Below are 54,562 nucleotides of genomic sequence, written 5' to 3' on the forward strand. Positions count from 1 at the left end.
TCGCCGGCGGGCAGCGGATGCGGATCACGGGGCGCTACGATCCCGAGGCTCCGGCGCGGCTGATCCGGGGGCTGACGGCGTGATCCCGGTGCCGGCCAACACGCGGGTGTGGCTTGCGGCCGGGGTCACGGACATGCGCAAGGGCTTTGCGGCCTTGGCCGCGCAGGCCGAGGCGGTGCTGAAGCAGGATCCGTTCGGTGGGCATCTGTTTGTCTTCCGGGGCCGGCGCGGCAATCTGGTCAAGGTGATCTGGTGGGATGGCCAGGGCGCCTGCATGTTCATGAAGCGGCTGGAGCGAGGCCGGTTTGTCTGGCCTTCCGCCACCGAGGGCAAGATCGCCCTATCGGCCGCGCAGTTGGCGATGCTGCTGGAAGGGATCGACTGGCGGGCCCCGCAGCGGACCTGGCAGCCCTTGGCGGCCGGATAAGCGACTGGTCCTAATCGTTGAGGATTCCCAGCCGGAATCCAGCCCGATAAGCTCGTCTCATGCTCGACGAGCCCGCCATCCTGCCGGAAGATCCCGAGGAGCTGCGCGCCTTCACGGCGCGGCTCCTGGCCGAGGTGAAGGCCCAGGCGATCCTGATCGAGAAGCTCCGGCACCAGCTGGCCGGGCACCGTGCGCATCGGTTCGGTGCGGCATGCCAAGTCATGGTGGGATCAAACCAGATCGTAAGCGAGCCGCGGCGCTTCAGCGCTTCATTGGAGGCTGGCCAGTTCCTGGTCTTGTAGGCGGGGGTGTGGGTCTGCTCATGCCACTCAGCTACCACGCTGGATCCACAACATGAATCCCTCACGAAATTTGTGCAACAGAGCCGTTTCCAGGGAGAAGAGCACGGTCAGCGGCGCAAGCAAGGAGTGGCGCGATCAACTCAGCCCCCGGTCATTCAAACTCCATTTCTGAAAACACCACTCCGGCATTTTTCGTGGCAAGTTCCTCGAACGTATCCATCCAGCTCCATTCGGACTGATCCACGTAATAAGCCTGCGACAGATCCCCGCCCGCATCCAGATGCTCCCCGATCTTGCCCCGCAAATCCTTGAGGTAATTAACGGTTGCGTGGCGCACGCTGGCAAGATCGGTGGGTGCCCCGTGGCCGGGAACGATGACTTCGGCCCCCAGCGGCTCCAGCCTGGTTTCGAAGGTTTCGATCCAGCACAGGGTGCAGGTGCCTTCGAAGATCGGCGGCATGCGTTCGGAAAACGCGATATCGCCCGCGATCAGCACCTTGCTGTCGGGCAGCCAGACTTGTGTGTCGCCGGGCGAATGGGCCGGGCCAAGGTGCAGCGCCTCGATCCGCGTATCGCCCATCTGGATGTCCTTGCGGTCCGTGAAGGTTTCCGTCGGCTCGACGATGGTTGTGCCTTCGGCGTTTTCCCTGGCATAGGCCTTCAGCGCCTCGAGCCCGCGCGGGCCCTCGGTGTCGACGAACTCTGCCGCCGCTTCTTCCTGTGCAAGGATGGGAACGCCCTGTGCAGCCCAATAGCTATTGCCCAGCATCGAGTGGCCCTGGCCGTTTTCGTTGATCACCAGCTTGACCGGCTGGTCGGTGATCTTGCGGATTTCGGCGTGCAGGGCCTCGGCCAGCTTCCACGACGCGCCGCCGTTGACGACCACAACCCCGTCCGATGTCACGATGAAGGACAGGTTGTTGTTATGGCCCGCGTTTTCGTAGGTGGGCGGCTGCGTCGCGCCGATCGCGCTGTAGATGCCCTCTGCCACCTTGACCGGCGCACTGTAGAGGACGGAGTCGGGATACTTATCAGGCGTATCGTCAGCCTGCGCCAGTGTCGCCTTTACCGCGACCACCATCGTGGCCGCCATTACACGTCCAAGAAGCCGCATCTTCACGCCCCCTTTCAAAGGAAAATGCCTCGCGATCGCGACGGACGCGGCCGATGCCGCCGTTGGGCAGGTGATAGCCCAGGATCATCCAGCCTTCGTCAGCCAGCCGCGCAAGCATCGCCTGACGAGTCTGCGCCGCAAGAGCGGGGTCGTGATCGGTCGCCGTTCCCAGATCGGGCCGGACGAAGCCGGCCAGCATCGTCACGAAATCGCCTGTCACGAACAGGCCCTGGTCCGAGGTGCCGATCTCGAAGGACATGTGGCCGGGCGTATGGCCGGGGGTCGCTACGGCGCGGATGCCCGGCAGCACCTCGGCCCCATCGTCAAAGCGTTCCACAAGGCCGCCGATCGCGGTCAGGCGGCGCATGGCGCCCGCGGCAAAGGACTGGCGTTCCTCGCCGATGGTGCCGATGGTCGCCGGGTCCGTCCAGTAGTCGAATTCGACCTGGCCCATCTTCAGCGCCGCATTGGGGAACAAGGGTTCGTCGAAATCATCCAGCACACCCCACAGATGATCGGGGTGTCCGTGGGTGAAGATCACGTCGGTCACATCCTCGGGCAAGACATCGAGAGCGGAGAGGGCATCGACCAGGCGCCCGGCCGTGGGCACGAAATCAGGCCCCGAGCCGACATCGAACAGCACCACGCGGTCCCCCTGGCGCAGCAGCGTGACATTCAGAGGACTGTGGACCACGGCTTGCGGGTCGATGTTCAGGCTGCTCAGAAGATCGGCCCGCTCTGCTTCGGGGATCGCCGAGAACGCGAAGTCGGGCGGGAACTCAATATGTCCGTCCGATACGCTGTCGATGCGCAGGTCACCCGTTGTCATCGTGGTCACGGCCCAGCCGCGCAAGGGGGACAGCGGCAGGGCCGCGGCCGAGATCAGCGCGGCACTGCGGGTCAGAAAAACGCGGCGGGCGATGTGCATGGCATATCCTTCCTGTCGGTGGACAACATCATTGTTCGTTCGTCATCAACGCGACAGCAGGTCCCGGACGTCGCGTCCCGAGGCAGGTCCCCCCGCCGTTGCCCATTCCAGCACGGCCAGCAAGTCATCGGCTTCGAGGACACCGGGAAGAACCGCCATTGCGGCGCGGGCAGCATCCTTTTCGGCGGGCAGGGCAGCGGGCATGAAGATCAGCGTCGGTGTCACGGTGACGCCCCACTTGGCGGCTGCACGCTTCTCGGTCAGAACCTCGCCATCCGTATCGGTCAGGTCGGTCCCGCCGAACAGATCGACCTGCACCACGTCAAATTCGTCGCGGATCAGCCGGTCGATGCGTGGATCGGTGAGAACCTCGTTGTGAAGCCGGGCGCAATAGATGCAGCCGCGCTGTTCGACGATCAGCAGCAGATGGCGGCCTGCCTCGGCCGCTTCCTGATGATCTTCGGCCAGCACCTTGAAGCTGTTCTTCAGCCAGTCCGGCTTGTGCAGCCCGTCGTCACCCAAGGGGACCGGGGCTGCGAAGGCGGGAACGGCCAGGAGCGGCAGAATGAGGCCCAGGGCAAGATGAAGTCGTGTCATCGCGTTGTTGCACTCCAATCCATGTTGTCCACCATGACTGCGGCGATCCGGTTGACGCCATCCGTGGCGATCAGGACCGCGAACAGGATCAGCATAACCCCCATGACCCGTTCGACCATTCCGAGGATCCGTTGATGGCGGGCAACCCAGGACATGAACGGCCGGGTGAAGAACGAGATGAGGACAAAGGGAAAGGTCATCGCCAGCCCATAGACCAGCAGCAGCGCGCCCCCTTGCCAAAGGCTTTCCTGCCCCGAGGCGACAAACAGGATTGCCGCCAGGGCCGGTCCTGCGCAGGGCGTCCAGCCAAAGCCGAAGGCCAATCCCATCACGTAAGCGCCTGCCAGGGTCGCCGGGTTGCCCGAGGACTGGATCCGTGCCTCGCGGTAAAGAAGCGGGATGCGGATGATGCCCAGGAAGTGCAGCCCGAACAGCCCCAGGATCGCCGCCGCCGCCCAGGACATTTCCGTTCTCCATCGGGAAAAGGCCGATCCAGCGGCTGTCGCGCCAAGGCCCAGCAAGACGAAGATCGTCGTGACCCCCAAGGAGAACACAATGGCCCCGAACACAAGCCGCCGCTGCGCATGCGGCTCCATCCCCTGCGATTCCTTGATCTCGGCAATCGACACGCCGGCAAGATAGCACAGATAGAACGGCACCATCGGCAGGATGCAAGGCGAGAGGAACGACAGCAGTCCCGCAATGGCAGCCCCGCCAAACGTGATTTCGGGCATCGGCAACCTTCCGGCAAGGTCCGGCGCGATCAAGTCGCCCGCTTGCCACCATGCTTGCATTGACAGCGTTATATCATCATATTGAAATACGTATCGGCGTCCGTCAATGCGGTTCCCCATGGTTCCCAAGCTTCACCCGGCCTGTTCCCGCCTTGCCTGCCTGTCCGCGGCCGCGATCATGCTGTGGGCGATGGCGGCCGTGGCCCATGCGGCCCCGTTCCAGCTTCTGATGTTCGAACGTGACGGATGCAGCTATTGCCGGCAGTGGAACGAGGAGATCGGTCCCGCCTATCCCAAGACGGCAGAGGGGCAGGCCGCGCCGCTGCTGCGTCTGGACGTCAAGGCTCCGCTTCCACCGGACGTGACGCTGACCGGGCGGGCGCCCGTCTTCACCCCGACCTTCGTGCTGTTGTCCGAAGGGGCAGAGGTGGGCCGGATCGAGGGCTACGCAGGCGATGAATTCTTCTGGGTCCTGCTTGCCGGCCTTCTGCGCGACGCCGGCTGGTCTGCCGAGCCCGTCACAGCCGCCACCGCTGATCCGCAGCTTCCCATGCCCATGAAACAGGAGAAATGAACGGATGACCAAGATCGCAATTCTGAGGGCCTGTGCCGGGATTCTGGTTCTTTCGCTGCCTGTCGGGCAGGCGATCGCTCAGGATGAGACGGGCGCATCCTATGTCCGCACTGTCGAGGGGGCCTTCGAGGACGTCGCCTTCGCCGTTGAACAGGCGATCACGAATGAGGGGCTGGTGATCGATCTGACCAGCCACGTGGGCGAGATGCTGGCGCGCACCAAGGAAGATGTGGGCGGTGAAAAGGATCTGTTCACGCAGGCCGATATCTTCAGCTTCTGTTCCGCCAAGGTTTCCCGCGAGGTGATGGAGGCCGATCCGGCCAACATCCAGCACTGCCCCTACAGCATCTTCGTCTATGAGACGGCGGACGAGCCGGGCAAGATCGTCGTCGGCCACCGCACTTACCCGGGCGAGACGATGCAGCCGGTCAACGAGATGCTGACCAAGCTGGTCGATGCCGGGACGGAATAGGTCCAGCAGGCTCTGCAGGCGCCGGCCCGCGAGGGTTACAGATCGTCGGACAGCAGCAGTCGCTGCAGGCCTACCCAGGCCCCGGCGGCGATTGCCATCAAGGTTACCGGGCCTGACCAGACCAGCAGGGCGGTGGCGGTCAGTCCCTGGCCAATGGTGCAGCCCATTGCGATGACCCCGCCAATGCCCATCATGATCGCGCCCCCCAACTGGCGGCCCAGTTCGCGCGGATCGTCGCAGGCTTCCCAGCGGAAGCTGCGTCGCCACAGCGACCCCGCCGCGGCACCGGCAAGCGTGCCGCACACCAGCCCCACCGAGAAGGAGGGCAGCGTCCCTGTCGCGGTCATCAGATACAGGATCGTCCGCCCCACCGGCGCGGTGTAGGACGGGCCTTCGATCAGCACGGCGTCCATGCCATGGCGGGAAACCTGCGTGGTGCCGATAAAGGCAAGGACCACGGAGAATCCCACGCCCGCTGCGCAGATCACCGTCACGGCCGACTGGCGCACCCGAGGATGGCGCAATCCCACCGCTATCAGGACAAGGCCAAGGGCCGTGGCCAGCCAGGCAGGCTCAAGACCGCTCAGGGCCGCGAAGGCCTCGCCCATTCCAGATCGCCCCGATTGTTCCGCCTGGGGGAAAACGAAGACCCGCAGCGGCGCCAGCGGCCCTGCAAGCGTCGCGTAGGTGGCAATGCCCAGAACCACCACGATCAGCACCGACCGAATGTCGCCGTCGCCCGCCCGGACCAATGCACCGAAACCGCAGTTGCCTGCCATTGCCATGCCATAGCCAAACAGCAGACCGCCTGCGATACTCGCCAACGGGTTCCAGACAAAGCTGTGATACAGGCTGCGGCCGACGTCGATCAGACCTGCGGCATCGGCCAGATGGGTCGACAGGATGGCCACGCCAAGGGCAAGGCTCCAGATATGGATCCGGCGGTAGTCCCGGCCGATGAGGGCGGTTTCCAGGGCGCCCAAGGTGCAGAAATCGCCCAACCGCGCGCAAAGGCCCAGAAGCATTCCGACGCCCAGCCCGACGGCTCCGGCCTGCAACCCTGCCGCAATGGCCGCCGTCATGACAGCGTCAGTCAAAGGTTTCGACGATCTTCACCGCCGAAGATCCGCGCATAGCAGATCAGCAGTTCGCCGATGCGCGGGTCCTTGAGCGAATAGAAGATCGTCTTCCCTTCCCGCCGTGCCGTGACCAGCCCCTCGATCCTCAGTCGTGCAAGCTGCTGGCTGACAGCGGACTGCCGCGCGTCCAGCATCCCTTCAAGCTCTCCGACGCTCTTGGGGCCCTGCGCCAGATGGCAGAGGATGAGAAACCGCCCTTCGTGTCCCAAGGCCTTGAAGACGTTAGCGGCCTCCTCGATCGCGGCAGAGCGCGCCGTGGGATCTGCCTGCGCAGGGGATGGGCTGGAAAGCATGGCGTCCATTCTGCCGAACAGCAGTTTTCCCAGGCCCGAGCGCGCGAGGCTGTCCGATCCGCTCATTGATGTCCTTCGTCCGCAATCCGGCCCCTTGGCCGATGTTTCGTCAGATATTCACTTATTGCAATATAAGCGTTGCTTCCTGGATCAAAGACCCTAGAGTGAAGGATGCGTGAGGTCGCAAGGGAGTGTGGCTTCCGCGCCTTTGGGGGAGGGCAGATGCAGAAAATCCTGGTGCTGACAGTTGTGGCAGCCAGCCTTAGCGCTGCAGCAATGGCAGAGACTCTGCCGAATGACGTGTCTTGGGCCGAAGATGGGTCGGTTTCCGAATCCCTGACGGGCAAACCGGGTAATCCTGATGAGGGCATGGTCATCATGACGACGAATGCCCTGGGCAATTGCGTCGCATGCCATGCCATTGCGGCAATGCCTGACGTGCCGTTCCAGGGCAACATCGGCCCGCAACTGGACGGCGCTGCCGACCGCTGGACCGAGGCGCAGCTGCGCGGGATCGTGGTCGATGCCAAGCGCACCTTCCCGGAATCCTTCATGCCCGGCATGTACAAGGTGGGGCCGTTCATTCGCCCCGGAATCGCCTACACCGCCAAGCCGCCCGAAAAGCCCGAGGACATCCAGCCCATCCTGTCAGCCCAGCAGGTCGAGGATGTCGTGGCCTATCTGATGACGCTCAAGGAATGAAACAAGCCCCGTGCCACAGGGGGCGACGGGAATGCGACAAGGAAGGAAGGACAACATGCTGATTTCACGACGAGGAGTTCTGGCTGCAAGCGCCGGGCTGGCCGGGCTGGCCATGCTCCCGATCGCCGTGCGGGCTCAGGATGCGGCGGCGGCACCCGTCCGGACGGCCGATGAGATGATCGCCGAGTTCACCGGCGGCGCCGATGTTGCCGAAGGTGACGGCGTCAGGTTAACCGCGCCCGAGATCGCCGAGAACGGCAACACGGTCCCGATCTCGGTCGAGGCGCCGGGGGCCGCTGAAATCCTGCTGATCGCTTCGGAGAATCCCACGCCGGGGGTGGCCAAGTTCACGTTCGGCCCGCTGGCGGCCAATCAGGCCGCGGCCACGCGCATCCGTCTGGCCAAGACGCAGGACGTTATAGCCATCGCGAAGATGGCGGATGGCAGCTTCGTGCGCACGGCCGCGAATGTGAAGGTCACCATCGGCGGTTGCGGCGGCTGATACAGGAAGAAGGAACAGGATTATGGCAGAAAACGTCCGACCGCGCGTCCGTGTCCCGAAACCGCGTCCAAGGACGAGGTCATCACGATCAAGACGCTGATCTCGCATCCGATGGAGTCGGGCCAGCGCAAGGACAAGGACGGCAATACCATCCCGCGGTCGATCATCAATCGCTTCACCGCAGAATTCAACGGCCAGCTGGTGCTGGACACCACGCTTGAACCGGCGATCAGCACCAACCCTTATCTCGAATTCGATGCCAAGGTGCCGGAGACCGGGGAATTCAAGTTCACGTGGTACGACGATGATGGGTCGGTCTACGAGGACGCCCACAAGGTGGAAGTGTCCTGATACCCGGGCCCAAGCCCGATCTGCCTGCGACCATGGAGGGTGGGGCAGTCTGACATCGCCAGGGAGGAAATACGGCAAGATGAAGCTGCAACATACTGTGAAGGCCGTGGCGGTTCTGGCGGCAACACTTGCCCTGACGGCCGCCCAGGCGGATCCCGTCCAGGACGACCAGCTGGTCATCAATGGCGAGGAGGAACTGGCCACGCAGGCCCCGGCGCCCGATCATCTGGAAGGTGCGTTGGGGGACACGGTCTATTCGGGCTGGCTGTTCCGCGACACCGACACCCGCGCGATGCAGAAGGACGATTTCGACAATCCGATGTTCCTGTTCGTCGATGCCGGCCTCGAGGCGTGGAGCACGCCCGAGGGCACCGCCGACAAGTCCTGCGCCGATTGCCACAACGACATCGAGGAAAGCATGAAGGGCCTGCGGGCCCAGATGCCCAAGGTGAACGACAAGGGCGAGCTTTGGTCGCTGGAAAACTACGTCAACGACTGCCGCACCAACCGCATGGGCGCCGAGGCCTGGGGATGGAACAGCCAGGAGATGAAGAACATGACCGCCGCCATTGGCGTGCAGTCGCGGGGAATGCCGGTCGCGGTCAAGATCGATGGCGAGGCCGCGCCTTTCTGGGAGAAGGGCAAGGAGATGTACTACACGCGCTACGGCCAGTTGGAGATGTCCTGCGCCAATTGCCACGAGGACAATTTCGGGAACTACATCCGCTCGGACCATCTGAGCCAAGGGCAGATCAACGGATTTCCGTTGTATCGCCTGAAGGATCAGGGTGCCGTGTCCATACACCAGCGGTTCGTCGGCTGCGTCCGCGACACGCGCGGGGTCCCGTTTGAAGCCGGCAGTCAGGAGTTCCGGGAACTGGAACTCTATGTCGCTTCGCGCGGGAACGGTCTGGCTGTCGAAACTCCGGCTGTCCGTCACTGAACAGGCCGCGGCACAGGGCCGCGGTCGATCAAGCACGAACATTATGTGCAATTATTCGAATATGATGAGGTGACTGTGGCATCGCGCAGGGAATTTCTTCAGGCCGGTCTGGCAACCTCGGCGATCCTTGCCGGGCTGGGCATGTCCAGCTGGTCGCGGGCCATGGCCCAGCAGGCGCTGACGCAGGACCAGTTGCTGCAGTTCGACGACTTTGGCAACCTGACGCTGATCCATGTCACGGATGCGCATGCCCATCTGCGGCCGGTCTGGTTTCGGGAACCCGATACCAACATCGGCGTGGGCGAGGCTGCGGGGCGCGTCCCGCATGTCGTGGGCGAGACCTTCCAGAAGATGTTCGGCATCGCGCCGGGCAGCCCCGAGGCCTATGCGCTGACCTATCCCGACTTCGAGGCTCTGGCGAAAACCTATGGCCGGATGGGCGGCTTCGACCGCATCGCCACCATCGTGAAGGCCATCCGCGGCAGCCGCCCGGATGCCATCCTGCTGGACGGCGGGGATACCTGGCACGGCAGCTATACCAGCCTCAAGACTCGGGGCGAGGACATGGTCCGGGTCCAGAACCTGCTGGGCGTCGAAGCGATGTCCAGCCACTGGGAGTTCACCTTCGGCACCGAGCGTGTCCAGGAGTTGATCGAGCAGTGCAACTTTCCGTTCCTGGGCGCCAACATCTATGATGTGGAATGGGACGAGCCCGCGTTCGAGCCCTACAAGATCATCCAGAAGGGCGATCTGGCCGTTGGCGTGATCGGACAGGCCTTTCCCTATCTTCCGATTGCCAACCCGAAATGGATGTTCCCCGAATACAGCTTCGGCATCCGCGAGGAGCGCATGCAGGAGGTCGTCGACGAGTTGCGCGCCCAGAACGTCGATCTGGTCGTCTGCCTGTCGCACAACGGTTTCGACGTCGATCACAAGATGGCGGGCCGGGTGAAGGGCATCGACGTGATCCTGTCGGGCCATACCCACGACGCCGTCCCCGAGCCGGTGCTGGTGGGCGAGACGATCATCATCGCATCGGGCAGCCACGGCAAGTTCGTCAGCCGCGTCGATCTGGACGTGCAGGGCGGCCGGATGGCGGGCTTCCGCCACAAGCTGATCCCGGTCTTTTCCGACGTGATCGCCCCCGACCCCGAGATGGCCTCGCTGATCGAGGAGGTCCGCGCGCCCTACAAGGCCGACCTCGATACGGTGATCGGGCAGACCGACAGGCTGCTCTACCGGCGGGGCAATTTCAACGGCACCTGGGACGACCTGATCTGCCGCGCCATCCTGGAAGAGCGCGATGCCGAGATCGCCCTGTCGCCCGGTGTCCGCTGGGGGCATCGGTCCTGCCGGGCGACATCACCCGCGAGGATATCCATTCGGTCACCTCGATGACCTATGGCCAATGCTATCGGACGGAAATGACCGGCGAGACGCTGAAGACCGTCATGGAGGATGTGGCCGACAACATCTTCAACCCCGACCCCTATTACCAGCAGGGCGGGGACATGGTCCGCGTGGGCGGTCTGGCCTACACGATCGACCCGACCGCGCCCATGGGCAGCCGCATCACCGATCTTCGTCTGATCGCCGAGGACGCCCCCATCGACCCCGCCCGCAGCTATGTGATCGGCGGCTGGGCTTCCATCAACGAAGGCACCGAAGGGCCGCAGATCTGGGACGTGGTCGAGGGCCACATTCGCAAGGCAGGGGCGCGCAGCAGGACGCGCCGGTTTCAAGCATTACCGTCAAGGGACTATGAAGGAGTTGGTTCGCATGACCGTCAGACCGGGAACGACCAGCCGCCGCGGCTTCTTGCGCGCCGGACTGGCCGCCAGCGTCGCTCTGCCGGCCGCCGTGTCGGCCGCGCGTGGGCAGGGTACGCCGGATCCGCTCATCACCGAGGTGCAGGACTGGGCCCGCTACAGCGGCGATGGCGTGGACGCCACGCCTTACGGGCTGCCCATCCGTTTCGAATCCGACGTGATCCGCCGCAACGTGGCCTGGCTGACGGCGGACACCATCAGCTCGGTCAACTTCACGCCGATCCATCAGTTGGACGGCACGATCACCCCCGCCGGCTGCGCCTTCGAGCGTCACCATTCCGGGGCGATCGAACTGGCCAAGCCGGACTACCGCCTGATGATCAACGGGCTAGTGGACCGCGAACTGGTCTTCACCTACGAGGACCTGGAGCGTTTTCCCCGCAGCCAAGGCGTCTATTTTTGCGAATGCGCGGCCAATACCGGCATGGAATGGGCCGGCGCGCAGCTGAACGGGTCGCAGTTCACGCACGGCATGATCCACAACATGGAATATGTCGGCGTTCCCCTGAAGACCCTGCTGGCCGAGGCAGGCGTCAAGCCCGAGGGCAAGTGGATCTATGTGGAAGGGTCGGACGCCGCGTCGAACGGCCGCTCGATCCCGATCGAGAAGGCGATGGACGATGTCATGGTTGCCTTCAAGGCCAACGGAGAGGCTCTGCGCAAGGAGCACGGCTATCCTGCGCGGCTGGTCGTGCCGGGCTGGGAAGGCAACCTGTGGGTCAAGTGGCTGCGCCGCATCGAAGTGACGGACGGACCCGTCGAGAGCCGCGAGGAAACGTCGAAATACACCGACACCCTGGCCAACGGGATCTCGCGGAAGTGGACCTGGGTGATGGATGCGAAATCGGTCGTGACGGCGCCCAGCCCGCAGGTCGGCATCAAGCACGGGCCGGGACCTTTGGTCATCACCGGGCTGGCCTGGTCCGGGCGCGGGGCGATCACCCGCGTGGACGTATCGGTCGATGGCGGCAAGAACTGGACCCCGGCACGGCTGGCCCAGCCGGGGGTGCCCAAGGCGATGACACGCTTCTACCTGGACCATGTCTGGGACGGCGAGGAGATGCTGCTGCAATCGCGCGCCGTGGACGAGACGGGTTACGTCCAGCCGACCAAGAACGCGCTGCGCGAAATCAGGGGCGAGAACTCGATTTACCACAACAACGGTATCCAGACCTGGTGGATCAAGAAAGACGGAAGCGCGGAAAATGTCGAAATTTCGTAAAGCAGCCGCCCTGCTGATCATCCTGGCCGCAGGTTCCGCTGCAGCCGAGACGCAGGTCGCACCGTCCAATGCGGCGCCTTCGTCGGCCCAGCCCCTTGGCTTGGGGCGGCCGGCGTTGCCCGAGGAGGTTGCGGCATGGAATCTGGACGTCAGCCCCGACGGCACCGGCCTGCCCGAAGGCTCGGGTGACGTGATGACGGGCGAGGAGATCTATCTGGAGCAATGCGCGGCCTGTCATGGCGACTTCGCCGAAGGGCTGGACAACTGGCCCTCTCTGTCCGGGGGCGAAGGCACGCTGGACCGGGAAGACCCCGAGAAGACCATCGGCAGTTACTGGCCCTATCTGTCGACCGTCTGGGATTACGTTCACCGCTCGATGCCGTTCGGCAATGCGCAGATCCTGACGCCGGACGATACCTACGCGATCACGGCCTATCTGCTCTATTCCAACGGCCTGGTCGAAGATGATTTCGTTCTGTCCAAGGAAAACTTCACCGAAGTCCAGATGCCCAATGCCGACGGTTTCATCGTGGATGATCGGCCAGAAGCCGAATATTCCATCTTTTCCGCGGAACCTTGCATGGAGAACTGCAAGGAAAGCGTCGAGATCACCATGCACGCCTCGGTGCTGGACGTGACCCCCGGGGGCGAGGACGAGGCGGCTGAAGGCGGATCGGAAGACGCTCCTGCCGAGGCCAGCATCGACTGACAGGGGCGGGCGCCTCTCCCTGGTGCCTGCGGCTCAGTCGCGGTCCGCGATCAGGCGGATCGTTCCATGAAAACCACCAGACAGGAAGAACGATGACCTATCTTTCATGCCTCGCCATTCCGGCGGCCTTTCTTGCCATGGCCGGAGCAGCTCTTGCCGCCGATCACCAGGTTCAGATGCTGAACAAGGGGGAAAAGGGGCCAATGGTCTTCGAGCCGGCCTTCGTTCGTGCCGAACCCGGTGACACCGTGACCTTCGTCCCCACGGACAAAAGCCACAACGTCGAATCCATCGCCGAAATCCTGCCCGAGGGGGTGGAGAAGTTCAAAAGCAAGGTAAACGACGAATTCGTCCTGACGGTGACAGAGCCTGGGCTCTATGGCGTCAAGTGCACGCCGCATTTCCCCATGGGCATGGTGGGCTTGATCCAGGTCGGCGATGAAGCAGCCAACATCGAGGCCGCCAAATCCGCCAAGATGTCGAAAAAGGCGCGGGAACGGATGGACGAAGCCATCGCGCAGATCGAATGACGGCCTGAAAACTTCGGTGACCGGAAAAAGCGGGCGGAAGCAATCCGCCCCGCGCATTCTTCCGGCGTTTCTGGTGAGGCAAGGGCTTAGGGTCAGGACCCATAAACCTGTTTGAGGTTGCGCGGGCTACATGATTCAAGCTCCCAAAGATGGGGGCATGAGATGAGCGAGCACTTCTGGCTGACCGAGGCGCAGATGGATCGGTTGCGGCCGTTCTTTCCGAGATCCCGAGGCAAGCCGCGCGTGGATGACCGGCGGGTGTTGAGCGGCATCATCTACGTCAAGAAGAATGGGCTGCAGTGGAAGGACGCTCCTGGCGTCTACGGGCCGCCGAAGACGCTCTACAACCGGTTCGTACGCTGGTCGCGCCTGGGTGTGTTTGCCCGGATCTTTGTCGAGCTTGCACGCCCGGGGCCGGATGGCGATGTCATCATGATCGACAGCACGCACCTCAAGGCTCACCGGACGGCGGCAAGCCTCTCAAAAGGGGGACTCGGCCGCGGGCCATCGGGCGGACCAAAGGCGGCCTGAACTCGAAGCTGCATATGATCTGCGACGGGCTGGGGCGGCCGCTGACCTTCTTCCTGTCACCCGGACAGATGAGCGACGCCAAAGGTGCGCTGGCCCTGCTGCGTGATCTGCCTCCCGCCAGGACGCTGTTGGCCGACAAAGGCTATGACGCCGACTGGTTCCGTCAGGCGCTTGAGGACAGGGGGATCGCAGCTTGCATCCCGGCCCGGCGTGGGCGCCGAAACCCTGCCAGCCACGACCGCAAGCTCTACAGGCAGCGCCACCGGATCGAGAACCTCTTTGCCCGTCTCAAGGACTGGCGCCGCATCGCGACCCGCTATGACAGATGCGGCGAGCTCTTCCTCTCCGCCATCTGCATCGCCGCAACCGTCATGTTCTGGTTGTGAGGTCCTGACCCTAGGCGGAAGCGCTGCGCGGGCCTGTCGGGTTCGTGATCCTTGTGTCCTGCCTTGCCAATGTGGTCCAGGCGTCGAACTGGGACAGGAAGACCTTTCCGTTCAGGTGGTCCAGGAAGTGGGTCTTCTTCAGACGGTCCATGACGGGACCCTTCACCTCGGACAGGTGCAGCCCGATGCCCAGGTCCTTCAGGCGGTGGTTGATCGCCTCGAGGCTTTCGAGCGCGGAATAGTCGATCTCGTTCATGGCCGAACACATCAGCACCACATGCCGGACCGCCGGCCGCTCGGCGATCCGGTCCTGGATCAGATCCTCGAGGAAGCGGGCGTTCACGAAGTACAGGCTTTCGTCGACGCGCAGGGTCAGCAGCGCGGGGTCGGTTGTCACCTCGTGCCGCAGCACGTTGCGGAAATGGTTGGTGCCCGGCACCAGCCCGACCTCGGCGACGTGGGGCCTCGAGGTCTTGTAGAGATGCAGGCCCACCGACAGGATCACGCCCGAGGCGATGCCGGCCTCGACGCCCCAGGCCAGGGTCAGCACGATCGTGGTGACGACGGCGGCGAAATCGGCGCGCGAATAGCGCAGCGTCCGGGGAAGGATCGCCAGATCGACAAGGCTCAGCACCGCCACGATGATGGTGGCGGCCAGGGTCGCGGTGGGCAGGAAATGGATCAGCGGGGTCAGCAGCAGCGCGGCGATGGCCAGGCCTGCGGCGGTAAACAGGCCTGCAGCCGGCGTTTCGGCCCCCGCATCGAAGTTCACGACCGAGCGGGCAAAGCCGCCGGTGACGGGATAGCCGCCGGTGAAGGCCGCTCCCAGGTTGGCCATGCCCAGGCCGATCAGTTCCTGATCAGGGTCGATGCGCTGGCGGCGCCTTGCAGCCAGGGTTTGCGCGATCGAGATGGATTCGACGAAGCCGATGATCGAGATCAGCATGGCCGGCGCGACCAGTTGCCGGATCAGATCCGGGGTGAAGGGCGGCATCGTCAAGGGCGGCAGGCCCTGCGGCACCGTGCCGACAACGGCGATGCCCCGATCGGCCAGGCCAAAGGCCCAGACCGCCAGCGTGGTGACCAGGACGGCCGCGACGGGACCGGATTTTGCCCCGATGTCGGCCAGCAAGGGTCCGGCCCCCATCCGCCGCAGGAACGGCTTCAGGCCGCGCCGGCCCCAGAACAGGAAGGCCATCGACAGAACGCCGATCGTCAGGGTGATCGGGTTCGTCTGCCCCAGGTGGGCCAGGATGGCGGGGATCATCTCGACCAGGGTATGGCCGCCCGCCTCGACGCCCAGGACATGCCTCACCTGGCTGGTCGCGATCAGGATGCCCGAGGCGGTGATGAAGCCCGCGATGACCGGGTGGCTGAGAAAGCTGGCCAGAAAGCCCAGCCGAAGCACCCCGAGCGCCAGCAGGAACAGCCCCGACAGCGCCGCCAGCGTCAGCGCCGCCGCCGCGTATCCCGCCGTGCCCTGCTGCGCGACCTGACCGACGGCCGCGGCGGTCATCAGCGACACGACCGCCACGGGGCCTACGGCCAGCGTCCGCGAGGTGCCGAAGACCGCATAGAGGACAAGGGGCGCGATCGAGGCATAGATCCCGGCCTCGGGCGGCAGGCCGGCCAGCAGCGCGTAGGCCAGCGACTGCGGGATCAGCATGATCGTCACAATCACCGCGGCCACCGCGTCGCTGGTCAGGGCGTGCCGGTCATAGGCCCGTCCCCAGTGCAGGACGGGCAGGATGCGCGCCAGCCCTCTGCACGGCTCATGTCTCGGCGGGAAGGCCCCTGGCCTTCTTCTGCGGCGCGGGAAAGCGGTTCACGGGGATCTTCAGGTAGCTGTGGCCGTCGTCCTCGGGGGCGGGCAGGCGGCCGCCGCGCAGGTTGACCTGCAGCGCGGCCAGGATCCGGTCGGGCAGGGGCAGGGTGGCGTCGCGGGTGTCGCGCAGGGCGATCCAGTCCTCGCGTCGGGTGCCGTCCTTGACGTGGCGGTTCGCGGCGCGATGCTGGGCCACGGTTGCCTCCCACTGGGGCTCGTCACGGTCGTCGGTGCCGTAGTCGTGGCCCACGAACAGGCGGGTGTCCTGCGGCAGGGCCAGGATCGCCTGGATCAGATCCCACAGCTGTTCCGTGTCGCCGCCGGGAAAGTCGGCGCGCGAGGTGCCCACATCGGGCTGCATCAGCGTGTCGTGGACGAAGGCCGCGTCGCCGCAGAGATAGGTGATCGATCCCAGCGTGTGACCGGGCGAGAGCATCACCCGCACCTCCAGGTTGCCGATGCGGAAGGTCTCGCCGGCGGCGAACAGGCGGTCGAAGTCGCGCGCCGGATCGAAAGCCTCGGGCAGGTTGTAAAGCCCCGCCCAGAGGCGGGCGATGTCATGGACCTTGTCGCCAATGGCGGTGGGCGCTCCCGTGCGCTCCTTCAGATGCGCCGAAGCCATCACGTGGTCGGCATGGGGATGGGTGTCCAGCACCCATTCGACCGTCAGCCCGTTCTGCTGTACCAGATCAAGCACCTGATCCATGCTCTCGGTCGAGAAGCGGTAGTTCTTCGGATCGAGGTTCCAGACCACGTCGATCAGCGCCGCCTTCTTCGTCGCCGGATCGGCGCAGACATACTGGATCGATCCGGTGTCGGGCTCGTAGATGCCCCAGACATCGGGGCTGCCGGGACCGGTCGAGGGGGAATGGCGGACGACCCGCTCCGTCAGTTTGGAGGTGCTCACGACGTTGCTCCTTTGCCTTGCAGAAAGCCCCCTGCCTTGACCCGGGCGCCCAGCCACAGGCCCGCCAGCATCGCGGGCAGGAAGATCAGCGTGCCCGGCGCCAAGAGCGGCAGGGCGGTGAAGGCCGGGCCGGGGCAGAAGCCGCCGATCCCCCAGCCGATGCCGAACAGCGCCGCCCCCGTCAGCAGGGGCCGGTCGATGGCGCGGTTCTTCGGGATGTCGAAGGTCGGGTTCAGGACCGGCGCGGTGCGCCGCCAGACCAGGCGGTAGCCGATGAAGGCGGTCAGCGTGGCCCCGCCCATCACGAAGGCCAGGCTGGGGTCCCAGGTTCCAGCCAGATCCAGGAAGTTCAGCACCTTGGCAGGGTTGGCCATGCCCGAGATCACCAGCCCCAGCCCGAAGACCAGGCCCGACAGAAAGCCCCACAGCACCCGCATCACGCACCTCCCAGGATGTGGCGCAGCACGAAGACGGTGGCAAAGCCCGCCGCCATGAAGGTCGCGACCGCCGCCAGCGACCGGCCCGACAGCCGCGCCAATCCGCAGACCCCGTGCCCCGAGGTGCAGCCCGAGCCGAGCGCCGTGCCCGTGCCCACCAGCAGCCCGGCCAGGGCCATGCCGCGCAGGTTCCCGGGCACCGCCTGCGCCACCGTTCCGCCCAAGGCCATCACCGCCAGCGGCGCGGCGACCAATCCCGCCAGGAAGGCCCACCGCCAGTCGCGGTCCCCCGGCGCGCCAGGCAGCGCCAGTGCCCCCTGCGCGATGCCGGCGATCCCCACGATGCGGCCGAACAGTCCCATCACCATCACCGCGCTCAGCCCGATCAGCACGCCGCCCAGCAGCGATGCCAAAGGCGTGAACGCCGTCTCGACCCCGATCTCCATCAGTGTTCTCCTTCGTCAAGGCCGCTTGCCGCAGCCGCCGTCATGGCCTATATATTAATCATGCCTAAATCAGTCAATACTAATATAATGGAACTGGAGAAAGCGACCCATGCCCTGCAGGAGCGTGCCGATCACGTGGCCGGGCGGCTGGCGCTTGTCGCCAACGCCAAGCGCCTGCTGATCCTGTGCGAGCTGACCAAGGGCGAACAGCTCGGTCGGTGCGCTGCAGCAGGCCGTGGGGCTCAGCCAGTCGGCGCTCAGCCAGCACCTGGCCAAGCTGCGCGAGGCCCGGATGGTGGACACCCGCCGCGAAAGCCAGACCATCTTCTACCGCATCAGCGACCCCGATCTGGAGGTGCTGATGGCCGCGCTTCACGACGCCTTCTGCAAGAATCTGTGATTCAGCGGAGCCTTTCGGCCCCGCCTGCCGGGTTGCCAGATGATCCGGACTTGGGTGCCAACCGGGCACAGGCCGAACAGCTCCTCGATCTTCTCGTTGTGAAGGCCGATGCATCCCTCCGAGGACAGCCGGCCGATCTTGCGCGTGTCATGGGTGCCGTGGATCAGGTAGGCCGGCCAGGACAGATACGTGGCGTGCGTGCCCAAGGGCGTTGATTTCCACCCAGAACTGAGCCGGTATTTCCATCGAGAAATGAGCCACCTCTGAGTATGGATGTCGGCTCAGGTTAGGGTCAACCCGCCTTACCCTTTTCCGATATCCATCCTGGCGACGATTGGGCATCCACCGCGCCACAGACAGGTTGTATTTACCCTGGGCCGGACGGGATGAACTGCATGAATGACGATTGCTATGTGTGTCTGGATGGAAAAGAGTGGTGCCTGCGGGCCTGCAGACAAGCGCAGGCTTTTGGAGGGAGATACTTATGACCAATCTGACCAGGGGCGCATGTCGCGCCGTCGCCTTGGCCGCCTGTATGGCAATAGTGCCGTTTTCACTGCAGGCGCGGGAATTCATCAACGTTCTGACCGGCGGCACCTCGGGCGTCTATTATCCCATGGGAGCGGCGCTGGCTGACATTTATGCCAGGAACATCGAGGACGCGCGCACCCAGGTGCAGGCGACCAAGGCCTCGGTCGAGAATCTGAACCTGCTGCAGCAAGGCAAGGGAGAGATCGGCTTCGCTCTGGGCGACTCGGTCGAGATGGCAGTCGAGGGCAACGCCGAAGCCGGGTTCGCCGCACCTTTGGACAAGTTGCGCGCCATCGGCGCAGTTTATCCGAACTATATCCAGATTGTTGCCTCGAAGGACTCGGGTATCAAGACGCTGGCAGATCTCAAGGGCAAGCGGCTTTCGGTCGGTGCCGCCAAATCGGGAACCGAGTTGAACGCCCGGGCCATCCTTGAGGCGGCGGGCATGTCGTATGACGATCTGGAGAAGGTCGAGTATCTGCCTTTCGCCGAGTCCGTGGAACTGATGAAGAACCGGCAGCTTGATGCCACGCTGCAGTCCGCGGGTCTTGGCGTTGCGTCGTTGAAGGACCTTGCGACCTCGATCCCGATCCAGGTGGTGACGGTGCCCGAGGAGGTTTCGGCCAAGCTGGGCTCGGCCTACATACCCGCGGTGATCCCAGCAGGCACCTATGACGGGCAGGAGGCCGACGTACCCAGCGTGTCGGTCATCAATATCCTTGTTACACATGAGGATGTTTCCGACGAAACGGCCTATCAGATGACCAAGCTGATCTACGAAAACCTTGAGACCCTCAAGGCAGCCCATTCCGCAGCCAACGATATCGACCCCGCCAAGGCTACCGGAGATCTGCCTCTGCCGCTGCATCCTGGTGCCGAGCGGTATTATCGCGAAGCCGGGATCCTGCAGTGATCATGCGCCCCTGAAATTCTATATCCCGGCGTGCATAGCGCCGGGGCCTTCTTCTTTCCCGAGGCCCCGATGTCCCGCTCCACCGTTTCCGAACATTCCGATCCCGAGGGTCAGGTTGATCTGGGCCTGCACGATCCCTTGGCCGACAGCTTTCCGCATACCCTTCAGGGTCGGCTGCTGTTCTGGATCGCGGTCGCCTTTTCATTGTTCCAGATTGCCACTGCGGCACATGTGGTCGATTTCGCCAGTCAGGTCGTGCGCGCGGTGCACGTCGCGTTCCTGCTGCTGCTGACCTTTCCGCTGCTGGCGCTGGCACGCAGGCGCGGCCCGGCAATCGTTGCGCTGGCATGGGCTCTTGCGGTCGGAGGCGTCGCGGTCGCCGCTTATCAGTCCTGGCAATATACCGAACTGCTACTGCGGGCGGGCACCCCGAACCGCATGGATCTGGTGATGGGCGTCATCAGCATCGCTACGGTGTTCCTTGCCGCATGGTGGCTGATGGGTCCGGCCTTGCCGATCATTGCGGGGCTGTTTCTCGCCTATTGCTTCTTTGGGCAGTACATGCCGGGGATGCTCCAGACCCGCGGCTATGACTTCGGCCAGGTGATCGAACACATGGCCTATGGGACCGAGGGGATCTACGGCATCCCGATCTATGTCAGCTCGACCTACATCTTCCTGTTCATCCTGTTCGGCGCGTTCCTTGAGAAGGCCGGGATGATCAAGCTGTTCACCGATGTTTCCTTGGGGCTGGTCGGTCATCTGCTTGGTGGACCCGCCAAGGTCTCGGTGATCAGCTCGGCAATGATGGGAACGATCTCCGGCTCGGGCGTGGCCAACGTCGTCACTACCGGCCAGTTCACGATCCCGCTGATGAAGCGCTTCGGCTACCGTCCGGCCTTTGCCGGGGGTGTCGAGGCCACAGCATCGATGGGCGGACAGCTGATGCCGCCGGTCATGGGTGCGGTTGCCTTCATCATGGCCGAAACGCTGGGCATCGCCTATGTCGAGGTCGTCAAGGCGGCTCTGATCCCGGCGATCCTGTACTTCGGCGCGGCATTCTGGATGACGCATCTGGAAGCTGGGCGCAAAGGCCTGTTCGGCATGAAGAAGGACGAACTTCCCAGCGTCCGCGCGGCCTTCCGGGTCGGATGGTATCTGCTGCTGCCGCTGGCCGTACTCGTTTGGCTGCTGTTTTCGGGCTATACGCCACTTTACGCCGGCACCGTCGGCCTGGCCCTGACCGTCGTGCTGATCCTGGCCGGCTCGATCATCTTCGGCCTGCCCGAAGGGGTCATCCGCACGATCATGTGGGTCGGGCTGGGGCTGCTGATGGCGGGATTGTTCAGCCTGGGCCTCAGCACCGCGATCCGCTGGGTCGGCTTTACCGTGCTCGCGCTGCTGGCATTGAACGCGGTATCCGGAAACGGCCGGACGACGATATCGAGCGTGATCGAAGCCCTCGCCGAAGGCGCCAAGACGGCGCTGCCGGTCGGGGTCGCCTGCGCGCTGGTCGGTATCGTGATCGGCACCATGACGCTGACCGGGCTGGCGACCACCTTCGGCAGCTTCATCGTCCAGATCGGTTCGGGCAACCTGTTCCTGTCGCTGGTCCTGACGATGATCACCTGCATCGTGCTGGGCATGGGGATTCCCACGATCCCGAACTACATCATCACCTCGTCCATCGCCGGGGCAGCGTTGCTGGAACTGGGCGTGCCGCTGGTCGTCAGCCATATGTTCGTGTTCTATTTCGGCATCCTGGCCGACCTGACCCCACCCGTGGCACTGGCATGCTTTGCCGCCGCACCCATTGCACGCGAAAGCGGCCTGAAGATCAGCATGGAAGCGATCAAGATCGCTGCGGCCGGCTTTGTCGTGCCGTTCATGTCAGTTTATGCCCCCGAACTGATGATGCAGGACGGCGGCCAGATGACCGGTGTCATCGGTTTCTGGCCGGCTGTGGCACTGATCGTCGTCAAGGCGATCGTGGCTATCGCCCTTTGGGGTGTCGCGGTGATCGGCTGGCTGGGCCGCGATCTTGGCGTATTCGAGCGGCTTCTGGCCGTCGCGGCCGCCTTTACACTGGTCGTGGCGGTCCCGATCACCGATGTGATCGGCGCGGCGCTTGTCGCCATCTTCGCCGCAGTGTGGTTCATCCGCCGCCCGCGCGCTGCGGCATGAGCGGCTGTCTGCTGGTCGGCACAGTCGCGCTTGCCGTCAGCCACGGTTTCACGCTGAGCTGGACCCATTCAGTCGAGCGCACCGAATGGATTGAAGAGTGGGAAATCCTGAACGGTCACCTGCATCTGACGCAGGCGGCCGTTCGTGGTTCGGGTGCCGGGATGGAGCCGGGCGCAGACGCAGTGCTGATGGACAACTGGTGGGTATGGTCGCCGGATGTTTCCGTCAAGACGCTGTTGCTGGCGGCATCCGGTGCTACTGGGGAAGGCTGGAAGCTTTGCACGGATAATGGCTGCCGATTGGTCGGAGCAACCCCGGCGCGCCGCTGCTGCTCAAAGCCTGCCCAGGCGAAGAGTTGGAGTAAGGCGGCTCCCCCGGCATGGGACATGTCCGCGCCTTCATGGCTGGTGCCAAGTCGATGCGGCACATGGACCTCTTCGGGTTTGTCGGAGGCCAAACTCGATCAGATGCGCGGCCGTGGTTTTGGCTTCCTGGGCAGCGTAAAGGTTGGTTTGTCTTAAGGTCGGTCCCGGCTCCTGTGCGATCCGGGAGCCGCTCTCCGGCACCTCACACATGCCGGAGAGCGGCGGGGGACGGGTCGAAAGGTGGAGGTTCCCAAGGACCGGTCAGAAGTTGGATCGCCCCCGCCTTTCGCATGTCCTGAACGGATAGGTGGGGGTGCTGCACGCATTGCCCCGTACGACAAGCACAGGAGACGAAAGGCAATGCAGGATACCATCGGCATCGGCTCTGTTGCACAAATCCCATGGGGGATTTGTGCAACAGCGCCCTCGGCCTGGCTGAAGTGCTCGCGGCACGGGCCGACCAGCCCTTCGCCTCGGTCGAGGATCTGTGGCGCCGTGTGCGCGTGCCGATCGCCAGCCTCACCCGCATCGCCGAGGCGGACGGGTTCCGGCCCAGCCTCGGGCTCAGCCGCCGCGAGGCACTGTGGGCGCTGAAGGGGCTCGGGCCGGAGGAGCTGCCGCTCTTTGCGGCAGCGCGCGAGATGTCAGACAGACAGGAGGATGAGACCGCAGCGGAAGCGCAGGAGCCGGCCATTGCGCTGAGGCCGATGACAGACGGACGCGAGGTGGTCGAGGACTACGGCCGCACCGGCCTCAGCCTGCGCCGCCATCCGGTGGCGTTCCTGCGGGAGAGCCTAAGTAAGCGGCGGATGCTGACCTGTGCCGAGGCCATGGCGGCCCGCGACCGCACCTGGTGCGCGACGGCCGGCCTGGTGCTGGTCCGCCAGCGGCCCGGATCGGCCAAGGGGGTGATGTTCATCACGATCGAGGACGAGACGGGTGTCGCCAACCTGGTGGTCTGGGCGAAGGTCTTCGAGGCGCATCGCCGGATCGTGCTTGGCGCAGGCATGATCGGCGTGCAGGGACGCATCCAGCGGGAAGGCGAGGTGGTGCACTTCGTGGTGCATCGCATCGAGGATCTGTCGCGGGAACTGGCGAGCGTGGGGGCACGAGGGACGGCGTTCCCGCTTTCCCAAGGGCGCGGCGATGAGGGGCCGACCGCGCCGCAGGGGGACATCCTGCCCCAGGCTCCCCAGCCGCACGACATCTTCATCCCGGACCTGCATCTCGATGCCATCAGGGTGAAGGGGCGGGATTTCCGGTGACGGAGCGTCGAGACGAGACAAGTGTTCATTCGGCAAGGGTAGGGTCAGGACCCATTAATCGGCTTGCGGTCGCCTTGGCTGCGTGATTCACGCTCCCGAACTGATGGGGGCAATGATGAGCAATCTTTTCTGGCTGACCGACGAGCAGATGGAGCGTTTGAAGCCGTTCTTTCCGAGGAGTCATGGCAAGCCGCGGGTTGATGATCGTCGGGTCTTGAGCGGCATAATCTTCATCAATCGTAATGGGTTGAGATGGTGCGATGCGCCGCGTGAATATGGACCTCCGAAGACGCTCTACAACCGATGGAAGCGGTGGGGCGACATGGGAGTCTTCGCCAGGATGATGGAAGGACTGGCCTCCGAGGGTGCCGAGCAGAAGACCATCATGATCGATGCGACCTACCTGAAAGCGCACCGCACGGCTTCGAGCCTGCGGGCGAAAAAGGGGGGCCCGACGACCAGCGCGGACGTTTGATTGGCAGAACGAAGGGCGGGCTCAATACCAAGCTACATGCCGTTACCGACGCCAAGGGACGGCCCCTGAAGTTCTTCATGACCGCGGGCCAAGTGAGTGACTACACCGGAGCCGCCGCCCTGCTGGGCAGCTTGCCCGCTGCCGAGTGGATGATCGCGGATCGCGGTTACGACGCCGACTGGTTCCGGGAAGCGTTGAAAGACAAGGGGATACGCCCTTGCATCCCGGGGCGGAAGTCGCGCGGCAAGGCGGTCCGCTACGACAAGCGGCGCTATCGCCGCCGCAACCGCATCGAGATCATGTTCGGTCGCCTGAAAGACTGGCGCAGGGTCGCAACCCGCTATGACAGATGCGCCAAGACCTTCCTGTCCGCTGTCGCACTCGCGGCAACCATCATGTTCTGGCTTTGAAGATCAATGAGTCTGGACCCTAGTCATCGCCTTCATCTCGGCCAGGGCATCGCTCCTCTTGTGAACAAGGCAGTGATCGGTGTGATCGTGGATCAAGACCCGCTTGGCCGCCGTCACGGCGCTTTCCACCGCCGCAAGTTGGCGGGCGATGTCGAGGCAGGGCTGCTGGTCTTCGATCATGCCGATCACATGCCGAAGGTGCCCTTTGGCACGTTTCAGCCGCTTGATCAGATCGGGATGACTTGCATGATGCCGAGAGTGCGACATAGAAGCATCCGTATCCCCCCGGGGGGATGGAGCAAGTGCCATTCCGGCCCGTCAAGAAGGTTGCGAGCGCCACAAGACCAGGATGGACGCGCAACCACAGGCCCTGGCCCGGCTGATGACGGGTCTGATGGTGCTGGCCCCCGCAGTCATTGTCGCCACACACCGTCCTGCCGCAGTCGCTGCCACCGAGGCTATTGCTGATGCGGCGCAGCCGGTTCTCCAGCCGGGCAAGTTCGCGGCAACAAGCGGCTCGGGCTCGCAGACGACGCAGTTCTCGAGCGACACGTTGACACCGACAAAATGATCGATGGTTTCGTCCTCCCGTTCGGATCGTTGCCGCCGACCGGGACGGTCGGCCGCGACAGGACGTTAGCCACCTCATGGCAGACCACACATCGCAGTGCCGGGTGGGGCTGTTGAAAAACCCTTTCTTCGCTGATTCCATAGCTTCAGGACTTTGTCGCGGGGGCCAGGATGATCGGTCATCAGAACCGGGATCAACTCGAGTTTTTTGTCTGCGGGTCGCTGCGTGACCGTAACCCTTCGGCGGGGGCCGTCTGACGGGGCGCTGTGGGGGATGATAAGTCCGACCTTATGGTCGACCTTACGTTCACACCCCAGATCGAGATCCTGTCCGCCGAGGACGCGCCGCGGCGGCGGCACTGGAGCGACGCGGACAAGATCCGGGTGGTCGAGGAAAGCCATCGGGGGTCTCGCCAGGTCACCGCGACGGCGCGGCGGCATGGTATCTCGCGTTCACTGCTGACCGTCTGGCGGCGACAGTATCGGAACGGCGAACTTGCGATCGCAAGCGGTCCTGCTTTCGTGCCGGTGAAGATGGCGCCGGACATTGATGCGCAGTCGCCGCGGCAGCCGGCCCCCGACGTCCAGCTCGAGATCGTTCTGCGGAACGGACGGCGCCTGCTCGTGTCCTCGTCGGTGGACCCGGACGCATTAGCCCGGCTCCTGCTGGTTATCGAGGGCCGATGATCGCCTTCCCGGCGGGGGTGCGCGTGTGGATCGCTGGCGGGGTCACCGACATGCGGCGCGGCATGAACACCTTGGCGTTGACGGTGCAGCAGGGTCTGGGGCGCGATCCACATGCGGGCGAGATATTCTGCTTTCGCGGTCGCAAGGGCGACCTGGTCAAGCTGCTCTGGCACGACGGCGTCGGCATGTCGCTCTATACCAAGCGGCTGGAGGCCGGGAAGTTCATCTGGCCGAGCAGCGGCACCGGCGAGGCCGTGCAGATCTCGGCGGCGCAACTCGGCTATCTTCTGGAAGGGATGGACTGGCGCAATCCGCGGTGGACACAACGCCCGACAAAGGCGGGATAATAGTTTGCGAAAGCCCATATTTTGTTGGGCGTTTCGCCAGCTCGAGGTATGCTTCGGGCATGTCCGATACCGCTTCCGAGATTGCCCGACTGCGTGCCGCACTTGCGGCGTCGCAAGCCCGTGCCGAGGCCGCCGAGAGCGAACTGGCGCAGGCCCGGGCGGTGGTCTCCACCTCGGAAGCGATGATCAAACACCTCAAGCTGGAGATCGCCAGGCTCCGGCGCGACCACTACGGCCATAGCGCCGAGCGCCGCGCCCGCCTGATCGACCAGATGGAGCTGCAGCTCGAGGAACTCGAGGCCGCCGCCACCGAGGACGAGATTGCCGCCGGGAAGGCGAAGACCACGGCGGTCGCCGGGTTCGAGCGTCGCCGCCCGGTGCGCAAGCCGTTCCCGGACCATCTGCCGCGCGAGCGGGTGGTGATCGAGGCACCGACAGCGTGCTCCTGCTGTGGCTCGGACCGTATCGTGAAGATGGGTGAGGACATTACCGAGACGCTCGAGGTCATCCCGCGTCAGTGGAAGGTGATCCAGACGGTGCGTGAGAAGTTCACCTGCCGGGCCTGCGAGAAGATCAGCCAGCCGCCGGCGCCCTTCCATCCCGCGCCGCGGGGATGGGCTGGACCGAACCTGCTGGCGATGGTTCTGTTCGAGAAGTTCGGTCAGCATCAGCCGCTCAACCGACAGGCAGAACGCTATGCAAAGGAAGGCGTCGATCTCAGCCTCTCGACGCTGGCCGACCAGGTCGGGGCCTGCACCGCGGCTCTGGCACCGATCCACGCCCTGATCCGGAACCATGTTCTGGCGGCCGAGCGCCTCCACGGCGACGACACAACGGTCCCCCTCCTCGCGAAGGGAGGGACGCAGACAGCGCGGCTCTGGACCTATGTCCGCGACGACCGGCCCTTTGGCGGCGGCGCGCCACCGGCCGCGCTGTTCCACTTCTCGCGCGACAGGGAGATGGCGCATCCGAACCGGCATCTTGCGGGGTGGCAGGGCGTTCTCCAGGCCGATGCCTATGGTGGCTACAACGACCTCTATCGCGGTGATCGTGATCCGGGGGCCGTGCTGAGCGCCCTGTGCTGGAGCCATGCCCGACGGAAGCTCTTCGAGCTCGCCGACATCAAGGAAAATGCCCGTCAGAAGAAGCCCGCGCACGACATATCGCCTGTCGCGCTGGAAGCCGTGAAGAAGATCGACGCCATCTTCGATATCGAGCGTCAGATCAACGGTCTGGACATCGCCAGCCGGCTCGACGCCCGGCACCGGCTGGTCCGCCCCCTGGTCGAGGAGCTGCACGACTGGATGCGGGCCGAACAGGGAACCATGTCGAAGCACAACCCCGTCGCCAAGGCGATCGCCTACATGTTCAAGAAGAACCGATGGGACGCCTTCACGCTCTTCCTCGAGGATGGGCGCGTCTGCCTGACAAACAACGCGGCCGAGCGCGCACTGCGCGGTATCGCGCTGGGACGGAAGTCCTGGCTCTTCGCTGGATCCGAGCGCGGCCCAGACCGCGCCGCCTTCATGTATTCTCTGATCGTCACCGCCAAGATGAACGGCATCGACCCGCAGGCTTGGCTCGCCGACGTCCTTGCCAAGCTCCCCAACACAACGGCTTCACGCGTGCAGGACCTTCTGCCATGGACGTGGCAGCCATCGGAGCGCCAACTCGCTGCATGACCGCCGCCTACGCCGGATGCTTACGCTGGTGCGGGTGGCGTTGGCGAACAAGATGGCGCGGATCGTCTGGGCCCTGATGGCTCGAGGTGGCATCTACCAGTCTCCGACCGCAGCGGCGTAAGCCGCCGCAGATCGCGAGGACGTCGGAGCGGAAGAGGGCAAGGAGCAGTTTGGCGCAACAGTCGTGAGACGGGATCGGGAGAACCAGTGCGCAACAGAGTGCCTATGAGCACGCGGCTTTGATCTGGACCCGACCTTCGAACACCATACGGGCCCTGCGGCATGTGGAACGCCGCATCATGAGGCCGGACACATGTCAGCACCCGATGACGCGCCAAGACCAGTTCAGAAAATCTCTCTTGCGCTTGGGGCGGTTACACATGTTGCGCAAATCACCTGACGACCGAGGTTCCCCTTTCCCCGGACAGACTTATCCCACGGCCTCTGTGACGGGGATGCCGAGCGCGGTGTAGCCGTTGAGGACGGCTATGCGGACCTGGAGTTCGGCAACCTGACGGTCGAAGTCCCGTGCCATAAGCCGCTGGCCCAGCAGTTTCACGCAGTGCATCTTTGTTTCGACGCGGCTCCGGCGGTGGTATCCACTCCATCGTCGCCACAGTGCGCGGCCAAGGTATTTCGATGCCCGCAGGGCCTCGTTTCGGGCCATGGCTCCGGCAGTGACTGTCTTCCAAGGCTTCGCATTCTTGCGGGGCGGGATAACAGCGTGGGCGCCGCGGTCGGCAATGGCATCGTGGCATCTGCGTGTGTCATAGGCGCCATCTGCCGTGACGCTGCCGATGTCCTGGTCCTCCGGGATTTGGTTGAGAAGCTCGGGTAGGATCGGAGCGTCGCCGACGTGGCTCCCGGTGATCTCGACGGCGCGGATCTCCAGTGTTTCCTCGTCGATCCCGATGTGGATCTTGCGCCAGACCCGTCGTTTGGCGCCGTTGTGCTTGCGGGCGTGCCACTCGCCTTCGCCCTCCACCTTGATCCCGGTGCTGTCGATCAGCAGGTGCAGCGGGCCCTTCGACCCACGGTAGGGGATGTTGACGGCCAGGGTTTTCTGACGGCGACTGAGTGTGCTGAAGTCGGGCACGGTCCAGTCGAGGCCGACCAGCCGCAACAGGCTTTCGACGAAGCCCGTCGTCTGCCGCAAGGCCATGCCGAACAGCACCTTCATCGAAAGGCACGTCTGGATGGCGGCATCGCTGTAAGCCTGCTGACGGCCACGCCTGCCTGTCGGCGCGCCATCCCAGCTCATCTCGGGGTCGAACCAGATCGCCAGCGAGCCCCGGCGCTTGAGCGCTTCGTTATAGGCCGGCCAGTTCCTGGTTCTGTAGGCGGGGGACGTGGGTCTGCTCATGCAGACCAGCTACCACGCTGGATTCACGAAATGAATCCCTCACGGGATTTGTGCAACAGAGCCTCGCGCCCTCCCTGCTGCCGCAGAAAGGGAAAGGGTGGACGACTTTTACGACGCCCGCAGCAGCTCCATGCCGCCGCTTCCGTGGCCTAATTTCTCACCGCCGTTCTCAGCCCGCCCGTTCCGCCAAGACGGATCGCCCCTCCTGGCCGTCCATCCCAAGTTTCTGGCCAAGCAGGCCCCCGCCGGGATCTTGCTATAGGTGGACAGCCACGCCTCGATGTCGTCCGGCTCGACGATGGCGCTTCGGTCTTCGGCGGCCTTGGCCGAGATGTCCAGGACGCAAAGGGGGCGATCAGCCTTTCGACCGGCAGCGCATCGACCAAGGTGCCGCCTTGGGAAAAATGCAGCGGGGCGTCGATATGTGTGCCAGTGTGTTCAAAGATCGTCAACTTGAACAGGTGATAGCCGTCGGGTTCGAAGTTCTTGTCGGCCTCGTAGAGAATGCCGAGCTTGCGGTCGAAGGTCGGAAAGTCGCCGTCATAGGCATGGGTCCAGGTCCATGACCCGCCCGGTCGCCTGCGCCAGGGCCGGTCGCGCGCTCAGCACGCCTGCAGCCGCACCCATCGCCGCCGTGGCCGCCGCCGTCGTGAAAAGACCGCGGCGCGAAAGCATGTGTCTCTTGACGTCCTCGATCAGGCATGTGGTGCACATCGGCGGGTTCTCCATGATGGTTCTTCCCATGGAGAACCCGCCGTCCAACCTGTCAAGCCCGGCCCGAGGGAACGGCGATGACCGACCGCGACCTGGTTCCAGACCTGTTTTCCCGAAATTGCCAATTGGCAATTTTCAGTTCCCTGTCCTGCCCGAAAGATATCCGTCCAGTGCCGCGCGAAGTTCGGCCGGGTCGATGCTGTCCGGGAACTCGATCCGAACCCTGTTGCCGCGCTTTTCGACGGTGACGCCCCGTGCCGGATTTTCGGTCGGCGATGCAGGCCCGTGGACCGCCGCCTTCAGGCGCGACAGAACCTTCGGAACGGTGACATAGGCCCCCTGCCCTGCGCGCGCCTTCGCCTGTTCGGCCGCGATCCTTTCGGCCTCGGCCATGACCTTGTCCTCGCCGTCGTGCAGCAACACGCGCAACTGCCGGGCGTGCAATTCGCGGATTTCGGTGACGCGGGGCCAGGCCGCAAGGATGACCTTGGGAAGACGCGCAAGATGCAGGTATCGCGACAGCCATGCCTCAGACACCTCGAGACGGGCGGCCATGGTCTTCTGCTTGCCCCCGTAATAGGCGCCAAGCGCCTGAAGATAGTCGCAGGCCCGTTCGTAATCGCTGAGATCGGCCCTGTCCCGGTTCTCGATATCGGCAAGCCGGAACGCTTCCTCGTCGGTCAGATCACGGACCTCGATCAGATAGCGGAACTGGGGATAGTTGTTGGCCCGCAGCCAGCTTACAGCGAAATGCCGACGGGCGCCGCAAATGACCTCGTATTCCGCCCCCTGCCCCGCTGGCAGCCTACGGACGATCGCCGGAAATTCCTGCTGCCCCTGGGACTTGAGGCTGTCGATCAGGTCGCGGCAATTTTCCTCGGTCAGCAGATCATAGGCGCGGTTATGGCGGGTCCACATCACGCAACTTGCGGGATCGACCCATCGCAGCACCTTTTCCTCGCGCTCGCCGCTTTCCGACAGCGCGTTCGTCCGCTTCAGGAACCTCGCCCCGCCGCGGTCGGGGGCCGCCGGCGCGGGCAGATCCTTCAGGACATCGTCGAAGATCGCATCGTGCCGCTTGCTCACAATAGGCCCTCCTTGCGCAGCTGGCGGTGATGGCTCGGCCAGGTCTTCCTGATCAGAAGCTCGACCTCTCGTCCGACCGCGTCCAGATAGGCCCGGCAGCGTTTATGCGTCTCGGTCCGGGTGGCGGGACCGGTCAATTCATAGACCGTCATCAGGTTGGCCGTGGCGTTGTCGATTTCGGCGGAATCCTTCAGCGACACGTTCAGCATGTCCTGGGGAAACACGGCGTCCATCATGCGCTTGATGGCCTGATGCGCCGACTTCTGGTCGTTCATCTTCGATGTCAGGATCTTCACGAAGCTGTATTCCCGCGCCCCGCCATGCCGCGCCAGTTCGGCCAGCGTGGATTCCATCATCTTCAGGAAATGCGCCGTCGAGGCGAAGTCGATGTTGTTGGGCGGCGCCGGGATCAGCAAGGCATTGGCCGCACGCAGCACCGACAGCGACAGCATCCCCAAGGCGGGCGGCGGATCCATCAGGATGATGTCGAACTGATCGGCGATGGACGCAACCCCGTCCCTCAGGCGGTCGAGGATGAAGGCCGGATCGCGCGCCATGCGGGCCGCGAATTCATATTCCGCGTCGTAAAGCCCAAGATTTGCAGGGATCAGCGCGATTCCCGGCCAATAGGTTGCCCGCAACGCGTAATGCAGCGATTTCGGCCCGCCATGTTGTAGGAAGGGATAAAGGGTATCCTCCTCCTCGTCCACGTCGACATCCGGGTTCAGCCCGAAGACGGCCGTGGTGGACGCCTGCGAATCGCAGTCTCATGATACAGACGCGATAACCGCGCAGCGCGAAATACTGAGCCAGATGCACCACCAGGGTCGTCTTGCCCACCCCGCCCTTGAAGTTCTGCACCGCCATGATCAGCGGGGGATCGTCCGGTTCGCGGTGCGGAAGGGTGCCGAAGGCCTCGCGCATCCGGTTCACCTCGGCCAGGCTGTATCCATGGCGGCGGTTGGTGGTTTCGTCCTTGGCCGGTTCGGGCAGTCGGCCATCGGCTTCGGCATCCCGGATCGCCTTCTCGGATCGGCCAACCATCTCGGCCGCCGTTCGAACGTTGAAAAGCAGGTCCAGTTGCTTCTGTGTGCCGGGGGAAAACACTCTCTCGCGCAACCGTTCGATCACCGTCGATGCACGCTGACTGAGGACGGCAAGCTCATCCAGGGTGACGGGGGGAAGGGCGTGATTCATTCTTGCGACTTTGCTGCTGGGTCGCGGGGACTATGTCGGAAAGACGCGAAATCGTAAAGTTCGGTTTTCAAGCGCAAGACTCCCCAGGACCGATAGTTCGGGATCGGATGGAAGGGGATCAGAATCTTCTCGGCATCTTCGGGTGTGGCGGCGACGTTCGGCCCCATTTTGTAAGCCGTCGCCCGCCAAGCTTGCCAGGATCCTGTGGACAAAATGAACATCCCCTTCATTCGGATTCATCTGATTCAGATTCGCTGCTCATAAAAGGCTGACCAGGAACGATTTTCCTCGAGTAAACTTACATATCGGGATCATGTCGGTTACATCCGGGGATGGTTTTCCTTACGAGTCGGGGGGTTGCCCTTACAGGCCGGGTGCCGTGCAGACCTTACATTTTGGATGTACTTGCCAAACCGGACAAAGGGCAGAATTTATGCAGGAAAAGCAGAAGGTTGCAGAATCACCCGAGAGGGCGGCCCAAGGGATTGGCTTACTTTTCGGGTAGCGCATCTACCTTGATCAGTATCGTGCTTGAAAAATTACGCTTGAAACGATACAAAAGTAAGACTCCAGACGTAGGTGAAGCGTGGCGGACGCATCGATTCGAACTGTTGAAGCCCGGCCCAATGCCGACAGTCTGGTCAAGCCGGGCGAACTTGTCGACCTTGTCGAGGTGACGCCGCTTACCCTGAACGACCGACGGATCTATAATCAGCTTCTGGAAAATGCCTGGGATGCCATCGACAAGCCCGTGACCCATGTCATCGCCAAGTCCGTCCTGCGCGGCAGCCACAATTCGAACGACCGCGTCGGCGAAAGCTTGGAACGGCTGATGTCCGCGATCGTCAAGGTCGCGGTGACATGGGAAGGCGAACCGGCGATCGAACGCGTCCAGCTTCTTGGCGGGAACCTTGAAAGCAGCCGGAACGACGGGCTGCTGGAATACGAGATTCCCGCGCGCCTGCGAAAGATCATCCGCAACAGCCAGGTCTTTGCCCGCCTGCAACGCGAGGTGATGTTCGCCTTGTCGTCCAAGTATGCCCTGACGCTCTACGAGATGGTGCAGAAGCGGGGCAATCTTCGATGGAAAGCCTCGGAACGGTTCACGCTCGATTCGCTTCGCGGCATCATGGGCGTGCCGAAAGGCAAGCTGTCGTCCTGGTCCAACCTGAAGCTGCGCGCCATCGACCCGGCGGTCGCCGAGGTCAACGCGCTGTCGGATTTCATGGTTGAGATATCGCCGATCAAGACGGGGCGGGCCGTGACGCATGTCGAGATGCGTTGGTGGCGCAAGGACGGGGATGCCGGCGGGGCAGCCGACCGGGCGCTGCAGTTTTCCAAGGTGGGTCGCCGGGCAAAGGCCGAGGGGCGCGCTGAACGGGTGGTTGCGGGGCAGGGGACGCGGCCTCGGCCCGCCTGGTTGGAAAATCATGGTCCCGCCCTGCAGACGGCGACTTACGAGACCGCGCGCCTGCGCCATCCCGGCTATGACATCTATTTCATAGAAGGCGAATGGCGCAGATGGAGCCTGTCGAAAGAGCCTCCGAAAGACCCGGACCGCGCCTTTCTGGCGTTCCTGCGCAGCTATGCCGAAAAGAATCCGATCTGAAAAATTGCCAATTGGCAATTTTTTGGAAACGGCAAGCCGAACGCCGTTGCTGGCTTTGCGTTTGGCTGCTTTGATCCCTGTCATGGCGTGCCATCTGGGACATGGGGCAAGGAGATAGACTTTCTGGCACAAGCGACGGCGATTGTCGGGGGCGCCATGGTGGCGCTGCGGCGGTTCGGGGCGCCCTGGATGCAGGCCATTGGCACGGCGCCTGCCATTCCCAAGGCGAAAAGCCAGGGCATCATGACTCTGAAAATGCCAACGGCAAAGGGCTGGATCCCTGGCCATCTGCCGTCCGCAGCCCCCGGCCTCAAGGTCAATGCCTTCGCCTCAAACTTCAGCCATCCCCGCTGGATCGAAGTGTTGCCGAACGGCGACGTGCTGGTTGCCGAATCCAAGAAACAGCGGGCAGGCAGCAGCCCGTCGCGGACATAGCGGCGGGCCGCGCGCTTCAGCCGCTCGACCGTCCAAGGCTGACCCGTCCGTGTGCCCAGAAGCCGGGTCAGTTCGTCCCAGCCCATGGCGGGCCGGTGGCGGCGCACGAGAGGCAGCCAGGCCTCGGCCGAGACCTCCAGCTTCTGGAAATAGGTTTCATCTCGGGCAGCACGCAGCTTGCAGATCGCCTCGCGGTCGCCGGCTTTCAGGGCAGGATTGCCGCCGACCCGCCCCTTGGCGCGCGCCGCCCGCAGCCCCGCCTTGGTTCGCTCCCGGATCAGCGCACGCTCCAGTTCGGCAACGGCCCCCATGACCTGCAGGCTGAACTTGCCCTGTGCCGTGGTCGTGTCGACGGGATCGCCCAGCGACCGGAAATGCGCAACCTTGGCCTCCAGCGTCTCGATGACCTGCAAAAGATGCGACAACGAGCGCGCCAGACGGTCCAGGCGGACCACCACCAGCGTCTCGCCGGGACGGATCGTCGCCAGAAGCCGGGACAGCGCAGGGCGGGTGCGGTCCGCGCCCGACGCGTGCTCCTCGTGGATGGTCGTGCAGCCAGCGGCGCGCAGCTCCATCCGCTGGGGATCGAGCGTCTGTTCGCCGGTAGAGACGCGGGCATAGCCGATGGGAAGCATAGAACAAGGCTCCGAACAAAACAGGGCAAGAGTTTATACACTTTTGGAATGCGCGAGGAAACGGTCGTTTAGGAACGTTTCCAATAAACGGATCTTCCAGATTAGGCCATGGAAGATACAGCCTTCCTTGCGCTGACACTGTCTGCATTCCTCCTCGTATCGATTTACGCTCGAACATCGCTTTTGTCAGACGGAGCTATTTCCAGGAAACCGTCCTGCTTCAATAGTCCCAGTAGTAATCCGCATTCACCCAAGAAAAAGCGGACAATAGAAATTAATGTGTTGTCTTGTCAATTTTGAAAAGGCCAAGAGATGGGCTGCAATGAAGTCGTCGAGGTGCATTCGCAGTTGATTGTGATTGAATCGGGAACCAGTTCAGCGGTCCGCAAAGTCGCGCGCAGTGCCGGCACTGCTTCCAACCCGGCACTGCCGCCATGACCTGACTTGTATGGCGAGGGTCATCCTCCAGAACCCGGACGCGGCTAGCATAAATTTTTTCGCCTTTTCAGACTTCGGGGGTCAGCCGAAACGCCCTTTGCCGCGTTGACGGGCATGATGGCATGGTTTCACCCCGATCCCTACATTCTGGTCCTGACCGGGGCAGGATTTCTGATCGCCCTGGTGGCGTGGCTACCCTTGGCGTTGAAGCAGCTGCCCTTGTCGCTGCCCATTGTCTGCATCGCCTTGGGGGCGGCGCTGTTTTCGCTGCCGCAGGCGAGGCTTGATCCCTCGCCCCTGGCCTATCCAGACATTGCCGAGCGGTTCACGGAATTCGTGGTCATCATAGCCCTGATGGGTGCGGGTCTGAAGCTTGACCGGGTGTTCGGGATACGCCGCTGGCAGGTCGCGTGGCGGCTTATCCTTGTGACGATGCCTCTGGGCATCCTGGCCATCACGGTCCTGTTCGCCACGGTGGCCGGGCTGCCGTGGATCGTCGCGCTGCTGCTGGCAGCAGTCCTGGCGCCCACCGATCCGGTGCTGGCTGCCGATGTTCAGGTGGGCCCGCCGAAGGGCGGCGAGGAGGACGAGGTACGCTTTGGCCTGACTGCGGAAGCGGGCCTGAACGACGGGGCGGCCTTTCCCTTCGTCAACCTGGCAATCGTGCTGGCGGCAACCAGCACCGGAGAGCCATGGGCGGCCGGATGGCTGGGCTATCATGTCCTGTGGGAAATCGGCGCCGGCGTGGTCGGGGGATACCTGGTCGGCCGTGCCTTCGGCTGGCTGACGTTCCGGATCCCGGCGGAGACCAAGCTGGCGCAGACAGGCGACGGCCTGATCGCCCTGGCGGCCACCTTCATCTCCTATGGCCTGACCGAGATGATCCATTCATACGGGTTCCTGGCGGTCTTCGTAACCGCATTGGCCTTTCGCCATGCCCACCGCTCTCATGACTTCCACCGCGAGATGCACGATGTCACCGAACAGGTCGAGCGTCTGGCAATGATGGTCCTGCTGCTGTTGTTCGGCGGTGCCCTCGCAAAGGGGTTGCTGGGTGCCCTGGTCTGGACGGACATCGTCGCGGCCCTGTTGATCCTGCTGGTGATCAGGCCGATTACGGGCCTGATCGGCCTGGCAGGGCTGAAGGCCACCTGGAGCGAAAAGCTGACGATCGCCTTTTTCGGCATCCGGGGCGTGGGATCGTTCTATTATCTGGCCTATGGCCTCAACAGCATGGAGATTGACGGGGCAGACCGCCTGTGGGCCATCGTCGGCCTGGTGGTGGCGATCTCGGTCTTCCTGCACGGCCTGACCGTCACGCCGCTGATGCGCCTTCTGGACCGCAGCCACGGCCGCAACCCCGACGCGGAAGGCGTCCCGCCGCCGGGTCTGCAAGGCCCTGCGGCAGGGGAAGACGCGTCGCAAAAAACGGGTTGATCCGGATCAGAGCAACGAGTGAGGCTGTTGAAAAAGTCGCAACGGTCGCCTGAAGCGTTGAACCTCCGACACGACTGGTCCGAGAGGTACCGCCATGATGGGCTCTGTGACAGCCAGGAGAACCGGCTCCGGCCGGCGGGCGCTCGATGCGATGCTGCCGCGCGACCACCTCCTGCGCCGGATTGACCGCTTGCTCGACATGGGCGAACTGCGCGCGCTGCTTGCTCCTCATTACAGCCGGCGCGGCCGTCCATCGGTGGACCCCGAGCTTTTGATCCGCATGGCTCTGATCGGGCGACTGTACGCCATCCCCTCCGAGCGTCGGCTCTGCGAGGAGGTGCGCTACAACCTCGCCTATCGCTGGTTCTGCCGCCTTGCGCCCGACGCGGCCGTCCCCCACCACTCCACCTTCTCCAAGAACCGCCACGGCCGCTTCCGCGATGCGGGCGTGTTCCGGGCGCTGTTCGAGGCCACCGTCCGGCGGTGCATCGCGGCTGGCCTGGTGGCTGCCAAAGATGCGGCGATCGACGCCTCGTTCGTTGCTGCAGACGCAAGCTGGCAACGGAAGATGCGCGAGGGCGACCTGGCCCCTGATGCGCAATCCCTGACACGGCCGGTGCGGGAGTGGTTGACCGACGAGGCGGCGGTGAGCCCAGCGGAAACCGGGCGAAAGCGAGGGCCGCCAGCAGAGTTGTCGCGCACCGATCCGGCTGCTGCATGGTCGGCGCGCACGGCGCGGGGACGGTTCGGCTACGCGCTCAACCTCCTGATCGACACCCCGGGCGGAGTCGCGCTCGACGTACAGGCCAGTCCCGCTCGGTTCGCCGCGGAGGTGGACGCCGGACGCGCCATGCTGGCGTACGTCCTTGATCGGTTCGGCTACCGCCCGAAGCGCGTCGCCGCCGATGGCGCCTACGGCAGCGCCACCTTTCTGGCTTACGTGCGCGACCAGGGTGTGCTCCCCCACATCCCCGTGCTGGAGCGCTCGGGACAGACCAAGGGCAAGCTCACCCGTCAGGCCTTCACCTACGATGCAGAGCGCGACCGCTACATCTGCCCCGCCGGCAAAAAATTGACACACAAAGGAGGCGATGCGCGCCGCGGGTTCCATAGCTACCGGGCACGGCTGTCCGATTGCCAAGGCTGTCCGCTCCATGAAGCTTGCACGGACAGGCCTGTCCGGACCGTGTCGCGGATGGTGGATGAGGAGGCACGCGATCTGGTCCGCGCCGAAATGGGGACGGCGCTCTTCAAACGGTCGATGCGGCTGCGACGGGGCGTCGAGCGGCTGTTTGCGGATGCCAAGGCCAGGCGCGGTTTGGCCCGGCTGCATCTGCGCGGCCTGCGCGGCGCCGAAGAGGAGTTCCTGATCGGAGCCGCAGTGCTGAACCTGCTACTGCTCGCACGGCCTGCTGGCATGGTTCGACGGCGCCCAAGGACGCCTACTCTGCCGGCACGGCTCGGTCGCAGGCCAAGGACGTCCTTGGCCTGCATAGCCTCCGCAGCGCCGCCAGTCACATCGCTGAACTCCTGACTTCTGCGACAGAAGGCAGCGCCGTGAGCCCGGGAGAAAGCGGTGTGACTGTCATCGGCCTTGGCACGTTCCTCCAGCGCTAAGTGGTACCGATCACGGGAGTGCTACATGCGACTTAACCACCTCTCCGAAGATGACGCTGAAGCCGTCATTTCAAGGATGGGCGGGATTCTGCGATGGACACGCCGCTATTGAGGAGGAAAAGCAGGTGTCGGTTGCCGGTTGCCGAACCAGTCCAGCCACACCACTTGCACTCCCCACCGCAGCCTTTACACTCACGCCATACGCTCGTTGGGGCGCCCCGCTCGGGGCTGAGATGTGCCAGGCACAGCACCCATCGAACCTGATCCGGGTCATGCCGGCGAAGGGAACGGGCAACGCCGCAATCTGATGCGGCTTCCCCGTCCTCGATACGCGCATGACCCTCGGTATGGAGGGAAACATGGCGATCGCGCTGACCATCGCAGGGTCCGACAGCGGCGGTGGGGCCGGGATCCAGGCGGACCTCAAGACCTTCTCGGCGCTCGGCGTCTATGGGGCGAGCGCGCTGACCGCGATCACCGCCCAGAACACCCGCGCCGTCATCCGCGTCGAGGGGGTCTCGCCCGACATGATCCGCGCCCAGATCGAAGCCGTCCTGGATGATCTGGACGTGGCGGCGGTCAAGATCGGGATGCTGGGGTCCGCCGCCGCGACGCTTGCCGTGGCAGACGCGCTGGCGGGCTGCGCGGCGCCGATCGTCCTTGATCCGGTGATGGTCGCCAAGTCGGGCGACCGCCTGATCGAGGACGAGGCCGTCGCTGCCTTGAGGGATCGGCTGATGCCGCTCGCCGCCGTTCTGACGCCGAACCTGCCGGAGGCGGCGCGGCTTCTGTCCGGCGAGATCGCGACTGACGCATCTGCGACCGTGGAACAGGGCGAGGCGCTGCGGGCGATGGGACCCGCCTGGGTGCTGATGAAGGGCGGCCATGCCGAGGGCGCGGACTGCACCGACCGGCTGATCGGGCCGGAGCATCGCGACTTCACCGCACCGCGCATCGGAACCAGGAACACCCATGGCACTGGCTGCACCCTATCCTCGGCCATCGCGGCGGGCCTCGCCCAAGGGATGAGCGTGCCGGAGGCCACAGCCCGCGCGCATGCGTGGCTGCATGGCGCGATCCTTGCCGCAGACGGGCTGGGCGTGGGGACCGGCCATGGGCCGGTGCATCATTTCCATGACTGGTGGACGGCGTGACCAACGGCGCGGATGGGCAAGCTCTCACGGTGCTGGGCGCCGGGGTCATGGGCCTCGCCGCAGCGACCGAGCTGGCGGAGCGTGGCCACCGGGTGGCCCTGGTGGACCCGGCGCTCGGCCCGAGCGGGCATGGCTGCTCGTGGTGGGCGGGCGGCATGCTCGCGCCCTGGTGCGAGTTCGAGAATGCCGAGGAGCCGGTGCTGCGGCATGGCCGGACCGCCATCGGCTGGTGGGACCGTCGTGCCGGCGGCGTCGCCCGCAAGGGGACGCTGGTCCTGACACTCGGCCGCGACCGGCGCGAGCTTGATCGCTTTGCCCGCCGCACCGCAGGCTATGAGGACATCGACGGCAACCGGCTGGCCGGGATGGAGGGGGACCTCGCCGGCCGCTTCGACCGGGCGCTGTTCTTTCCGGGCGAAGCGCATCTGAACCCGCGCGCCGCGCTAGGCGGGCTGCTGGCGCGCCTTGGCGACCAAGGGATCACGCTGGTTGCCGACCTGCCCGATGATCCCGGCCGGATCATCGACTGCCGCGGGCTTTCCGCCCGCGACATCCTGCCCGACCTGCGCGGGGTCCGGGGCGAGATGCTGGTGCTGCGCTGCCCCGGCGTCACGCTGGGGCGGCCGGTGCGGCTGCTGCATCCGCGGGCGCCGATCTACCTCGTCCCACGCGGCGACGGGATCTACATGCTGGGCGCCACGATGATCGAGAGCGACCGGCGCGGCGCGGTGACCGCGCGCTCGGTGCTGGAGCTGCTCAGCGCCGCCTATGCCCTGCATCCCGGCTTCGGCGAGGCCGAGATCCTGGAGCTGGGCGCCGACGCCCGGCCGGCATTCCCCGACAACCTGCCGCGGATCGGCCGGGCGGGCGATCGCCTCTACGCCAACGGCCTCTATCGGCACGGCTACCTGCTCGCCCCGGCGGTTGCCATGCAACTCGCCGATCACATCGACACTGGAGAGAAACCGGAGTTCTGGCATGAAACTGACGATCAACGGTAAGGCGCGCGAGCTGACGGCGACCACGGTCGCCGAGGCGCTTGCGGCTGAAGGGTTCGCCGATGCACGAGTGGCGACGGCGCTGAACGGCAACTTCGTTCCGACGGCGATACGGGCGACGACCCCGCTGTCCCCGGGCGACGCGCTGGAAATCGTCGCGCCGATGCAGGGCGGCTGAGATGCCGGTCTTCTATGGCGTCGAGATCGCGTCGCCCCTGATGCTAGGCACCGCGCAATACCCCAGTCCGAGCATCCTCGCGGAGGCGTTCCGCGCCTCCGGGGCCGGCATTGCGACGGTATCCCTGCGCCGCGAAGCCGGCGGCGGGCAGGACTTCCTGCGGCTGATCGAGGGTCTCGGGGTGCCGCTCCTGCCCAATACGGCCGGCTGCCATTCGGTCAGGGAGGCGGTGACGACGGCGCAGATGGCGCGCGAGCTGCTCGGGACCGACTGGATCAAGCTGGAGGTGATCGGCCATGCCGACCTGCTGTCGCCGGAGGTCTTCGGGCTGGTCGAGGCCGCCCGGGAACTCACCGCCCAAGGCTTCAAGGTCTTTCCCTACTGCACCGAGGATCTGTCTGTCTGCGACCGGCTGCTTGCCGCGGGATGCGAGGTGCTGATGCCCTGGGGCGCACCGATCGGCTCGGGGCTGGGGCTGAACAACCCTCAAGGGCTGGAGGCGCTGCGCGCCGCGTTTCCCGATGTGCCGCTGGTCATCGATGCCGGGCTGGGGCTGCCCAGCCATGCGGCCGCGGCGATGGAGCTGGGCTTCGACGCGGTGCTGCTGAACACGGCCGTGGCGAAGGCGGGCGATCCCGTGGCGATGGCCTGCGCCATGGCGCAGGCGGCCGCGGCGGGGCAGGCGGCCTATCGCGCCGATCCCATCGAGCCGCGCGAGATGGCGACGCCCTCGACGCCGGTGATCGGCAAGGCCTTTTTGTCATGACCCTGCCGCGCTTCTATCCGATCTTCGACAGCGCCGCCTGGGTGGCCCGCGGCCTCGCCGCCGGTGCCCGGATGATCCAGCTCAGGATCAAGGATCGCCCCGAGAACCAGACCCGCGCCGAGATCGCGCGCACCCGCGACATGGCGCGGCAGGCGGGCGCGCTGCTGGTCGTCAACGACCACTGGCGGCTCGCCATCGACCTCGGCTGCGACTGGCTGCATCTGGGGCAGGAGGATCTGGACGGCGCCGATCTTGCCGCGATCCGCCGCACGGGGCTGAAGCTCGGCGTCTCGACGCATGACGAGGCGGAACTGGACCGTGCCCTGTCCGTCGCGCCCGACTATATCGCGCTGGGGCCGGTCTGGCCCACTATCCTGAAGAAGATGCCCTGGGCGCCGCAAGGTCTGGAGCGCCTTGCCGAGTGGAAGCAGAGGGCTGGCGATCTGCCGCTGGTCGCGATCGGCGGGCTAACCCCGGAGCGCGGCCGGGCGGCGCTGGCTGCGGGTGCCGACGTGGCCTCGGCCGTGACGGACATCACCCTGAACCCCGACCCCGAGGCCCGGATGGGGGAATGGCTTGCGGCGACGGCCGGCAACGGAGGCGTCCCATGAGCCGCCACGCCCGCCAGCTCGCCCTTCCCGAAATCGGCGCGCAGGGCCAGGCGCGGCTGGCGCGCGCGCATGTCCTGATCGTCGGTGCGGGCGGCCTGGGCTCGCCCGCGATCATGTATCTGGCCGGGGCCGGGGTCGGGTCCATGACGATCCTCGATCCGGACGTCGTCGAGACCTCGAACCTGCATCGCCAGCCGATCCATGCGGGCCGGGTCGGCTGGGGCAAGGCGCAGTCCGCGAAGGCTTTCGTTGCCGCCCTCGACGACGGCATCAGCGTCACCGCGCTGGCGGAGCCACTGACCCCTGCCAATGCGCACGCTCTCGTCGCCGGTGCGCGGGTCGTCCTCGATTGCGCCGATAATTTCGCGGTCAGCTACATTCTCTCGGACGCCTGCCTCGCGGCGGGGGTTCCGCTGGTTACCGCCTCGGCGCTGGGGACGGGCGGCTATGCAGGCGGCTTCTGCGGCGGCGCGCCGAGCCTGCGGGCGCTGTTCCCCGACCTTCCCGACCGCGCCGCGACCTGCGCCACAGCGGGCATCATGGGGCCGGTCGTCGGCATGCTCGGCACCCTGCAGGCCCAGATGGCGCTGGCCGTGCTGCTGGGGCTGACGCCTTCGCCGCTGGGCCAGTTGGTGACGCTCGCGCCGGGGCTGCGCTGGGGCGGCTTCCGCTTCGACGGCGCGCCCGAGCCCCAAGGGGGCTTTCGCTTCATCGACCCGGCCGCAATTGGCCCCGGCGACTGGGTCGTGGACCTGCGCGGGACGGACGAAGCCCCCGTTCCGGTCACGGCCGATGCATTGCGGGGGACCCGGACGCGCCCCCCGCCCCGCCCGCCGGCACCCGCGCCGTCTTCGCCTGTCGCAGCGGCCTGCGTGCCTGGCGTGCTGCCCGCGCGACCGCCGCGCTTTACCCCAACGAGATCGCCCTGATCGCTACTGGAGAGACGAGATGACCTTGCTGTTTCGCAGCGCCTGCACGGCTGCGCTGCTGATGGCCGCCAGCCCGGCGCTGGCTGCCGACAAGCTGACGCTGATGCTGGACTGGTTCGTGAACCCCGACCACGCCCCGATCGTGCTTGCTGAGGAGAAAGGATTCTTCACCGATGCGGGCCTCGACGTCGAGATCGTGTCCCCCGCCGATCCCACCGATCCGCCGAAGCTGGTCGCGGCCGGAAAGGCGGATCTGGCAGTTAGCTACCAGCCGCAACTGCACCTGCAAGTTCATGAGGGGCTGCCACTGGTGCGCGTCGGCACGCTGGTCGGAATGCCGCTGAACTGCCTGATGGTGATGGCGGATGGGCCGGTCGGGTCTGTCAGCGACCTCAAGGGCAGGAAGGTCGGCTTCTCGGTCGCGGGGGTCGAGCAGGCGGTCGTTACGGCGCTGCTGAAGCGTGCCGGGCTGAACCAAGGCGATGTCGAGATGGTGAACGTCAACTGGTCGCTCACCCCCGCGCTGCTGTCGGGTCAGGTGGATGCAACCATCGGCGGTTTTCGTAATTTCGAGCTGACGCAGATGAGGCTCGCGGGCGGCGAGGGCAGGTGCTTCTTCGTCGAGGAGGAAGGCCTGCCCGCCTATGACGAGCTGATCTTCGTGGCCAATCGCGACAGCCTCGACCGCGACCGCGTCAGCCGCTTCCTCGGCGCGGTGGAACGGGCCGCGCAATACATGCTGAACCACCCGGCGGAGGCGAAGGCGCTTTTCGCGGGCCATGCCCCGGATCTCGCGGATCCGCTGAACACGGCTGCCTGGGACGACACCTTCGGCCGTTTCGCCACCTCTCCCGCGGCGCTGGACCACGACGGCCGCTATGCGCGGTTCGAGGCGTTCCTGCACGAGGCGGGCCTCGTCCCCGATGTTCTGCCGGTCGCGCAACTGGCGATGGACCTGGAGGCTGCGGAATGAGCGCCGCCCTGCCCAATGCTCCCGACTATGGCCTGTGCTTCACCGCATGGCGCGACGCCTGCGGCGGCACATGGCAAGACTACACGCATCACCCCTTTGTCGAAGGGCTGCGCGACGGGACGCTGCCCCGCACGGCTTTCCTGACCTATCTCGTGCAGGATTATCGCTTCCTCATCCATTTCAGCCGCGCCTGGGCGCTGGGGGTCGTCAAGTCTTCGACGCTGGAAGAGATGCGGGCCTGCTCGGCAACGGTCCACGCTCTGGTGGATGGTGAAATGGCCTTGCACCTGGGCATATGCGCGGCTGAGGGGATCGACGCGGCCGCCTTGGAGGCCACGAAGGAAGCGTCCGAGAACCTCGCCTATACGCGCTATGTGCTGGAGGCGGGCTATTCAGGGGATTTCCTGGACCTCCTCGCCGCCCTTGCGCCCTGCGTGCTGGGCTATGGCGAGATCGGGCTAAGGCTCGCGCGCGAGGCGGCGTCGGACACACCCTATCGGGACTGGATCGACACCTACGCGGGCGACGCGTTCCAGGCGACCTGCCGCGAGGTCGGCGCGCTGATCGACGGCGCGGTCGCGCGCCGACTTGGCGATGCGCCCGAAGCCTTACCGCGATGGGGCGAGCTCTCGGCGCGCTTCGCCACCGCAACCCGGCTCGAGGTCGGCTTCTGGGGCCTCGGCCGGGCATGAAGCCGGCCCCCACGGGGCCGGTTCGCGTCGCGGGCGAGGCGCCGGGACTGTTCGCCCCGCTCGACCTGACCCTGCCGCCGGGGCGCGTGACCTGCCTTCTGGGCGCCTCGGGCGTGGGCAAATCCACGCTGCTGCGGCTGCTGGCAGGACTTGCCACGGGCGTCGCGTTCCGGGGCCGGGTCGAAACACTGCCGGCAGCGCTGATGGGGCAGGACGCGGGGCTGTTTCCATGGCTGACCGTGGCGCAGAACGTCGGGCTGGGGGCGCGGCTGCGGGGCCAGCCGGCAGACCCCGCCACGACCGCCGCGCTGATCGCCGCGGTCGGGCTGGAAGGGCTGGAAGAGCGCCTGCCGGCGAACCTCTCGGGCGGGCAGCGCCAGCGGGTGGCCCTTGCCCGCACGCTGGCTGAGGACCGGGCGCTTGTGCTTCTGGATGAGCCCTTCTCGGCACTGGACGCACGGTTGCGTCTGCCGATCGGGGACATGCGGATCAGGTCAGCCTCGAACTCGGCGAAGGTGGCGAGAATATTGAAGAACAGCTTGCCCATCGGATCGGTCGGATCATGGACAGTCGCGCCGAGCTGGAGCCGGACCCCGCGCACGGCCAGCCCGTCCGCGATCTCGCGGGCATCGGGAACGGAGCGGGCCAGCCGGTCGAGCTTGGGCACCAGCAGCGTGTCGCCCGGGCGCAGGGCCGCCAGCGCCTGATCGAGGCCAGGCCGTGCGCGGTTCGTGCCGGTGAAGCCATGGTCAGTGTAGATGCGCTCGGGCGCGACACCCAATCCGGTGAGGATCGCCGCCTGCGCAGTGAGGTCCTGCTTATCGGTGGAGCAGCGGGCGTAGCCGATCAGGATAGGCGTCATGGTGGGATCTGTAACACTGGACGCTCCTTCACTGCAAAACATATCGGACTAATGGTCGCGGACGCGGCCGGTGTTCGGACGGTACGGCCATGGCCACAGCTCTTTCGGCCGCAGGCGATGAGCGCTGCGGAAGTGTCGGTTCGTCCTTCTGGACCGGGAGATCGCTACAGATACGACGAGCATGATAAGCGTTCCGGCACGCAAAGCGAGTGCGCCGGCCGTCGAAACCTGTGGATTGTGGTCATGAGGCTGGGAATGCCGGTCTACGAGCGCTGATGCTGCGGAAGACGGCCCCTTTATTTCCTTGAGGCCTGCAGAGCATCGATGACCGAAACGATCCCGCCTTCACTCGGTCGAGGCCAGACTACCGATATGTTTGATAGAACTCTCCTGGCGGCATCAGCCGTCCGGGAGGACGACACGCTCGTCCTGTCCATCGGCCGCAAGCTGGCTCTGGTCCTGACGGTCGATGATCGAGGGATTGGCCTGCCACCACTCCCGGTATGCCGTTAGAAGCCTGCGGGTCGGCTCCACAAGGGATTTCACTCCGGCGAGCGCGGCAGCCGCCCTTACCGGATCGTCTGCATCTTCTAACTCGACGGCGTGGCGGTCGAGGAGATCGGCCCATTCATGGCGCGAGATGTCGGCCAAGTCGCGGTCACGCCTGCCACGCCAAGGCGCGCGCGGGCCGAATGTTCCTCTGGACCAGACGAAAGTTCGCGCCGGGTCGTTGATCTGAGGCTCGGCATGCAGCTCGACCCCGTCGAGGCATGCTCCGATCCGATCCACGATCCTGGTGCCCCTTGAGCTGTAGCCGTGCCGTCTTGCCATTTTGAGTTCCAGAACGTCGAGGGGCAGCGGCCCCTCGGCCGCGACGATCTCGGCAATCAGATGTTTCAACTCGGACTTGTAGCTGGGCATGTGGAACAGGTCTCGGAGGCTGGCTGTCCCAGAATGCGTCCCCAGCCTCTCATCCGGCTCTGTCATGCTCATGGGATACTGCCGGATCAGCGGGCTTGTATCATCGATGACAAGGCCACTGTGCTGCCCGTCCGGCGAAGGCGCGACGCGGATCCACAAAACATCTCCGTGCTTGCGGGCATCGGCATGGAGCGACAGCAGCTGGCGGACCTCCTCCACCTGATCGCGCGGAACCCAGCGTTCGATGCGCACCTCGCCCTTGATCTTCCTGGCCACGCGAGCCCGCTGGTTCTGCTCCTTCTTCGCATAGGTCTTGGCCAGGGATTGCCGGGCGAGCTCATCCTTCTGCTTTTTGGACAGCCTTTTGAAAGCGGCATCGGCATGGGTCATGGGATCGCGTTCCGGATGATGTGCAGGTCTTCGGGGATAGAATCGAGGCAGTCCGTTTTTTTGACAACGGCTTGTCCACAGGTTTCCATGGCGATCTTGGATTGTTCAGGATCGGGCAGGCTGCATCAGGGAAACGATCGGCAACAGGGTAGTCCCCGACCAGACACCATCGGCCCGGGTCTGGCTGGTCGGGCGAAGAGGGCAAGGTCATCCGGGTGGTTCTACCGGTAGTGGCATCCGGAGCATCTGCCGGTCAGATGGATGGCAGGTTCACGCCGAGTTTTCGCAAAGCCCCTGAACGGCTTCATCCACGCAAGATCCCTGCTCAGACGCGAGATAGCCTTCCGGTCCGCCCCGCTTTTCCATATTATCCCGCTCGGTGACGCAGGCTTGGTCGGCAATCATCGTGTTTTCGCACGTCTTTGCGGTTCACACTGGCCGGTCGGGTCGGGTCAGCCGCTTGATCTTTTCTCGATGAATTCGCCCAAGAATCGGCAGAAAAAGCTTGTCTAAGCAACCGAGAGGAAGGTCTTTGCAGTGGCACTGCCCCGAAAGGAAATATGCTAAGAGACAGGATAACCGGTCTGCTGGCCTGCTCAGAAATGCCAATCCTAGGGTCAGGACCCATTAATCGGCTTGCGGTCGCCTTGGCTGCGTGATTCACGCTCCCGAACTGATGGGGGCAATGATGAGCAATCTTTTCTGGCTGACCGACGAGCAGATGGAGCGTTTGAAGCCGTTCTTTCCGAGGAGTCATGGCAAGCCGCGGGTTGATGATCGTCGGGTCTTGAGCGGCATAATCTTCATCAATCGTAATGGGTTGAGATGGTGCGATGCGCCGCGTGAATATGGACCTCCGAAGACGCTCTACAACCGATGGAAGCGGTGGGGCGACATGGGAGTCTTCGCCAGGATGATGGAAGGACTGGCCTCCGAGGGTGCCGAGCAGAAGACCATCATGATCGATGCGACCTACCTGAAAGCGCACCGCACGACTGCGGCCATGTCCAGCCGGTCGCCTTGGCGAATATGACGACCGGGCGGTTTACCTGCGGCGGCTGCAGCGAAGGCTGGACCGGGGACCAGAGTTTCCTTTACATGATGCGCTTCGGCCTGAGATCCGGTCGGGACGCGATCAAGGCCGGTTTCTCGCGCGATCCCGTCTCGCGCCTGCGTTATCAACTGATCACCGAGAAAGATCAGAACGCACGGCTGATCCGCACCATCGCGGTGCCGACCGGCCAGGAGGCCATGATCCTCGAGAAGCGCCTGCACACCACCCTCCGGCAGCAACATCCGGAGGCTGTGCTCGACCGCGTGGAATTCGCGAATGAGGTGAAGGTGGTCTCCGAGCTCTATGACGCAAGCATCGAAGGCTTGATCATGGCGCTTCTGGACAGGATCGAGGTCCGCCTCAAGCGGCGGGTCCGGCGCCGCGAGAAACGCCGTCTCAAGCGCCTGCGGCGGCGCCTTGAGCAGAGCCAGGCGCCTGCCCGCCCCGCGGCGGACGACCCTGCCCTGGCCAGCAGCTTGCCCCCTTCCGCGGCGGACGACTCCTTACCCTCCGACCCGGAATAGGCTCCTCCGACCGGAACGGGAGCGTCACGGGGAATGGCGGGATGGCTCCCGGACCGGACCCATCCTGCTTCACCCGTCCCTCTGCCACCCGAGCCGCGCGCACCCGCGTCCATGCCGCCTCCCGGAACCCCTCCGGGGCGCCGCCTTCCCTCGTTCCGGAGACACCCGATGCCCCCTGTTCCGCCCCGCTCTTCCAGCCCTTTCTATCCTGCTTGGTGGGAACTCGCGCAGACCGCTGTGATCCGCTTCCTGGCCGCGGAGTCCGGCCGTCATGGCGCGGACTCCGCCACCCATGGCTCCCGGGCCGCCGCCGGGGGCGAGGAGCGCGCGCCGGCAGAAACGGCGCCTGCCCGGTCCCGGCGAACGGGAACGAAGGCCGGCACCACGTCCGGCGCCTCCGGGAGCGACAGATCGGTTCCGCTGCCGCCGGTGCCCGTGTCGGTTCCCCGTCATCACCTCCTGCTGCTCGTCCGCCTGGCAGCAACCCTGGGCGGCGCGGACGCCATCGATCGGCTGCTGTCGCCAGGTGCGCTGACCCTCCTCGATGGCATTCCCGGCGAGGATCTGGAGGACACCCGCAGTCTGCTCGAGTTCGTCCTGCCGCTATCCTGCACGATCGCCTCGAATTCCCAAATCGCGACCGGGGAGCCGGATCTGGTGGTGATCCGGCCCGCGCTGTCGGACGGCCGGATGAGTGATTATGCTCAGCGCGAATACCGCCGCGACGTGGTGGCGGCGCTGCAGATGAGGGAGTCGTCGCGCGCCTGGCGAGGGCCGCAGAACCGGCGGCACCGGCTCCCTCCCCGGCACGCCCTCCCGCTGCACCCCTTGCGACCGGCACGCCCAACCTGGACGACTTCACGGGAGACGCCCCGGCCCTGGTCGCGGCCCGCCAGATGGCGGCGGACCTGCAGGCATGGCGGGCGGGGCAGATCCGCTGGAACGAGTTGTCGCGCTCGCTCCTTCTCTACGGTCCGCCAGGCAGTGGAAAAACGTGGCTGGCGCGGGCCATTGCCCACACCGCCGGCATGCCGGTCATCGCGGCGACCTTCGGCCAATGGCAGGCGGCGGGGCATCTCGGCGACATGCTGCGCGAGATGCGCAAAAGCTTTGCCGAGGCCCGCGCCAAGGCACCCGCCCTTCTCGTCATCGACGAGGTCGACTCTGTGGGCTCACGCGAAGATCGCGGCAGTCAGAACGCGTCCTACCGCCGCCAGGTCGTCAACGCCTGCCTCACCGAACTCGACAGCATCGCGCAGCACGAGGGGGTCATTGTCATCGCCACCTGCAATGACCCCGATGCGATCGATCCGGCGGTCCTCCGCCCCGGTCGGATCGACCGGACGGTGGCAATGCCGCAGCCCGACAGCGCCGCGCTGCACGGCATCCTGCGTCACCATCTGCCGGATTGGGCTGAGGCGGACCTGCTGGAGCTGGCCCGCTCAGCCGTGGGTCTCAGCGCAGCGGAAGTCGACGCCGCCATCCGCCAGGCGCGCACGGACGCCCGGGTGCACGGGCGGGATCTTCTGCCCGCCGATCTGCGCGCTGTCCTCGCCCCGGCATGTGATGACCACGATGCCTGGGGCGTGTCCCTGCACGAGTGCGGGCATGCGCTCGTCTGCGCGGCGCTGCGCCTCGGGCCGGTGCATCGCATCCGGCTGGGGCGACGGGGCGGTGGCATGACCTTTGTCGACCCTATCCCAGGATCGGTCTCCCTGTCGCGCCTGCGCGATGAGATGGCTCAGCTTCTCGCCGGGCGCGCTGCCGAGGCCGTGGTGCTGGGCACCGTCTCGACGGGCGCGGGCGGCGGCAGAACGTCCGACCTGGCCCAGGCTACCGCACTGGCCGCGAGCATCCACACCCGCCATGGCCTGGGGGCTTACGGACCGGTCTGGCTCGAGGACGCGGAAAAGGCTTTGCTGCTCGATCCGGCCCTGCGCCGTCAGGTCCGCCACGATCTGGAGGCCGCCGAGGCACGGGCCCGCGCCATCCTTGCCGACAACAGGGACATCCTGGAGGGCATGGCGCACGCGCTCCTCGCGGCGCGCGAGATGGAGGCCGAGGCCATCCGCCCCTGGCTCGAGCACGTGCGCCACGGGCTTCCCGCGGGCGGGAGCGAACCGGGTCGCGCCGATGACCCTCTGGCGCCCGACGATGACAGCGCAACCGCATGAGGACGCCAGAAACCCCATGAGGCCGGACACCGCGGCCTCCGCAGTGCATCCCGGCAAGCCTTCCTTTCTCACGACCCCCGCTTCTGGAGATCTTCATGATTACCGATGCCGTTCCCTGGCTTGAGCAGATCCTCGCCGCCACTGACGAAGCCCGGTCCGGCCCGACGCCCGAAGACCTGGCCACCGCCCCGACGCTGAGCCCCTGGCACCCGATCCTGACCCTCGCGGCCGAGCCGCTGCTGTGGGGCCATGTCAACGGCCACCCGATCCTGGGGGCGCGATGGATCACCACCGCGCGCCTCATCGCTCTCGACCCCGACGGCCAGTGGGCGCGGACCTCCAGCCGCTGGTATCGGCTGGGCCGGGGGATCGGCCAGCCTGCAGCCGGTCCCGAGGCGCCAGAATGCAGACAGCCGGCGTGCGGCGACAGGGCCCGGCTGGCGGCCGACGCCGCGCGCCTGAGATGTCTGCCTGTCAGCAATCGCGCCTTGCTCGATCGTCTGCTCGCGTCCCACAGGGACCGATTGCGCGCCCACCGCGACACCATCGCGGCCGAGCGAGCGGCGAGACACTGAGCCGATAGCGCGGCGGCGGGGCGGGCCAGAGCCTGCCCTGCCCGCGCTCCGGCAATGACCGGCACCCCAGCCAAAGACCGCCCTGACCGCCGTGTCCTGTGCCAGCCGCCGCCGCCGAGGCGGCCTGCCCCATGCCCCAAGACCGTGAAGGAACACCACCCATGATCCTCGTCGTCGCTGACCTGCACCTCGACGCCTGGATGCGCGACGGGCGCGATCCGCTCGCCCCTATCGCCCCGGTGCTGTCCCACCTCGACGCGCTGATCGTCGCTGGCGATCTGAGCAATAATCCTGGCTATCAATGGCCGCGCTGCCTGGCGCGCCTCGGCCGGCTGATCGACCTGGACCGTGTCTGGATCGTGCCCGGCAATCACGATCTGTGGAACCTGTATTTGCACGGTGGCGACCACCGGCTGGCTGAGATTGCCCGGACGGCCGGGGCCCATCTGGCACAGAAGCAGGTCATCGACATCGGAGCGGTCCGGCTGCTCTGCTGCACGCTGTGGACCGATTTTGCCCTCACCGGGGATCGCCCGGAGGCCATGCACCGCGCCCGGATGGTCATGCCCGACTACATCCGCATCCGCAAAAGCGCTGACGTCGCCAAAGGCCCGATCCGCCCCGAAGACACTCTGGCCGTGCACCAAGACCATCTGGATTGGCTCACGCAGGCGAGGGGAGACCACCTGGCCCCTGATGGCCGGGACATTCCAGGGACAAGGGCCCTGACCGAACCGGGCCAAGCTTGCGCTGCCGGCCTATGCCATCGGGCAGGCATGGGGGAACTGGACGACACCCGGGAGGCACAAAAATCCTCTAGTCACCACTGTAAAACCGGCCAGGGAGCCTGTCCCACAGCCCCAGAGGGCGATTTCCTGCGCCGCTGTAACAGGCGTTTCTTTTGAAATCATAGTGTTACAGAGGTTACAGGCTGTAACGGAAACTGTAACAGATCAAGATATTGATTTCGTTGAAGAATAGGGCGAGTGTTTCATTGTTACATGTTCTGAATATATATATACTAGTACGTGCGCGCACCCACGCGCCCACGCACGCACGCCCGCACAGGAAGACACTCGGGCCGTTTTTTTGGCGTAACACTGTAACATCATTTATTTTCAATGCGTTGTCTGTTACAGACCCTGAAACAGGGCGTAACAGCGTAACAGGCAGGGCCTCCCTTCGGCGGCATTCAGGCGTCCGGCGTGCCTTCCTCTCCTGAGGCATCGCAGTGCGATGAGCTGCCCCGTGAGCGCCTCAAGGCGCCCGACATGCGCGGCTCCGGCGGCGCCACGAGACCGCGCTCGGCAAGATGGCCGCGCAAGGCATTGATCGTCTGCGTGGGTTGACCAACCAGACCATTCTGGGTCCGGTAGGCGATCGCGGATGCCTGCTGGGCCTCGGTCTTTACCGCCACAAACCGCATCGTCGGCCGCGACCTCGCTTCCGCAATCGCCTCGGCCTCGGCTATATCGTTCTGCTGCCGCGTCACGAAGGCTTCACATCGGCTGGCGGGATCAGCCGCACGTCGTGGGCGAGGTCACCGATAGCCCGGCCCCATTGATGTGCACTGGCGCAAGCTTCCATCGCCACGATGCAAGGCGCCTGTATGGTCATGAAGTTCAACAGCCGCGCCCGTGACAGCCTGCGGCGGAAGACCGCTGCCCCGCCAGCTGCAGCGCCATGCGCCTGAAGCACGCTCTCGGCCACATCCAGGCCGATGATACGAACCTCTTCCATGGTCGCTCCCTTCCGTAGCGGCGCTCCAACACCCGCCGCCAAGGCACATCGATGCCGCCCAGGAGAGGCCTCCACCCCATCGCTCATGGAGCATGGATGCGGCTGGCTCCTGATGTTCCCCTTTTGTCTCGTTATCCACAGGTTTGGCAGCGTCGAGCGAGCTGTGTCGCTAGCGGTTTTCACAGCCGGAATTTATCGTCAGTCCCAACAGCGCGAAGACCGCGCAACTGGAAAAAAGCTCGATGAAGATGCGCGATTTCAAGGTGAACAACGCAGGTGCGTCAGCGGCTTTGGCCGTGGACAAGTTCTATACGACGGACGCGACGGCGCGTCAGTGCATCGGCATGGCGTGGCGTGAGGTCCGCTTTCGGACAGATGATCTTTTCATCGAGCCCGCTGCCGGTGCCGGGGCGTTCTCGCGTCTTTTGCCTCAGGATCGGCTGATCGCGGTCGATCTTGTCCCTGATGCGCCTGGCATCGAAGAACGGGACTTTTTCACCCTGCCCGCGCCTCGCCATGATGGCCGCATCATCGTGCTGGGCAATCCGCCTTTCGGGCGCGGCGGCCATCTGGCGACACGCTTCATCCAACGCGCGGCTTTGTTTGCCGATGTCATCGCCTTCATCCTGCCCGCCTCCTTCGCCAAGGCCTCCATGCAGCGCGGCATCGATCCGCGGTTTCACCTGCGCCGCCAGGTCGACCTGCCCAATGAGCCCTTCCAAACCGAAGACGGATTGCACCGGGTCAACTGCGTCTTCCAGATCTGGGAGCGGCGGCCTGAGGCACGCGTCATGACCCGCACCCCGGATGCCCATCCCGATTTCGAGTTCGTGGCCGACCTGGCGCAGGCCGACCTGGTCATCCGCCGGGTGGGGAACCGCGCGGGTGTGATCCTGCCCTGCCCCGATGCGGCCGCCCTTGCTGCCGGAGTGACGCCCCGGGGCTACTCAAACAGTTCGAATTACTTCATCCGCGCTAATGGCTGCAGCCCCGAGGAACTGCGTGACCGGCTGGACAGGCTGCCCATGGCGGCCGCTGCCGCACGGGCCGTGCAGCCTTCGCTCGCCCGCCGCGAGATCGTGGCGCTCTACAACGCTGATGAACGGATCCGGCACGAGGCCGGGATGGATGAGCCTGCCAACCGGCCAGAGGCTCCGCGCCCGGCTGCAGACGAGACAGAGGCCGGCGGGGCATCACCTTCACGGGTCAGCCCAGAAAGGTCGCCAACGGTCTTGATGCGTCCTGTAGGGATCCGGCCCGATAGTGTCCCAGGGGATGGTGTAAGAGCGCTGACCCTCGGAGTGGTCAGGGCTTGATCAGGTTGCCACGGCGGGCAGCCTGGACATTGGGGTTGTCGGTCACGCGGGCGAGCGTTTCAAGCGAGACGTATCGCCGTGCGACCGCCCATTCGTCGTTGGTCTCGAGCATCAGCGCGCCAACCAGGCGGACGATGGCCTCGTCGTTCGGGAAGATGCCGATGACGTCGGCGCGCCGCTTCACCTCGCGGTTGACCCGTTCCAGCGGGTTCGTCGAGGCGATCTGGGCCCAGTGCTCGCGGGGGAACGACATGGAGGCCAGGACGTCGTCGCGCGAGTTGTCCATCAGGGCGCCGAGCTTGGGCTGCTTCTCGCGCAGGGCGTCGGCCACGATCTGCCATTGGGCTTCGGCCTCGGCCTTGGTTTGCCTCGAGCGAAGATCGTCTTCAGCATCGCCGCCACGGCGGTGCGGCTCTTGGCCGGGCGTGAGCCAGGGCGTTGCGCA

52 protein-coding genes, 13 pseudogenes and 1 riboswitch (1 of these 66 cut by a window edge) are annotated in these 54,562 nt (G+C 65.1%); of the genes and pseudogenes, 41 read left to right on the forward strand and 24 right to left on the reverse strand.

Annotated features, from left to right (window positions below; all coding sequences use genetic code 11):
• Positions 1 to 79 precede the first annotated feature (79 nt).
• Positions 80 to 427 (forward strand): IS66 family insertion sequence element accessory protein TnpB, encoded by a 348-nt coding sequence (tnpB, locus tag ACZ1HC_RS16805; protein ID WP_472701166.1) that lies wholly within the window; start codon positions 80 to 82, stop codon positions 425 to 427.
• Between the two features lie 202 nt (positions 428 to 629).
• Here tnpB (ACZ1HC_RS16805) and ACZ1HC_RS16810 read toward each other — a convergent pair.
• The 5 genes and pseudogenes from ACZ1HC_RS16810 to ACZ1HC_RS16830 all read right to left on the reverse strand — a co-directional run.
• A pseudogene (locus ACZ1HC_RS16810) lies at positions 630 to 751 on the reverse strand (IS5/IS1182 family transposase); the annotation flags it as partial.
• Between the two features lie 129 nt (positions 752 to 880).
• Positions 881 to 1,810 (reverse strand): MBL fold metallo-hydrolase, encoded by a 930-nt coding sequence (locus tag ACZ1HC_RS16815; protein ID WP_472701118.1) that lies wholly within the window; start codon positions 1,808 to 1,810, stop codon positions 881 to 883.
• The gene (locus ACZ1HC_RS16820) at positions 1,773 to 2,771 is read right to left on the reverse strand and encodes an MBL fold metallo-hydrolase (RefSeq protein WP_472701119.1); all 999 of its coding nucleotides are present in this window, start codon (positions 2,769 to 2,771) and stop codon (positions 1,773 to 1,775) included. Before ACZ1HC_RS16820 ends, ACZ1HC_RS16815 begins: the two co-directional genes overlap by 38 nt.
• Before the next feature lie 45 nt (positions 2,772 to 2,816).
• Positions 2,817 to 3,368, reverse strand: coding sequence for a thioredoxin family protein (locus ACZ1HC_RS16825; protein WP_472701120.1), 552 nt, complete (start codon positions 3,366 to 3,368; stop codon positions 2,817 to 2,819).
• Positions 3,365 to 4,102, reverse strand: coding sequence for a cytochrome c biogenesis CcdA family protein (locus ACZ1HC_RS16830; RefSeq protein WP_472701167.1), 738 nt, complete (start codon positions 4,100 to 4,102; stop codon positions 3,365 to 3,367). The genes ACZ1HC_RS16825 and ACZ1HC_RS16830 overlap by 4 nt, the downstream gene beginning before the upstream one ends.
• 118 nt (positions 4,103 to 4,220) lie before the next feature.
• Here ACZ1HC_RS16830 and ACZ1HC_RS16835 point away from each other — a divergent pair, with 118 nt between their 5' ends.
• Together ACZ1HC_RS16835 and ACZ1HC_RS16840 are read left to right on the forward strand one after the other, a co-directional pair.
• The gene (locus ACZ1HC_RS16835) at positions 4,221 to 4,676 is read left to right on the forward strand and encodes a hypothetical protein (RefSeq protein WP_472701121.1); all 456 of its coding nucleotides are present in this window, start codon (positions 4,221 to 4,223) and stop codon (positions 4,674 to 4,676) included.
• A gap of 4 nt (positions 4,677 to 4,680) precedes the next feature.
• Positions 4,681 to 5,148 (forward strand): DUF302 domain-containing protein, encoded by a 468-nt coding sequence (locus ACZ1HC_RS16840; RefSeq protein WP_472701122.1) that lies wholly within the window; start codon positions 4,681 to 4,683, stop codon positions 5,146 to 5,148.
• A gap of 35 nt (positions 5,149 to 5,183) precedes the next feature.
• Here ACZ1HC_RS16840 and ACZ1HC_RS16845 read toward each other — a convergent pair whose 3' ends face one another.
• Together ACZ1HC_RS16845 and ACZ1HC_RS16850 are read right to left on the reverse strand one after the other, a co-directional pair.
• Entirely contained in the window at positions 5,184 to 6,173 is a 990-nt protein-coding gene (locus ACZ1HC_RS16845) for a YeeE/YedE family protein (protein WP_472701123.1), read from the reverse strand.
• Between the two features lie 68 nt (positions 6,174 to 6,241).
• Complete coding sequence (locus ACZ1HC_RS16850; RefSeq protein ID WP_472701124.1) at positions 6,242 to 6,646, reverse strand: ArsR/SmtB family transcription factor; 405 nt, start codon at positions 6,644 to 6,646, stop codon at positions 6,242 to 6,244.
• 156 nt (positions 6,647 to 6,802) lie between these two features.
• On the opposite strand from ACZ1HC_RS16850, the gene soxX reads away from it, so the two are divergent.
• The 10 genes and pseudogenes from soxX to ACZ1HC_RS16900 all read left to right on the forward strand — a co-directional run bounded on the left by soxX (position 6,803) and on the right by ACZ1HC_RS16900 (position 14,285).
• The gene (soxX, locus tag ACZ1HC_RS16855) at positions 6,803 to 7,282 is read left to right on the forward strand and encodes a sulfur oxidation c-type cytochrome SoxX (protein ID WP_472701125.1); all 480 of its coding nucleotides are present in this window, start codon (positions 6,803 to 6,805) and stop codon (positions 7,280 to 7,282) included.
• Positions 7,283 to 7,337: 55 nt separating this feature from the next.
• Positions 7,338 to 7,784, forward strand: a complete 447-nt coding sequence (soxY, locus tag ACZ1HC_RS16860) for a thiosulfate oxidation carrier protein SoxY (RefSeq protein WP_472701126.1) — start codon at positions 7,338 to 7,340, stop codon at positions 7,782 to 7,784.
• 22 nt (positions 7,785 to 7,806) lie between these two features.
• Positions 7,807 to 8,135: pseudogene (gene soxZ, locus ACZ1HC_RS16865) on the forward strand (thiosulfate oxidation carrier complex protein SoxZ).
• A 79-nt stretch (positions 8,136 to 8,214) separates the two neighbouring features.
• The gene (gene soxA, locus ACZ1HC_RS16870; RefSeq protein WP_472701127.1) at positions 8,215 to 9,078 is read left to right on the forward strand and encodes a sulfur oxidation c-type cytochrome SoxA; all 864 of its coding nucleotides are present in this window, start codon (positions 8,215 to 8,217) and stop codon (positions 9,076 to 9,078) included.
• 75 nt (positions 9,079 to 9,153) lie between these two features.
• Positions 9,154 to 10,793: pseudogene (gene soxB / locus ACZ1HC_RS16875) on the forward strand (thiosulfohydrolase SoxB); the annotation flags it as partial.
• Positions 10,794 to 10,857: 64 nt separating this feature from the next.
• A complete protein-coding gene (soxC, locus tag ACZ1HC_RS16880) occupies positions 10,858 to 12,129 on the forward strand; it encodes a sulfite dehydrogenase (RefSeq protein WP_472701128.1) in 1,272 nt (423 codons plus the stop codon).
• A pseudogene (locus ACZ1HC_RS16885) lies at positions 12,113 to 12,829 on the forward strand (c-type cytochrome); the annotation flags it as partial. The gene soxC and the pseudogene ACZ1HC_RS16885, both read left to right, overlap by 17 nt.
• Before the next feature lie 101 nt (positions 12,830 to 12,930).
• Positions 12,931 to 13,368, forward strand: a complete 438-nt coding sequence (locus tag ACZ1HC_RS16890; RefSeq protein WP_472701129.1) for a pseudoazurin — start codon at positions 12,931 to 12,933, stop codon at positions 13,366 to 13,368.
• A gap of 195 nt (positions 13,369 to 13,563) precedes the next feature.
• Positions 13,564 to 13,701: pseudogene (locus ACZ1HC_RS16895) on the forward strand (transposase); the annotation flags it as partial.
• Positions 13,668 to 14,285: an IS5 family transposase gene (locus ACZ1HC_RS16900; protein ID WP_298948992.1), complete on the forward strand. Its 618-nt coding sequence runs from the start codon at positions 13,668 to 13,670 to the stop codon at positions 14,283 to 14,285. The pseudogene ACZ1HC_RS16895 and the gene ACZ1HC_RS16900, both read left to right, overlap by 34 nt.
• Before the next feature lie 10 nt (positions 14,286 to 14,295).
• Here ACZ1HC_RS16900 and ACZ1HC_RS16905 read toward each other — a convergent pair whose 3' ends face one another.
• Genes ACZ1HC_RS16905 through ACZ1HC_RS16920 form a run of 4 tightly spaced genes read right to left on the reverse strand, consistent with a single transcriptional unit; the run spans position 14,296 to position 17,900 of the window.
• Positions 14,296 to 16,044 (reverse strand): SulP family inorganic anion transporter, encoded by a 1,749-nt coding sequence (locus tag ACZ1HC_RS16905; protein ID WP_472701168.1) that lies wholly within the window; start codon positions 16,042 to 16,044, stop codon positions 14,296 to 14,298.
• 13 nt (positions 16,045 to 16,057) lie between these two features.
• A complete protein-coding gene (locus tag ACZ1HC_RS16910) occupies positions 16,058 to 17,017 on the reverse strand; it encodes an MBL fold metallo-hydrolase (RefSeq protein WP_472701130.1) in 960 nt (319 codons plus the stop codon).
• Positions 17,014 to 17,454: a DUF6691 family protein gene (locus ACZ1HC_RS16915; protein WP_472701131.1), complete on the reverse strand. Its 441-nt coding sequence runs from the start codon at positions 17,452 to 17,454 to the stop codon at positions 17,014 to 17,016. Before ACZ1HC_RS16915 ends, ACZ1HC_RS16910 begins: the two co-directional genes overlap by 4 nt.
• Positions 17,454 to 17,900: a YeeE/YedE family protein gene (locus ACZ1HC_RS16920; RefSeq protein WP_472701132.1), complete on the reverse strand. Its 447-nt coding sequence runs from the start codon at positions 17,898 to 17,900 to the stop codon at positions 17,454 to 17,456. The genes ACZ1HC_RS16915 and ACZ1HC_RS16920 overlap by 1 nt, the downstream gene beginning before the upstream one ends.
• Before the next feature lie 235 nt (positions 17,901 to 18,135).
• Between ACZ1HC_RS16920 and ACZ1HC_RS16925 the strand changes: the two genes are divergently transcribed.
• The gene (locus tag ACZ1HC_RS16925; protein ID WP_472701133.1) at positions 18,136 to 18,300 is read left to right on the forward strand and encodes an ArsR/SmtB family transcription factor; all 165 of its coding nucleotides are present in this window, start codon (positions 18,136 to 18,138) and stop codon (positions 18,298 to 18,300) included.
• Positions 18,301 to 18,338: 38 nt separating this feature from the next.
• On the opposite strand, the pseudogene ACZ1HC_RS16930 reads toward ACZ1HC_RS16925, so the two are convergent.
• Positions 18,339 to 18,509: pseudogene (locus ACZ1HC_RS16930) on the reverse strand (L,D-transpeptidase); the annotation flags it as partial.
• 275 nt (positions 18,510 to 18,784) lie between these two features.
• Here ACZ1HC_RS16930 and ACZ1HC_RS16935 point away from each other — a divergent pair.
• The 5 genes from ACZ1HC_RS16935 (at position 18,785) to ACZ1HC_RS16955 (ending at position 24,443) form a co-directional block, all read left to right on the forward strand.
• On the forward strand, positions 18,785 to 19,744 hold the full coding sequence (locus tag ACZ1HC_RS16935) for a TAXI family TRAP transporter solute-binding subunit (protein ID WP_472701134.1): 960 nt from the start codon (positions 18,785 to 18,787) through the stop codon (positions 19,742 to 19,744).
• A gap of 69 nt (positions 19,745 to 19,813) precedes the next feature.
• Entirely contained in the window at positions 19,814 to 21,928 is a 2,115-nt protein-coding gene (locus tag ACZ1HC_RS16940; protein ID WP_472701135.1) for a TRAP transporter permease, read from the forward strand.
• Complete coding sequence (locus ACZ1HC_RS16945; protein WP_472701136.1) at positions 21,925 to 22,449, forward strand: DUF1850 domain-containing protein; 525 nt, start codon at positions 21,925 to 21,927, stop codon at positions 22,447 to 22,449. The genes ACZ1HC_RS16940 and ACZ1HC_RS16945 overlap by 4 nt, the downstream gene beginning before the upstream one ends.
• Positions 22,450 to 22,703: 254 nt before the next feature.
• The gene (locus ACZ1HC_RS16950; RefSeq protein WP_472701137.1) at positions 22,704 to 23,558 is read left to right on the forward strand and encodes an OB-fold nucleic acid binding domain-containing protein; all 855 of its coding nucleotides are present in this window, start codon (positions 22,704 to 22,706) and stop codon (positions 23,556 to 23,558) included.
• A 115-nt stretch (positions 23,559 to 23,673) separates the two neighbouring features.
• Positions 23,674 to 24,443 (forward strand): IS5 family transposase gene (locus tag ACZ1HC_RS16955; protein ID WP_472699015.1). Its coding sequence is split into 2 segments (ribosomal slippage): positions 23,674 to 24,010 and positions 24,010 to 24,443, totalling 771 coding nucleotides; the frame shifts between segments, so codons are not numbered across the junction.
• A gap of 3 nt (positions 24,444 to 24,446) precedes the next feature.
• Here ACZ1HC_RS16955 and ACZ1HC_RS16960 read toward each other — a convergent pair.
• Positions 24,447 to 24,710 (reverse strand): metal-sensing transcriptional repressor, encoded by a 264-nt coding sequence (locus tag ACZ1HC_RS16960; protein ID WP_472701138.1) that lies wholly within the window; start codon positions 24,708 to 24,710, stop codon positions 24,447 to 24,449.
• An 82-nt stretch (positions 24,711 to 24,792) separates the two neighbouring features.
• On the opposite strand from ACZ1HC_RS16960, the gene ACZ1HC_RS16965 reads away from it, so the two are divergent.
• The 4 genes from ACZ1HC_RS16965 to tnpC all read left to right on the forward strand — a co-directional run bounded on the left by ACZ1HC_RS16965 (position 24,793) and on the right by tnpC (position 27,729).
• Positions 24,793 to 25,014: a hypothetical protein gene (locus ACZ1HC_RS16965; protein WP_472701139.1), complete on the forward strand. Its 222-nt coding sequence runs from the start codon at positions 24,793 to 24,795 to the stop codon at positions 25,012 to 25,014.
• Between the two features lie 290 nt (positions 25,015 to 25,304).
• Positions 25,305 to 25,700, forward strand: a complete 396-nt coding sequence (gene tnpA / locus ACZ1HC_RS16970) for an IS66-like element accessory protein TnpA (RefSeq protein ID WP_472699017.1) — start codon at positions 25,305 to 25,307, stop codon at positions 25,698 to 25,700.
• Positions 25,697 to 26,047 (forward strand): IS66 family insertion sequence element accessory protein TnpB, encoded by a 351-nt coding sequence (gene tnpB / locus ACZ1HC_RS16975; RefSeq protein ID WP_472699603.1) that lies wholly within the window; start codon positions 25,697 to 25,699, stop codon positions 26,045 to 26,047. The genes tnpA and tnpB (ACZ1HC_RS16975) overlap by 4 nt, the downstream gene beginning before the upstream one ends.
• A gap of 59 nt (positions 26,048 to 26,106) precedes the next feature.
• Positions 26,107 to 27,729 carry an IS66 family transposase gene (gene tnpC, locus ACZ1HC_RS16980; RefSeq protein ID WP_472700844.1) on the forward strand — a complete coding sequence of 541 codons (1,623 nt, stop codon included), beginning with the start codon at positions 26,107 to 26,109 and terminating at the stop codon, positions 27,727 to 27,729.
• A gap of 430 nt (positions 27,730 to 28,159) precedes the next feature.
• On the opposite strand, the gene ACZ1HC_RS16985 is transcribed toward tnpC, so the two are convergent.
• The 6 genes and pseudogenes from ACZ1HC_RS16985 to ACZ1HC_RS17010 form a co-directional block, all read right to left on the reverse strand.
• Complete coding sequence (locus ACZ1HC_RS16985) at positions 28,160 to 29,092, reverse strand: IS5 family transposase (protein WP_472701140.1); 933 nt, start codon at positions 29,090 to 29,092, stop codon at positions 28,160 to 28,162.
• 108 nt (positions 29,093 to 29,200) lie between these two features.
• Positions 29,201 to 29,598: pseudogene (locus ACZ1HC_RS16990) on the reverse strand (cyclase family protein).
• A gap of 34 nt (positions 29,599 to 29,632) precedes the next feature.
• Complete coding sequence (locus ACZ1HC_RS16995) at positions 29,633 to 29,836, reverse strand: hypothetical protein (protein ID WP_472701141.1); 204 nt, start codon at positions 29,834 to 29,836, stop codon at positions 29,633 to 29,635.
• A gap of 105 nt (positions 29,837 to 29,941) precedes the next feature.
• Positions 29,942 to 30,892: a ParB/RepB/Spo0J family partition protein gene (locus ACZ1HC_RS17000; RefSeq protein WP_472701142.1), complete on the reverse strand. Its 951-nt coding sequence runs from the start codon at positions 30,890 to 30,892 to the stop codon at positions 29,942 to 29,944.
• Positions 30,889 to 31,602 carry a ParA family protein gene (locus ACZ1HC_RS17005; RefSeq protein WP_472701143.1) on the reverse strand — a complete coding sequence of 238 codons (714 nt, stop codon included), beginning with the start codon at positions 31,600 to 31,602 and terminating at the stop codon, positions 30,889 to 30,891. Before ACZ1HC_RS17005 ends, ACZ1HC_RS17000 begins: the two co-directional genes overlap by 4 nt.
• Positions 31,603 to 31,705: 103 nt before the next feature.
• Positions 31,706 to 32,089, reverse strand: a pseudogene (locus tag ACZ1HC_RS17010) (AAA family ATPase); the annotation flags it as partial.
• 586 nt (positions 32,090 to 32,675) lie between these two features.
• On the opposite strand from ACZ1HC_RS17010, the gene ACZ1HC_RS17015 reads away from it, so the two are divergent.
• Positions 32,676 to 33,698 carry a RepB family plasmid replication initiator protein gene (locus ACZ1HC_RS17015; protein WP_472701144.1) on the forward strand — a complete coding sequence of 341 codons (1,023 nt, stop codon included), beginning with the start codon at positions 32,676 to 32,678 and terminating at the stop codon, positions 33,696 to 33,698.
• 80 nt (positions 33,699 to 33,778) lie between these two features.
• Here ACZ1HC_RS17015 and ACZ1HC_RS17020 read toward each other — a convergent pair whose 3' ends face one another.
• Positions 33,779 to 34,768, reverse strand: coding sequence for a recombinase family protein (locus ACZ1HC_RS17020; protein WP_472701145.1), 990 nt, complete (start codon positions 34,766 to 34,768; stop codon positions 33,779 to 33,781).
• A gap of 555 nt (positions 34,769 to 35,323) precedes the next feature.
• On the opposite strand from ACZ1HC_RS17020, the gene ACZ1HC_RS17025 reads away from it, so the two are divergent.
• The 11 genes and pseudogenes from ACZ1HC_RS17025 to ACZ1HC_RS17075 form a co-directional block, all read left to right on the forward strand.
• A complete protein-coding gene (locus ACZ1HC_RS17025) occupies positions 35,324 to 36,643 on the forward strand; it encodes a cation:proton antiporter (RefSeq protein ID WP_472701146.1) in 1,320 nt (439 codons plus the stop codon).
• A 94-nt stretch (positions 36,644 to 36,737) separates the two neighbouring features.
• Positions 36,738 to 38,177, forward strand: a complete 1,440-nt coding sequence (locus ACZ1HC_RS17030; protein ID WP_472701147.1) for a transposase — start codon at positions 36,738 to 36,740, stop codon at positions 38,175 to 38,177.
• A 282-nt stretch (positions 38,178 to 38,459) separates the two neighbouring features.
• Positions 38,460 to 38,564, forward strand: a riboswitch (TPP riboswitch).
• 55 nt (positions 38,565 to 38,619) lie between these two features.
• Entirely contained in the window at positions 38,620 to 39,414 is a 795-nt protein-coding gene (gene thiD, locus ACZ1HC_RS17035) for a bifunctional hydroxymethylpyrimidine kinase/phosphomethylpyrimidine kinase (RefSeq protein ID WP_472701148.1), read from the forward strand.
• Entirely contained in the window at positions 39,411 to 40,415 is a 1,005-nt protein-coding gene (locus ACZ1HC_RS17040; protein ID WP_472701149.1) for an FAD-dependent oxidoreductase, read from the forward strand. Before thiD ends, ACZ1HC_RS17040 begins: the two co-directional genes overlap by 4 nt.
• Entirely contained in the window at positions 40,393 to 40,590 is a 198-nt protein-coding gene (thiS, locus tag ACZ1HC_RS17045; protein ID WP_472701150.1) for a sulfur carrier protein ThiS, read from the forward strand. The genes ACZ1HC_RS17040 and thiS overlap by 23 nt, the downstream gene beginning before the upstream one ends.
• Before the next feature lies 1 nt (position 40,591).
• Positions 40,592 to 41,356: a thiazole synthase gene (locus ACZ1HC_RS17050; RefSeq protein ID WP_472701151.1), complete on the forward strand. Its 765-nt coding sequence runs from the start codon at positions 40,592 to 40,594 to the stop codon at positions 41,354 to 41,356.
• A complete protein-coding gene (locus ACZ1HC_RS17055; RefSeq protein ID WP_472701152.1) occupies positions 41,353 to 41,967 on the forward strand; it encodes a thiamine phosphate synthase in 615 nt (204 codons plus the stop codon). Before ACZ1HC_RS17050 ends, ACZ1HC_RS17055 begins: the two co-directional genes overlap by 4 nt.
• Positions 41,964 to 42,896: a HesA/MoeB/ThiF family protein gene (locus ACZ1HC_RS17060; RefSeq protein WP_472701153.1), complete on the forward strand. Its 933-nt coding sequence runs from the start codon at positions 41,964 to 41,966 to the stop codon at positions 42,894 to 42,896. The genes ACZ1HC_RS17055 and ACZ1HC_RS17060 overlap by 4 nt, the downstream gene beginning before the upstream one ends.
• Before the next feature lie 19 nt (positions 42,897 to 42,915).
• On the forward strand, positions 42,916 to 43,869 hold the full coding sequence (locus ACZ1HC_RS17065; protein WP_472701154.1) for an ABC transporter substrate-binding protein: 954 nt from the start codon (positions 42,916 to 42,918) through the stop codon (positions 43,867 to 43,869).
• Positions 43,866 to 44,561 (forward strand): TenA family protein, encoded by a 696-nt coding sequence (locus ACZ1HC_RS17070; protein WP_472701155.1) that lies wholly within the window; start codon positions 43,866 to 43,868, stop codon positions 44,559 to 44,561. The genes ACZ1HC_RS17065 and ACZ1HC_RS17070 overlap by 4 nt, the downstream gene beginning before the upstream one ends.
• Positions 44,558 to 44,944, forward strand: a pseudogene (locus tag ACZ1HC_RS17075) (ATP-binding cassette domain-containing protein); the annotation flags it as partial. The gene ACZ1HC_RS17070 and the pseudogene ACZ1HC_RS17075, both read left to right, overlap by 4 nt.
• Positions 44,945 to 45,099: 155 nt before the next feature.
• Here the strand turns inward: ACZ1HC_RS17075 and ACZ1HC_RS17080 are convergent.
• Together ACZ1HC_RS17080 and ACZ1HC_RS17085 are read right to left on the reverse strand one after the other, a co-directional pair.
• Positions 45,100 to 45,465: pseudogene (locus tag ACZ1HC_RS17080) on the reverse strand (recombinase family protein); the annotation flags it as partial.
• 357 nt (positions 45,466 to 45,822) lie between these two features.
• Positions 45,823 to 46,734, reverse strand: coding sequence for a DUF3320 domain-containing protein (locus ACZ1HC_RS17085; protein WP_472701156.1), 912 nt, complete (start codon positions 46,732 to 46,734; stop codon positions 45,823 to 45,825).
• Positions 46,735 to 47,422: 688 nt separating this feature from the next.
• Between ACZ1HC_RS17085 and ACZ1HC_RS17090 the strand changes: the two are divergent.
• From ACZ1HC_RS17090 to ACZ1HC_RS17110, 5 genes and pseudogenes are all read left to right on the forward strand, one after another.
• Positions 47,423 to 47,749, forward strand: a pseudogene (locus tag ACZ1HC_RS17090) (transposase); the annotation flags it as partial.
• 5 nt (positions 47,750 to 47,754) lie between these two features.
• The gene (locus tag ACZ1HC_RS17095; protein ID WP_472701157.1) at positions 47,755 to 48,312 is read left to right on the forward strand and encodes a hypothetical protein; all 558 of its coding nucleotides are present in this window, start codon (positions 47,755 to 47,757) and stop codon (positions 48,310 to 48,312) included.
• A gap of 896 nt (positions 48,313 to 49,208) precedes the next feature.
• Positions 49,209 to 50,486 (forward strand): AAA family ATPase, encoded by a 1,278-nt coding sequence (locus tag ACZ1HC_RS17100; protein WP_472701029.1) that lies wholly within the window; start codon positions 49,209 to 49,211, stop codon positions 50,484 to 50,486.
• Between the two features lie 95 nt (positions 50,487 to 50,581).
• The gene (locus ACZ1HC_RS17105; protein WP_472701030.1) at positions 50,582 to 51,061 is read left to right on the forward strand and encodes a DUF6634 family protein; all 480 of its coding nucleotides are present in this window, start codon (positions 50,582 to 50,584) and stop codon (positions 51,059 to 51,061) included.
• Between the two features lie 161 nt (positions 51,062 to 51,222).
• The gene (locus ACZ1HC_RS17110) at positions 51,223 to 51,966 is read left to right on the forward strand and encodes a metallophosphoesterase (RefSeq protein ID WP_472701158.1); all 744 of its coding nucleotides are present in this window, start codon (positions 51,223 to 51,225) and stop codon (positions 51,964 to 51,966) included.
• Between the two features lie 383 nt (positions 51,967 to 52,349).
• On the opposite strand, the pseudogene ACZ1HC_RS17115 reads toward ACZ1HC_RS17110, so the two are convergent.
• Positions 52,350 to 52,801: pseudogene (locus tag ACZ1HC_RS17115) on the reverse strand (transposase); the annotation flags it as partial.
• A gap of 242 nt (positions 52,802 to 53,043) precedes the next feature.
• On the opposite strand from ACZ1HC_RS17115, the gene ACZ1HC_RS17120 reads away from it, so the two are divergent.
• Positions 53,044 to 54,117, forward strand: a complete 1,074-nt coding sequence (locus ACZ1HC_RS17120; protein ID WP_472701159.1) for a hypothetical protein — start codon at positions 53,044 to 53,046, stop codon at positions 54,115 to 54,117.
• Here ACZ1HC_RS17120 and ACZ1HC_RS17125 read toward each other — a convergent pair.
• Positions 54,118 to 54,562, reverse strand: a pseudogene (locus ACZ1HC_RS17125) (transposase) (its annotated part continues 13 nt past the right edge of the window); the annotation flags it as partial.

This window comes from Paracoccus sp. BR5-17 (assembly GCF_055693925.1).

What these genes read in the sequence shown, in the direction of transcription:
- ACZ1HC_RS16995 (WP_472701141.1), bottom strand. Translation starts at nt 29,836, where the DNA reads ATGGGAAGAACCATCATGGAGAACCCGCCGATGTGCACCACATGCCTG.
- ACZ1HC_RS17055 (WP_472701152.1), top strand. Translation starts at nt 41,353, where the DNA reads ATGACCCTGCCGCGCTTCTATCCGATCTTCGACAGCGCCGCCTGGGTG.
- ACZ1HC_RS16840 (WP_472701122.1), top strand. Translation starts at nt 4,681, where the DNA reads ATGACCAAGATCGCAATTCTGAGGGCCTGTGCCGGGATTCTGGTTCTT.
- tnpB (WP_472699603.1), top strand. Translation starts at nt 25,697, where the DNA reads ATGATCGCCTTCCCGGCGGGGGTGCGCGTGTGGATCGCTGGCGGGGTC.
- ACZ1HC_RS16835 (WP_472701121.1), top strand. Translation starts at nt 4,221, where the DNA reads ATGGTTCCCAAGCTTCACCCGGCCTGTTCCCGCCTTGCCTGCCTGTCC.
- ACZ1HC_RS16815 (WP_472701118.1), bottom strand. Translation starts at nt 1,810, where the DNA reads ATGGTGGTCGCGGTAAAGGCGACACTGGCGCAGGCTGACGATACGCCT.
- ACZ1HC_RS16915 (WP_472701131.1), bottom strand. Translation starts at nt 17,454, where the DNA reads ATGCGGGTGCTGTGGGGCTTTCTGTCGGGCCTGGTCTTCGGGCTGGGG.
- thiS (WP_472701150.1), top strand. Translation starts at nt 40,393, where the DNA reads ATGAAACTGACGATCAACGGTAAGGCGCGCGAGCTGACGGCGACCACG.
- ACZ1HC_RS16845 (WP_472701123.1), bottom strand. Translation starts at nt 6,173, where the DNA reads ATGCTTCTGGGCCTTTGCGCGCGGTTGGGCGATTTCTGCACCTTGGGC.
- ACZ1HC_RS16935 (WP_472701134.1), top strand. Translation starts at nt 18,785, where the DNA reads ATGACCAATCTGACCAGGGGCGCATGTCGCGCCGTCGCCTTGGCCGCC.
- ACZ1HC_RS17050 (WP_472701151.1), top strand. Translation starts at nt 40,592, where the DNA reads ATGCCGGTCTTCTATGGCGTCGAGATCGCGTCGCCCCTGATGCTAGGC.
- soxX (WP_472701125.1), top strand. Translation starts at nt 6,803, where the DNA reads ATGCAGAAAATCCTGGTGCTGACAGTTGTGGCAGCCAGCCTTAGCGCT.
- ACZ1HC_RS17100 (WP_472701029.1), top strand. Translation starts at nt 49,209, where the DNA reads ATGGCGGCGGACCTGCAGGCATGGCGGGCGGGGCAGATCCGCTGGAAC.
- ACZ1HC_RS16825 (WP_472701120.1), bottom strand. Translation starts at nt 3,368, where the DNA reads ATGACACGACTTCATCTTGCCCTGGGCCTCATTCTGCCGCTCCTGGCC.
- ACZ1HC_RS16920 (WP_472701132.1), bottom strand. Translation starts at nt 17,900, where the DNA reads ATGGAGATCGGGGTCGAGACGGCGTTCACGCCTTTGGCATCGCTGCTG.
- ACZ1HC_RS16850 (WP_472701124.1), bottom strand. Translation starts at nt 6,646, where the DNA reads ATGAGCGGATCGGACAGCCTCGCGCGCTCGGGCCTGGGAAAACTGCTG.
- ACZ1HC_RS16945 (WP_472701136.1), top strand. Translation starts at nt 21,925, where the DNA reads ATGAGCGGCTGTCTGCTGGTCGGCACAGTCGCGCTTGCCGTCAGCCAC.
- ACZ1HC_RS16965 (WP_472701139.1), top strand. Translation starts at nt 24,793, where the DNA reads ATGGACGCGCAACCACAGGCCCTGGCCCGGCTGATGACGGGTCTGATG.
- ACZ1HC_RS17030 (WP_472701147.1), top strand. Translation starts at nt 36,738, where the DNA reads ATGATGGGCTCTGTGACAGCCAGGAGAACCGGCTCCGGCCGGCGGGCG.
- soxY (WP_472701126.1), top strand. Translation starts at nt 7,338, where the DNA reads ATGCTGATTTCACGACGAGGAGTTCTGGCTGCAAGCGCCGGGCTGGCC.
- ACZ1HC_RS16820 (WP_472701119.1), bottom strand. Translation starts at nt 2,771, where the DNA reads ATGCACATCGCCCGCCGCGTTTTTCTGACCCGCAGTGCCGCGCTGATC.
- ACZ1HC_RS17120 (WP_472701159.1), top strand. Translation starts at nt 53,044, where the DNA reads ATGAAGATGCGCGATTTCAAGGTGAACAACGCAGGTGCGTCAGCGGCT.
- ACZ1HC_RS16890 (WP_472701129.1), top strand. Translation starts at nt 12,931, where the DNA reads ATGACCTATCTTTCATGCCTCGCCATTCCGGCGGCCTTTCTTGCCATG.
- ACZ1HC_RS17065 (WP_472701154.1), top strand. Translation starts at nt 42,916, where the DNA reads ATGACCTTGCTGTTTCGCAGCGCCTGCACGGCTGCGCTGCTGATGGCC.
- tnpC (WP_472700844.1), top strand. Translation starts at nt 26,107, where the DNA reads ATGTCCGATACCGCTTCCGAGATTGCCCGACTGCGTGCCGCACTTGCG.
- ACZ1HC_RS17020 (WP_472701145.1), bottom strand. Translation starts at nt 34,768, where the DNA reads ATGCTTCCCATCGGCTATGCCCGCGTCTCTACCGGCGAACAGACGCTC.
- ACZ1HC_RS16960 (WP_472701138.1), bottom strand. Translation starts at nt 24,710, where the DNA reads ATGTCGCACTCTCGGCATCATGCAAGTCATCCCGATCTGATCAAGCGG.
- ACZ1HC_RS16940 (WP_472701135.1), top strand. Translation starts at nt 19,814, where the DNA reads ATGTCCCGCTCCACCGTTTCCGAACATTCCGATCCCGAGGGTCAGGTT.
- tnpA (WP_472699017.1), top strand. Translation starts at nt 25,305, where the DNA reads ATGGTCGACCTTACGTTCACACCCCAGATCGAGATCCTGTCCGCCGAG.
- soxA (WP_472701127.1), top strand. Translation starts at nt 8,215, where the DNA reads ATGAAGCTGCAACATACTGTGAAGGCCGTGGCGGTTCTGGCGGCAACA.
- ACZ1HC_RS17070 (WP_472701155.1), top strand. Translation starts at nt 43,866, where the DNA reads ATGAGCGCCGCCCTGCCCAATGCTCCCGACTATGGCCTGTGCTTCACC.
- ACZ1HC_RS17060 (WP_472701153.1), top strand. Translation starts at nt 41,964, where the DNA reads ATGAGCCGCCACGCCCGCCAGCTCGCCCTTCCCGAAATCGGCGCGCAG.
- ACZ1HC_RS17025 (WP_472701146.1), top strand. Translation starts at nt 35,324, where the DNA reads ATGGCATGGTTTCACCCCGATCCCTACATTCTGGTCCTGACCGGGGCA.
- thiD (WP_472701148.1), top strand. Translation starts at nt 38,620, where the DNA reads ATGGCGATCGCGCTGACCATCGCAGGGTCCGACAGCGGCGGTGGGGCC.
- ACZ1HC_RS17110 (WP_472701158.1), top strand. Translation starts at nt 51,223, where the DNA reads ATGATCCTCGTCGTCGCTGACCTGCACCTCGACGCCTGGATGCGCGAC.
- ACZ1HC_RS17085 (WP_472701156.1), bottom strand. Translation starts at nt 46,734, where the DNA reads ATGACCCATGCCGATGCCGCTTTCAAAAGGCTGTCCAAAAAGCAGAAG.
- soxC (WP_472701128.1), top strand. Translation starts at nt 10,858, where the DNA reads ATGACCGTCAGACCGGGAACGACCAGCCGCCGCGGCTTCTTGCGCGCC.
- ACZ1HC_RS17105 (WP_472701030.1), top strand. Translation starts at nt 50,582, where the DNA reads ATGATTACCGATGCCGTTCCCTGGCTTGAGCAGATCCTCGCCGCCACT.
- ACZ1HC_RS16830 (WP_472701167.1), bottom strand. Translation starts at nt 4,102, where the DNA reads ATGCCCGAAATCACGTTTGGCGGGGCTGCCATTGCGGGACTGCTGTCG.
- ACZ1HC_RS16985 (WP_472701140.1), bottom strand. Translation starts at nt 29,092, where the DNA reads ATGAGCAGACCCACGTCCCCCGCCTACAGAACCAGGAACTGGCCGGCC.